Here is a 44,394-nt window from a genome sequence, read left to right as displayed (position 1 = left end):
TTTCATTATAATTTTATATGACACTAATGTTTGGTGGATAATCGACTGTTAGGGAGATTAATCCGCTTGTTATGCGCTTTATTTAATAATACAATTATTTACTTTTATAAAATGACTTCCTTCAATATCTTTTAGTGCGGTAGGACTTATTTTCACCTTAGTTCTATACACATTTTCACCTATTGTAATCGTCAGATTTCTACATAATTGCTTTATCCTTTCTACTACCACTTGGTACACGTCATTATAATTTTCCAATTCGTTACATAGTATTTCTCTATTTTCCTCTATTGAATATATTTTCTTAGGGTACTCTAATTGAACCCCCATTATATTCTCTGGAAAATTTATGTAACTGAATTTGGTTTGTAACTTATGTTCTTCATCAAGATAGAAGGCAAATAGATTGAACCCGACGCAAGGCTCTATGAAATCCTCTGTTTTATACCATAATCCATCATTTGAATCTTGAAAGGGGGCTTTATACGCACACTTACTTAGATTGTTTGAAAAGCCCGTGAGCAAATTGTCGATTACAATATGCTCGATTTTTTCACCGGACGTTAGTAAACGGTAAAAAGATTCGTAATCCCTTACAAAATTTGCAAAGTTACTTTCTATATAATCCGCAGGTACTCTACGGTTGTATATCACAATGTGAAATCCTCGCAAAATGTCTTTCAATTCTTGCGATGTAACCAAGAACTTGTAAGTATGCCATCCTTTTGGATAATATTTCATGCTCATATTGTATTAGTTTCTAAGCGGATAATGTTCGGCGGATAATCGACCATTTAGGGAGATTCTTCCGCTTGTTATGTGCCTTACTTACTATTCCTCATATTTCTCAGCATTTTCAAGCCCTCGTATAAAATCCTCAAAATTTTCTGCTAATGTAGTTATTTTGAAATCTGATTCTTGATCGATATGCACAACTTTTGGTTCTCCGAATGGACCACATTCTCGATAATCCAAGAAAATCATATCATGCCCAGCACTCGGACAGTCACAAATAGCCACACCTATTTCCGGATATCCCCATTCATCAATCATAAACTGACTGCCAATTTCTCCACATAGTGAATAGTCCTTTTCCCTACCTATACCGTAAATGCCAGTTATAGCAATATGGTCTTCAGCCCAATTTGTGGGTGAATCAGTAGGGAAGCATGTATTGAAAGGGATGCCTCCATTATGCTGCTTCATCAGCCATATATAGGAAGCTGGCAACTTGTATCCTAATTCTTTCTCTACATCAGCTATCAATTCATCAGTTGGGGCATCACTGATATACTCCTTGCGGGCATAGTAATTATCATCCCAAAAGTTTGTAAAATCAAAACCTTCAAATTCTTGTTTCATATTCTCATTTTCTTTTTTTGTGGCACATAATGTCCGGCAGCGTTCCGCTTATTCAGTCGGTTTGCTGTTTGTTAACATCCCATTCTCTATTTCAATAATAATTGGTTTCACATTCAACTTGCGTCCTCCTTTAGTTATACTACCCGAAGCGTATTTTTGAAGTAGATCATAAAATGATACGCCATTGTTGTCGCATGAAAATGGGTTTACACCAGCACGTATAAATCTTATCATTAATTCACAATCTTCGGGATGATATTGTAATGCTATCCGAAGTGCATTTCTTCCTTGATTATCCGTTATATTTTTATCAACGCTTGGATTATCAAGTAAAGAAACTATCATTTCTATATTATATGCCCAAATTGCTGCAAATAAAGGGGATGCCCCACTCGCATCTTGATGATTTAAATTTGCGCCTAATTCTATAAGTTTATAAGCAAAATCATTTTTCCCTTCAGCTATGCAATTCATTAAAAAACTCCTGCCATTTCTATCCACGCTATTTAGCCCATACTTTTCAAGGAAAGACAGAATCTTTGAAAAGTCATTCTGAAACAATAGTGGATATAATTGTTTATCATCAAAATAATTAGTCATTTTCTCATGCTTTTAATTGGGATGTTAACGTTATACTATCAGCCGATTTGGCTGTTATTTTCTTTAAGTATCAGACCTCGTCTTCCTCCATCAACAGATCGTCCAACGGGCTTTTGATATTGCTTTTGAAAGTGTCGGCTATGTGGACATACCTTTCCGTTGTCTTGATGTTGTTATGTCCCATAAGCTCTTTCACAATCTTGATGTCGGTTCCTTGCTCCAGCAAGTGGGTGGCGAACGAATGGCGCAGCAGGTGCGGATAAATCCGTTTCGTGATTCCCGCTTCCCGGGCCGCTGCCTTCAGCCGTTTCGACACGATACTCTCGGTGAAAGGTTCGCCCGGTCTGTGTTCAAAAAGCCACACTTTCGGTTTGTATAGTCTGTTATATTCCGTCAGCTTTTTCATCAACGGTTTTGATAGCAGGGTGTAGCGGTCTTTTTTTCCTTTACCCTGCCGCACCCGTATCAGGGAGCGGGATTCGTTGATGTCGCCGGGTTTCAGTTCCAGCAGTTCGCTGATGCGCAATCCTGCGGAATAGAGTATGGAGAACATGCAGAAGAAGCGCAGGTCTGTCACCGTCGCGTCGAGTATCTTCTTTATTTCCTCCTTGCTCAACACGTCGGGCAGCGTCTTCTCCCGTTTGGCACGGTTCACCTTGTAACACCGCCGTTCCTGACCGAGAACTTTCTCGTAATAGAACTTGATGGCGTTGATACGCTGGTTTTGCTGGCAGGAGGATATGTTTTTCTCGTGGATGAGATACAGCAGGTAGTCGTTTATCTCGCCGGGGGTAACCGTTTCAATCTTACGCCCCTCGAAATGCTGTTGGAAATCGCGGAAATAGGAGGTATATACCCTTACGGTATGGTCACTGTAACGCACTTGCTGAAGTTTTTCCAGATAGCCTTCCGGCAGTGGCGGCCGTTTGTCTTCCTCTTTACGGGGGGCGGTTTCCTTGATGGCAGAATAGTCTATAAACGCCATTTTCACATAGCGGTCGAAGAACTCGGCAAGCACGAAATCTTCTGCCGGCAGATAAGCCCTGCCGCCGACAAGCAGTACGTTTTCTTCCTTCGACAGCGACAAGCGGATGTCATTGTCATTACCGAAAGTCACTTCGACAAATTCTCTCCCGTTTCTTATCACCGGAGAAAGTTTGATCTTGGTTTTTGGGGTATATATTTCCATGCCTCACGTTTTGTCGGATATTGAAACCCGTTTTCGCAAATTTATAAAAAAACACGGGTTATCCATGCGCTTTATTGACATTTAACAATAGATCCCGACTACCTGACAATAAGGTGAGGAGCCACGAAAATACCCTCTGCCAAATCCGTCCTTCCCGGCACTCCGTTTCTCCGATTTCCTCTGCCCTGCGCCACAAGCGGCCACTTCTGTGCCCGATGCTTCCATAGCCTTTCCAACTCTTTTACGTTCAGCCGGTTCCCCTTACTTTCGTTCCCGCATCGCTATTGGTGCTAACTAAAAACACTCGTAATTATGGACGAAAACGTAAAGAACGACGCTAAACAAGTCATGCTCGTTCAGAATGCCGACGACGGACGACTGCAAGCCGTTACCGGCGTGGATCGGGACGGCAATATCCAGACCACCGACCCCACGGATCAGAATGTGGCGAGCCTGCTGAACGTGAACACGCAGGATTCAGCCCTCGAAGCCTTCTTCAAAAAGTTCATGGAACAGGCCCAGAACCCCGTCCACACGGGTATCTTCGTCATGACGGAGAATGCCCTGAACAAACTTATCCGCATCGACTTCGACCCGGAGATTCTGGAAAATTACCGTATCGACCCCTCCGAACGGCTTCAGACGCAGGAGCAGCGGCAGTTCGAGCCGCTGGACGTCACGAAGATAGACCTGGCGGATATGGAGAAGAAAGGTATCCGCATGGAGGACATCGAGCCGCACCTGAAAGCCATGTCTTACGGACATAAATCCAACGGGCTGGTGGAGATGAACCCCGAACTGGAGAACGGGATGCGTGTTTCCACCAAAGGGCGCGTGTCGCTCGAAGAGCAGGCGGACGGCTCGCTGCGCGTCGTGCCGCATTACTGGCAGGAACGGCCCGACCTCGACGCCCCCTTCCACGGGGTGCTGCTCGACGAGGAGGCGAAAACGAACCTGATGAACACCCGCCACGCCGGGAAAGTGATCGACCTGGAGCTGGAGCCGGGCAAGCTCACGCCCTGCTACGTGTCGATAGACAAATGGACGAACACGCTGGAACCCATGCCCGTTTCGTTACTCGAAAAACGTGCCCGCATCAAGGAGGCCGACCTCTCGGAAGGCAAGCAGATGGATTTCTACGGCGGCGGCAAGGTGTTGCTCGAAGGATATACCACCCGCGCGGGTTATAAGCGGGATGCCTATATCCAAATCGACGCGGCCGAACGTAACTATTCCTTTACCTACGACGGTTTGGATCGCAACCGCTACGCCCAGGAGAACAAGGAGATTTACCGCCAGAAGGCCGCCGAGAAAAACGGACGGCAGGAAACTACGGCCTCCGAACGACAGCCCACGCTCACGATTCACCGGACAATCCTCAAAGCCTCCGTGCCCAAAGAGGCTTATGACCAGTGGACGGAAGCGGTGAATGATCCCTCCAAGCGGGCGGATGTCAAGGCTTTCTACATCAAGGGCATGGTCAAGGACGGGCAGGGTGAGCCGTTCAACGCCTGGGTCAAGCCCAACTTCGAGCGTAACAAGATGGACTTCTTCCGCTGGAATCCCGACCGTGCGAAACGGCAGGGAGCGGAGGTCAAACCCGCCGTTGAAAGCCGTACCCAGGTCGCCGTCAATTCCGAGGGCAAGACCGTCGAAGCGGTCAAAGGTGTGAAAGAGCCGCTCAAGCAGGGACAGCAGGAAGCCACCCCGACGCAGAAGAAAAATTACCGCAGCAGCAAAAAGAGCAACTCCAAAGGTGTCAAGGTATAACGTATGAAATGGTTCTACATGCAGGCCGGAGCCATGCCGCTCCTGATCGCGGCGCTGGCCGCCTTGTACCTCCGGCCGGGTAAACGCAGCCCCCCGGAGGAGGCGGACGACGGACGGCAGTATTACGACGGGAACGGCAACCATGTCTATTACGACCGCCGGCTGATCGCCCGTCCGGAAAAAGAGAAAGAAGAAGAACTACAAGAAAACAACCACTGAAAAATCCGAATCATCATGCAAGTAATTATCGCAGAAAAGCCCTCGGTGGCGCGTGAGATCGCCGCCATCGTGGGAGCCACGAACCGTAAAGACGGTTTTATCGAGGGAAACGGCTACGCCGTAACCTGGGCCTTCGGCCACCTGGTCGGGCTGGCAATGCCCCAACAGTACGGCATCGCGGGTTTCCGCCGGGAAAACCTGCCTATCCTGCCATCATCGTTCATCCTCCTGCCCCGGCAGGTTCGGGAGGGTAAAGAGTATAAGGCCGACCCGGGTGTCGTGAAGCAGCTCGGTATTCTCCGGGAATTGTTCGGCATGGCCGAGCGCATCATCGTCGCGACCGACGCGGGGCGTGAAGGGGAGCTGATCTTCCGCTACATCTACTCTTACCTGGAATGCCGCACCCCTTTCGTGCGGTTATGGATCAGCAGCCTGACCGACCGGGCCATCCGCGAGGGGTTACAACACCTCCGCCCTGGCAACGAATACGACAACCTTTACCTCTCGGCCAAAGCCCGCAGCGAAGCCGACTGGATCGTCGGTATCAACGCCTCGCAAGCGCTTGCCGTGGCTGCCGGGCGGGGCGTCTGGTCGCTCGGACGGGTGCAGACCCCCACGCTGGCGATCATCTGCTCCCGTTACCTGGAGAACAAGGCGTTCAAGCCCGCCACCTATTTCCGGCTGAAGCTCTCCACGGCAAAGGAGGGCACGGAGTTCACCGTCCTCTCCACGGAGAAATTCGACGGCAGGGAGAAGGCGGAAGCAGCCCGCGCCGAGGTTATCGGCGCCCGAACGGTACGCGTCGTGAACGTGGAGCGCAAGGAGGCCAGGGAACAGCCGCCTCTCTTGTACGACCTGACGACACTCCAGAAAGAGGCCAACAGCCGGTATGGTTTTTCGGCAGAAAAAACGCTCGACATCGCCCAGTCGCTTTACGAGAAGAAGTTCATCACTTATCCCCGTACCGGCTCACGCTATATATCGGAAGATGTGGCCGAGGAGATTCCGGCACTCATCGGGAACATGACACGCTATCCCCGTTTCGCGGAATACGCGGGCCTGATGGATACCGCATCTCTCTCCCGCCGAAGCGTGGACAACGAAAAGATCGCCGACCACCACGCGCTGCTTCCCACCGAGAACCTCCCCTCCGAACTGGATGCCGACCACCGCATCGTCTATGAGATGGTCGCGGGGCGGATGCTCGAAACCTTTTCCGGGGCCTGCGTGAAAGAAAACACTTCCCTTACCCTGCAAAGCGCGGGGCATGATTTCACGGCCCGCGGCAGTATCATGGTCGAGACGGGCTGGCGGGCCGTCCTGAATGAACCTGTCGAGGAGAAAGAGGAGGACATGACCCTCCTTCCCGACATCGTGCAAGGCGACGAGCTGCCCGTCAAAGGATGCGGCACGGAACAGAAACAGACCCGGCCGCGCCCCCTTCACACGGAATCGAGCCTGCTGGCGGCGATGGAAACCGCCGGACGCGAACTGTCCGACGAGGCCGAACGCGAGGCGATGAAGGATGCCGGCATCGGCACGCCCGCCACCCGTGCCGCCATCATCGAAACGCTCTTTGCCCGCGAGTATGTCAGGCGAGAGAAAAAGTCGCTTGTACCCACGGACAAGGGACTGGCCGTGTATGCCGTGGTCAGGGACAAGAAGATCGCCGATGTCGCCATGACGGGCGGCTGGGAACTGGCCCTCTCGAAGATCGCCACCGGGGAGATGGACGCCCCGACGTTCCATCGCGGTATCGAGGTCTTCGCCTCGCAAATCGCCAAAGAACTGCTGGAAGCAAGAATCGACGGCGCGGAGAGTGACACAGCCTGCCCGCGTTGCGGCAGGCCCGTGGTGTTCTATCCCAAACTCGCCAAGTGCCAGAATCCCGATTGCGGCCTGACCGTATGGAGAACCGTGGCCCGCAAGGAGCTGACCGACAAGCAGCTCGCGGAACTGCTGACCAAAGGCAAAACCGGCACGATCCGGGGATTCGTCAAAAACGGCGGCGGGACGTTCGACGCGGCCCTCACGCTCGATGACCAGTTCAAGACCTCGTTCGTTTTCGAACCGCGCGATACTCCCAGGCAGGGAAAGAGGAACAAACGGAAATAATCGTTACCTTTGCCACTGGAAAAGACCTGTCATAACGAGATACGCTTGTTTGATAAGGATTTTTTCAGTGGTCGGCGCTTCGGGTGGGAACCCGGGGCGCCTTTCTCTTCCCCGATTATCAACGACCACTAAAAATTCTTATCATGCCAGACAAGCAACACCATACCCCCACGGGGGAATTGTCCTATTACGGACTTTCGTTACTATCCTACCTCAAGGACAGCCACCCGGAACTCATCGCCGAAAGTGAGTTCATCGCCGAGCGGGCCGACAGCGCCGCCCAAGCGTACAGCGAGGCGATCCGTTCGGGCTGCAACCACATCGAGGCCGAAGAAATTGCCCGCGAGGAACTCTGCCGCGGACTGCACTTTTCACCCTACAACACGCTGGTAAACATCCTCTGGAGGGAATTCGAGGCGGAGATTCCCGAGGATACCGCCCGGCAGGCGGCTCTACGCCTGCTGCCCCTCTGCCGCGGGGTGCTGGAGAAGTACGACCTCACGGACGACTTCGCCGACACGCCCGACTACGAACTGTTCTATACCGAACTGACGGGAACCGTCCAAATACTTCTCGAAGATGGCATTCAATAAGAAAACCCACCTCCGCCAGAATATCGACGCGCTGAAGACGGCCTTCACGCTCGACAGGGAACGGCGGGCGCCGACTCCCGAAGAAGAAAGGACACTCGGCGCATACAGCGGCTTCGGCGCCATCAAGGAAGTGCTGGAAAACCCCACCGGGAAACCGGACAAGGACGGCATGGCAACGCTCGTGGCCGAGTTGCACGAGGTCATCAGGGCGAACACCCCCGACGAACGGGAATACAAGCGCTACATGGACGGGATCAAGAACTCCGTCCTGACGGCTTTTTACACGCCCCCGAAAGTGGCAGACGCCATCGTGGAGGCGATATGGGACACGCGGATCGTCCCCAAACGTATTCTTGACCCCAGTGCGGGAACGGGGGTTTTCGTCAGTGCCGTGGATTTCCACGCCCCCTATGCGGAGATCACCTGCTTCGAGAAAGACCCCGCCACGGGGTTGATCCTGAAGCACCTGCACCCCGAAAAACGGGTGCGGGTACAGGGATTCGAGCGCATCGAACCCAAATACGCCGGTTACTACGACGTGGCCGTGAGCAACATCCCTTTCGGGGACGTGGCGCTCTTCGACCCGTTCTTCTCCACCCATACCGACCCCGTGCGGCGGCAAGGCACACGGGCGCTGCACAACTATTTTTTCATGAAGTCCGTCGATATGGTACGCGAGGGCGGCCTGGTGGCATTCATCACCTCGCAGGGAGTATTGAACGCCGAGCAGGGACGCCCCGTGCGCGAGTGGCTGATGAACCGCTGCGAGCCCGTATCGGCCATCCGGCTGCCGAACAACCTCTTTACAGAACACGCGGGGACGGAGGTCGGCAGCGACCTGGTTATCCTGCAAAAGAAAGCCGCCACGGGGGAACTGTCCGAACGGCAGCAGGATTTCATCGAATCCCGCAAGCTGTCGAACGGCATCCGGATAAACAACCTTTTCCAGTCGTTCGACAGGGTGATCCATACCGAGGCCAAAGTAGGCAAAGACCCCTACGGCAAACCGGCGATGGAGTTCACCCACGCGGAGGGCGTGGACGGCATCGACCGGGAGATGCGGCGTATGCTCTCGGAGGATTTCAACCGGCATTTCAACGAGAGTTATTGCCTGGAACATGCTCCGGAACAGACACCCGGTACACCGGAGCGGGAATTGTCCCGTCCCCGTCAGGCGGAACGCCAGCGTGCCGAAAGACACGAGCCCCGCCTTGCCGGAGAAATCGTCAAGGAGATTATCGCCGATGCCCGTAACCTTCAGCAGCAGCGGGAAGAGGAGGAAAAACGCCGCGTCGTCGCCGAAATGGCGGCACAGGGCTACCATGTCGATACCGAAACCGGGGAGATTACCCGAATCGAAAACAAACCCGGACAAGTGTTACCGGATTCTGCTGCCACACCCGCCGGAGAACCGACCGGGGAGGATCTGGCCGACTTCGGGGCCTGGTCGAAAGAGCGGGAGAATCGCTTGTGGGAGCAGCACCCGCCGAAACCCGAAGATTTCGGCATGGCAGATACTCCCGTGCAGCACGTGGGCGGAATAACGGAACCGAAACCGCGGGAGGGCTTCGCCGGGTCGCTTTTCGACACGGTGGAAACGGCGGCTCCCGTACCTGCCACCCAAGCTGCCGAACCGGTAAATGTGCAGCAGGAACCGTTGCTGACGCTCTACGATCTGTTCGGCTTCAGCGCCGAGGAGCGGCGGCAGGCAGAACTCGGTATATCCAAGAAAAGGAACAGCCGCCGGGGAGCAAAGCGGAAGACGCCCCGACAACCCTCATTATTCGCCCCGGCCTCCTCTCCGGAGGAACAGAAGAGCGAAATGCCGAAAACGACGCCACCGGAGCGTGATCCCGAAGACTTGTATGCCTCCCTGAACTGGGAGGACAACCCGCCGATCAACGGCTTTTACGAGATGATGATGTCGCTTACCCCGGAACGGAGGGCGGAATTGCGCCGACAAAGCGCCCGGCAGCAGGAAACCCCGGAACAGCGGGAACGGCAGGCGGTACGCCCCCCGACGGAAGCCCCGAAAGGCAAACGGAAACAAGCCGCCGGTACGCCGAGAACGGGCGGCCTGTTCGACACGCCGGACAATCCAGAGGAGGAAGAACCCGGTAAAGAAATGCCGCAGATACGGGAGGCGGATATGAAACCCCGACCGTTCGAGGGGGAGGTCGCCCCCTATTTCCGCGAGGGAACACTCGTCACGGACGGACAAAACCGGGTCGGCTACCTGCGGGAGACTGAATCCCTGCAACCCATGTTCCACCCGCTGGAACTCACGCCTGCACAACGGACGAAAGCCTCCATGTATATCGAGATACGCGATGCCTATTACCACCTTTATAACAACGAGGCGGAAACGCTGACGGCGAACCCCGCCCTGCGGGAGATGCTCAACCGGCTTTACGACAATTTCACCGAACGCTTCGGACGGCTCAATGACAAACGCAACCTCGACCTGATCAAGATGGACGCGCGGGGGACGGAGATTCTGTCGCTGGAGCGTTACATCGACGGCAAGGCACGCAAAGCCGACATCTTCGAGCGTCCCGTGGCCTTCAATCCCGATGAGATCACGCACGCCGACGACGCTTCGGAGGCCCTTGTGGCCAGCCTGAACAAGTACGGCCGGGTGGAACCGCACTACATGGCCTCGCTCACGGGAACTACCGTGGAGGGAATACTCGGGGAACTGAAAGGACGTATCTATTACAACCCGGAAACGGACGGCTACGAGGTTGCCGACAAGTTCATCGCCGGCAATGTCATCGGGAAAGCCGAACGGATCGAGGCGTTCCTGCGGGAGAATCCCGACCACGCCCCGGCCCGGGAATCGCTGGAGGCTCTGCGCGAGGCGACGCCCAAACCCATCGCTTTCGACGACCTGGATTTCAACCTGGGCGAACGGTGGATTCCAAAAGGTGTTTACGAGCGTTTCGCCTCCTCGCTCTTCGATACGGAGGTGAAGATCACCTTCGCCTCCAACCTGGACGAGTACGGCGTGAAGGCGGAAGCGACGAACGTGAAGATCACGGAGCAGTATGCCGTCAGCGCGCAGACCCGTAAGTACAACGGCCTGCACCTTTTGAAACACGCCCTGCAAAACACTTCGCCCGACATCACCAAGACCGTCCTCAAATGGGTGGACGGAGAACGGCGGGAGGTCAAAGTGCGTGACGGGGAGGCCATACAGCTCGCCAACAGCAAGATAGATGAGATCCGGGGTGCTTTCCCCGAATGGCTGCGCGAGCAGTCGTCCGACTTCAAAGACCGCCTGACAGACCTCTATAACCGTACTTTCAACTGTTACGTGCGCCCGAAGTACGACGGGACGCACCAGGAATTCCCCGACCTCGACCTCAAGGGGCTGGGAATCGACAAACTGTATGACAGCCAGAAGGACGCGATATGGATGGACAAACTGCTCGGCGGCGGGATAATCGACCACGAGGTGGGCGGCGGAAAGACCCTTATCATGTGCTGCGGGGCCTACGAGAAGAAACGCCTCGGGCTGGCCAATAAACCCATGATTATCGGGCTGAAAGCCAACATCCATGAAATAGCCCGGACGTTCTGCACCGCTTACCCGATGGCCAAAGTCCTCTACCCGGGCAAGGAGGATTTCACGCCCCGGAAGCGTGAGCGCATCTTCCGGGAGATACGCAACAACGACTGGGACGCCGTGATCCTCTCGCACGAACAGTTCGGCATGATACCCCAGTCCCCGGAGATACAGCAGGAGATATTGCAGGCCGAGCTGGACTGTGTGGAGGAGAACCTCGAAGTGCTCAAAGCACAAGGCAGGGACGTTTCCCGCGCCATGATGAAAGGGTGTCAGAAACGCAAGGCCAACCTGGAAGCCAAGTTGCAGAAGGTGGCGCACGCGCTGGAAACACGCAAGGACGACGCCGTGGACTTCCGCCTCATGGGTATCGACCACCTCTACGTGGACGAGAGCCACAAATTCAAGAACCTGACTTTCACGACCCGGCATGACCGGGTGGCGGGCCTCGGAAATCCCGAGGGGTCGCAGCGGGCGCTCAACATGCTTTTCGCGCTGCGTACCATACAGCAGCGCACGGGCCGCGACCTGGGGGCGACGTTCCTCTCGGGAACGACCATCTCCAACTCGCTCACGGAACTGTACCTGCTTTTCAAGTACCTGCGCCCGAAGGAACTGGAGCGTCAGAATATCCGCACCTTCGATGCCTGGGCGGCCATATTTGCCAAGAAAACCATCGACTACGAGTTTTCCGTGACCAACGAGGTCGTGCAGAAAGAACGGTTCCGATATTTCATCAAGGTTCCCGAACTGGCCATGTTCTACTCCGAGATTACAGATTACCGCTCGGCGGAGGATATAGGGATCGACCGACCGCAAAAGAACGAGATATTGCACAATATCCCGCCGACACCCCAGCAGACGGAGTTCATAGAACGGCTGGTGCAATTCGCCAAATCGGGCGATGCCACGCTCCTGGGCCGCCTGCCGCTCTCGGAGCGGGAGGAAAAGGCGAAAATGCTCATTGCCACAGACTACGCCCGCAAGATGTCGCTCGATATGCGTATGATAGACCCCGAACTATACAGCGACCACGTGGACAACAAGGCGAGCCACTGCGCCCGTATGATTGCCGGTTACTACCGCCGTTTCGAGGCGTACAAAGGTACGCAGTTCGTATTCTCCGACCTGGGAACCTACAAACCCGGAGCGGGGTGGAACGTCTATTCCGAGATACGGCGTAAACTCGCGGAGGATTACGGCATACCCCAAAGCGAGGTGCGGTTCATCCAGGAGGCGACCTCGGAAAAAGCGCGCAAGGAGATGATCGCCGGTATGAACGCCGGAAAAATCCGCGTACTCTTCGGATCGACCGAGATGCTCGGGACGGGAGTGAACGCGCAGAAACGCTGCGTGGCGATACACCACCTGGACTGCCCCTGGCGTCCCAGCGACCTGGAGCAGCGCGACGGGCGGGGAATACGCACCGGGAACGAGATCGCCAAACTCCATGCCGACAACAAGGTGGACGTGATATTATACGCCGTCGAGAAGTCGCTCGACGCCTACAAGTTCGGGCTGTTGCACAACAAGCAACTGTTCATCCGCCAGCTCAAGACCAACAACATGGGAAGCCGTACCATCGACGAGGGGGCCATCGACGAGAAAAGCGGCATGAATTTTTCCGAGTATGTAGCCGTCCTCTCGGGAAATACAGACCTGCTGGACAAGGCCCGCCTGGAGAAGAAGATCGCCACGCTCGAAAGCGAACGCCAGGCATTCGTGCGCGGCAAATCATCGAGCCGCTACAAGCTGGAGCAGATCACGGAGAAGATAGAGAAGAACAACGACCTGATACGGCGTATCGGCAAGGATCTGGAACACTTCAAGGCCCGCGTCGAGTTCAACGAGGACGGCTCGTACCGCAATCCCGTGAAACTGAACGGGCTGGAAACCTCCGACCCCAAGCTCATCGGGAAACAGCTCAACCATATCGCCGAAACGGCACGCACGCTCGACAGGCTCGAACCCATCGGGAGCCTCTACGGGTTCGAGCTGCTCGTCCAGAGCGAAACGACCGGGAAAGACGGGCTCGACCTGGTGCAGAACCGTTTTTATGTCCGGGGTGAAGGGGATTATCTATACCAGTATAACTACGGGAATATCGCCTCCGACCCGCGACTGGCGGCGATGAACTTCATCCACGCGCTCGCGACCATCGAGCCGACACTGGAGAAATTCCGGAAAAAGAATGAGGAACTGGAGAAAGATATTCCCGTCCTGCGGGAAGTGGTGGAAAGTTCCTGGCGCAAGGAGCCCGAACTGACGGCCCTAAAAGCTGACCTGACGGAAATAGACCGCAGGATACAGCAAAGCCTCAAACCGATAGAAGAGAGCGAGGGAAAGGAGGCGGAGGAGGATAACGACGTGTGCCGGGAACGGCATGACACGGCGGAAGAACTCCCGGGGAAAGACAACACGGCGACCCGTATTCCTTCCCGGCTGCGGCAGATTGCCGACGCCTCCGGGGGGCGCATCGTCATCGCGGGCGTGGGCAGCCCGCCGGAGAACGGCCCTGCGAAGAAAGGGATCAAGATGTAAACGAAAAGCCGACGGAAGTACAGATTTCCGTCGGCTTTTTTCATATGCCCGTGAGCGTTGTTGTCACACTTCCTGCAAGAGTGTTTGCAGCTCCTCCTGCGTGGGAAGATAGGTCATGTACTGGGCGGCGAAGACCTGCTTTTCATCTTCGGGCAGCGTGTAACGGACGACCGCGTCGTTTTTCTCCGCGCAGAGAACGATACCCACCGGAGGGTTATCCCCGGGATTCATCAACTCACGGGTGTAGTAATTGACATACATCTGCATCTGCCCCAAATCCTGATGGGTCAGCTCCCCGGATTTAAGGTCTATTAAAACGAAACAACGGGCCAGGTAATTGTAAAAGACCAGGTCGATGTAGAAATGCTTGTCGTCGAAGGAGATACGCTTCTGTCGCGCGACGAAGGCGAAGCCTTTCCCGAGTTCGAGCATCAAGCGCTGCAAGCGGCTGATGAGCAGTTGCTCCAGATCGGTTTCCAGAAAATGCTCTCCCTGCGGGATCCCGAGAAACTCCAGGATATACGGGTCGCGGATGATCTCTTTGGGTTCGACACGCCCGGGTTCGGTACGGGAAATTTCCTCTTTCACGGCTTTCTTGTCTCGGCTGGCCAGCAGGCGGTCATAGAAAAGCGTGTTGATTTGGCGGTCGAGCTGCCGGACACTCCAGTTTTCCTTGACGCACTCGTGCAGGTAAAAATCACGGGCGGCATCGCCCGACACCTTGAGAAGCGTGCGGCAATGCGACCAGCTCAATTTATCACACAGCGTGTGATATTTCGGGTAGCACTGGTAAAACTGCCTCATGTACCGCAGGTTGGTGGCCGTGAACCCGTTTCCGAACTCCGCCACGAGCCGCCTGGAAAGGGTGTTGATGACAGCCTTGCCATATCCGGCACGGTCGGTTCCCTGCTGCTCGTACTCCACTATGTATTTCCCTACCTGCCAGTAAGCCCTCACGAGGGTCGAATTGACATGATGTATCACCTTTGCGCGCGCTTCCTGCAAGATATGGCGCACGTTATGCAGCAGCTCTTCCTCCCCTTTGTCGGCAGGATGTATTTTATCTGTTTCTTTCATTGTTCATTATTATATAGGCTTCCAAGTGCAAACATACTGATTTTACGGCAAATATCGAGCGGTTGCACCGTCATGTCGTGCCTTATTCCATGTATCTCCGCGTTTTTCCATGACGCCGGACTCTCGGGACAGGGCCTAACCGGAACCGGCAGGACGATCCTTTTTCAGCTTGCGGAAATTACTGAAGTTACGCTCGATGAACCGCAGGACGTCCGATTCCCGGTAGAAGGTCTTGTGATAGATCATCTCGTAAGGCAGCTCTCCCGAGGTGCGGTAACGCTGGAGTGTGCGCTTGCTGATATTGAGCATACGGCACAGGTCGTAATTGTCCAGAAGACGCTCCCCGTCAGGCAGGATGGAAAGCGGTTGCTCCACGTCCCCCGCGCACAGCTTCTCGATACGTTCCAGCCGTTCCGAGAGCCGCTGCATCCATCCGTCGAAATATTCCTTGTCCAGAAACATGGCCTACTCCTTTGGTTGGTTCTTGCGCCGCACGGAACGCTCCTTCAGCACACGGCGGATTTCCGTGAGGGAATAATACAGCTTCCGGTTGATGGCCGAATAGGTGATCACGTGATCCGAGCGGAGGCGTTGAAGGGTACGCCCGCTGATGCCCAGGTAACGGCAGACCTGCTCGCCGTCCATCCATTCGTCGTTTATATACTCCTTATTCCATGCACGCCCCTTTTCAGGGAGAGAGGCGATTGCAGCCTCTATTTTCTCTATACGCCCGACAAGCTCGTTATAGGCTCGCGAACCGATCACTATGATTTTCATACTTCTTTGTTTTTTAGTCTGTTACAAAGGTCGGGCTTATATGGACAGCTTAAAACGAGGTCGGTACGACTTTTTTTTGATAATTTGCAGTGAACTGATTCTCAATGGTTCATGCGGTGAAGAAGGCAGTGTTTTTTACCGAAATCCGCGGCCCGTACTCGGTATTTTTATTGGCAGAAATGCGATAGCATACTGTGATTCAACGCTTAACGGTGTTCTAATCCGGACGGGGCCACAACGGAACACCCGTATCGGCTCCTTATACGGGTGCAAATACGGGCGTTCGGGAAAGTTCCTTTCGAGAGTTACGGGGGAAAACCGACCTCGGTTCTTTTGTTATATACAACGCTGATTATCAGTGTTTCTATAAGGAATAGAGTGCTTTACCGGTTCATGTTCTACTCGGAATTGCCGTTTTTCTTGTTTCGCTTCCACGTCTGCATACGTTTAAGCAGGGCCTCTTTCGCCTTGTCAAGCCACGGTGTCGGGTTGTTTCGGATTTTCATATCGCAGAATGTCCTCGAAAGGTTCATGTCGAGGTGTACGTTGAAAGCGTTGGAAATGTAGCTGGCAAGTTGCGTGAGTGGCACATTGCCGAAACAGCCTTTACTGTCGAGCAGGTAAATAAGTTCCGTCAGATCCGTCTTCGAGTCCTGCCATGTCGGACGCACGTCAGACAATGGCAGAACCATGTTCCGGAGGTTCGTGCTCTCCAGTGATTCCAATTCGCCCATAAGATAAACCGACAACATATCGTTGGCCAGGATTTTCGCCACCTTGAAATCCGCGTTTGTCGAAAACTGCGGGTCGAGTTCATAGTAGAAGGTTTCCAGGTATTGCTCCGTGTCGGTCTGCCCGCGCAGGAAATAGAGGCTGTCCAGGTGTGTAGCGCCGCTGCGGAAATAGCGGATAAAGTCGAGGCGTTTCTGCGTGTACGCGTTGATGGCCCGAACATGGGCGTCCAGGTACTCCCGTTGTGCCTCGATACTTCCTACCGGACGGTTCATCTCGATATTGTAGAGCTTGCGGTAATAGATCAGACGGCAAAAAAGACGAGGTTTGATTTCTTTGAAGAACTTTATTTCCTCGTCATCGTTTTGAAAACGGTAGCCGATGATATATTGTTTCAAACGGTCGAACGCTTCTCCCAGGACACGTGACGCTTCAAGCGACTTTTTCAACACGTCGGTATCCCGCGATTCGATACGTTCGATACTCCGCAGGACTTCGCTGTTTAATTTTTCTATAAATGCAATCATAATCCGTCTTGTTACTTTCGCGTATAAAGTTAGCGAATCGAAAAACCGGCGGATTACGATTTTTATCTTTCTCTTCGTTTTTTTATCACGGAGCCGATTTTAATGTCAGATCCGACCTTCCTGGCGGATGGAAGTGGGATTGCTCCCCATATTCCGCTTGCAAAAGTCCGTAAAGTGGGATTGGGCGGAGAAACCGCACATGTAGGCTATTTCCTGCAACGTGTAGTGTGTCGTCCGCAACAACTCCCCGATACGTTCGATACGGCGCTGACGTAACCACGAGGAGGCCGAGCAGCCGAAAACCCGCTGGAAACGCCGGCGGAAGGTAATCGTGCTGGAATACCCGCAAACCCCGGCGAGTTCCGTGACGTTATCCGAGGCAAGATAATTCGATTTGACACGGGAGATGAACTCGTAATCGTCCCCCAGGTGCAACAGCTCCTCGAACTCCCCGACATCGGCGGGAGTGAGATGTTCATAAGAGGCGTCGAGCATTTTCAGCATGACAGCAGCGTTACATTCAACGGGCATACCCAATGTCTTACGGGCTTCACGCAGGTAATTCTTGAACCGCAGCCGCAGCGTGTCGTGATGCGGGTAGGAACACTCGGACAGAATGGTGCAAACCGTCCGCAGTTCATCGACACAACAGTAGCCGAAATACCACGTTACAAGACGCTCGACGTAATGGACGACATGAAATTCCTCCGAAAGCATCAGAAGAAGCAGGAACGGGGTGAAATCCTGGTATTCCCTCGTTATGGGACGGGGTGCTTCGTCAAGCAAGGAGGCGATGTCCCGCATCAGCAGAGAATCTCCCGAGTACGCTTTTATTTGTTCGGAACTGCGGGCATAATCCCGGTAACGCGATATGACCGCCGACAAAGCATTGAACTTCACGGCGTGAACGCCTTCTATAAAGGAAGGGCGAAGACTGTTGTAAATGGATAAGTCGGTTTGCATAAGTCATTTCTATAAAACGGAGCCGCATCCCCTTGTTGCCAAAACTCCGCAAGTCGTTACTTATGAACCGCTTGGAACACGGTACGAATCCTAATTACAAATATATCGCATCTGATAATCCGGAACAAATATCAGCAGGTAAAAATGAAAATAAACCTCGTTATTTTTGATTATTACCTGCAATAATATTATATTTGCAAACAAATAAGAGTTGTTTGACAGCATGAGAAATATAGTGTATCAAAGCACTTTACCAATTTCTTATCCGTTGCCCATTCTCATGCGAGTTTCTTTTAATCTATTTGTAGTCAATTAAATACCTTCAGACTACATCAAATATATCAAAAATATCTGTAAACACGTTGCCTTTCATCGACCAATACAAATTTTCGTACAGATATCATTGCCAATTTATGAAGAGTTCAATACTGGATTTGTCCTTAATACCTACTGACTACTGTATCACTACCTATAACTATATTTTCAATAATTTATAAATACACTTTATAAAGCTTATTTAATATAAGCTTCATATAAGGTTTCTATAAAGTATCTATAAGCTTCATGAAGGTACTATTCAAGTAGTCATCAATTAATAACCAAGTAGTCATTATTGAACTCTACATTAACAAACAACTATCACTCTATCAATTACCGTGTATTGAAGCAAAAATAAAAAGCACCATTCTCCCGTGTAAACCACGTTCAAATGGTGCTTTCCCGATATATCAAACAACTACATTAGTATCTTTTAAAATCAATACTCTTGATCTTGCACAATCCGGACCAACTGAATCCCGGAACCTCTTCTATGATAATATTGTTAGGATCGTTAACCACCTTGTACCGTGTCAATGTTCCTCCCGTTTCTTTCGGTTTTGACGGGTCATAGGTCCCCACGTAAAAGAAATCATCACCAGCCCGCGTATCGATTAAAATGTCATAGTGCAGCAAGGTTATTTCCTGATCCCCGAAATCTTCAATCAACTTCACCTTTTCTGCAATATAATCATACGTGTATAACTTTGAACCCGTGGCATAAATCAGATAGGATCGCTGGGCGCTAGCCCCGAAGAACTTCGCTTTATCAATATCCGTGGCTTTATCCAGAAGATACCTTTTATTCTTAACCATCTTATCCATACCCCACTCATATTTAAGCAAATAAGAATACAAATAATAATCCCCTGCCCCATCGGTTAATATGGTATACGAATAACCATCCAAGAAACGACTGCTTATGTTGGTAACATAATCCAATCCCGTCTTCCAAGAAAAAATCCCGATATCATCCCGTGTATCTTTCAATGTATCACAATATCCCGCAGGAGATGCGTAAGCCCTTCCTCCTGTATAAACAAAACGTTTTTCGTCGTTATTATAAACAACATACATAAACACCATGCCCTTAGGATTATAAGCGATCTTATTTCCGATAGTAAAAAGATCATAACTCCCCTGGTAGTGATTTGCCGGATTCTGAAAAACGGCACTAGAGATCAAAAAACCATTATGGAACAAGGTGTTATCAATAATCGCAGCCCTGTTATACCCACTTACTTGAGCCACATCCTGAAGAACGTAATGTTCCAAAAGTCCGGGATCAAAAAAATTATATTTCAAATGCGTGTGATCACCTCCTTTAAAATCATCCCGGGTTAACCGATAGGTGCCGTCTCCCGTTGACACATGGATCATGTTGTTCGTGTAATTATCAACAACCCAAACTTTCTCCGGGTTCCTCAAAACGGGTAGTCCGCTATCATGCAGAATATCCTTCAACACCATCGTGTCCACGGAAAAAGTAATCATATCCATCTGAGCCTCCCCGTTGCTGTTCTCTCCGAGCACGACCCAACCACTGGTTAACAAATCCTGCACCTGCATCACCGTAGCATTCGAGTATTCCATCGTGTTTAATGTATCTTTTACTTTGAAAAACAACGTGTATGTTTCCGTCGGCAGAGTTACAGGATACACCAAATCACGTTCATTCCCAATAGGATACTCGGGGAAATTAATACCATTCGAGCGAGCAACCCACTCGAATGTCAGGTTCTTGCTTTCTCCCAGCTTGAAATTCAGTTTTGGTGAAATCTTAAGCGTGTCCACGAACGACGTGAGGATATAGGCGGTGTCAAAACCGCTATCCTCGATCGTTATCTCGTTAAATTCATGGTAATCGTAATTCCCTTTATCATCATAACATCCCGTGCATAAGCATATCGCCAATAGCGCGAGTAAACCTATTTCCTTTTTCATAACTTTCATTGTTCAACATTATTAAACTAAAGGTCCTACCGCCATTTTCACCGGATTCCCCTCCTTGTCCTTCTCATCCTCGTAAACGGTTTCTCCCTTCGCCTCCATCTCTTTCAGGTATTTATCCAACCCTTGGGCATAAGTCCGCTGTCTCTCCATATCCATGGTGATCACGTTGTCAAAATCGGACATCTGCAACCCGAACATCTCGCACAATAACTTGATCTTCTTCTTGGAATAAGGCCCAAAATAATTCTTGGTCCACGCCTTCGGCATGAAGACCTCATCCGAAAGTCCTACCACGTGACGAATCACATCCTGTTCCTCTTTCGTGTAATCCTTGTTTTCCAAGGGCCGCCAAATATTCATGGGCAACGAGAAATACTCGTTCTCGATTAATCGTAACGTCACGTAATAAGTAGAATCCAACATCTTTGCCTGACGATGTCCGGTAAATTCCACGTAACCGTCACGTTCCCCGGCAGCAATCACGTACCGTTCTTCTAGAGGCGCGTAATCCTCTCCCACCAAGGCGGTAGTTAATGAATCGACAACCGTCACCGTAAAATAACGATCATAATTCACAACTTGTCCCATCACCCGCACTTTCAATCTCACCGTACTATCGTTCTCCAATAGCAAGGAAAAGGGGATCAAGGTCGTGTCGACATGTGCCCAGATTTCCGGATTCCCGTACAAACTGGGCGGCACTTCCTGGACTGAAAAATATACCCCGTCTTTTCCCTCGTAATCCATCATCTCTTTCTCACATGCAAGAAATAACAGAACGACTGACAATAAAAATATATATTTTTTCATACGAAGAAATTTAAATTAATTCTTAAGATCGTTTTCTTTTCTATAATCCCGCTCCGATTGCGGCAAATCAAACAGATAAAAGCGTTCTTCCATGGCAACAGCCTCTCCCTGTTTTACCCCGGAGGCAATCTCCGTTTTTCCTTTCCGTTTATAGAGCCAGAACAATTGTCCTTCCCCCACAAACTCCCGCTTGTATTCCCGCTCGATGCTTGTTATCAAGTCCACTTCAGCTGGGATGTTTTTCACGTTACGAGCCGCTCTCACGGCATTCAGGTAGTCGCGACCCTCTTTCGGGTCCGGACAACATTCTGCCGCGATGAGATACACCTCGGATACCCGGATCACGGGCATGATGTAACGATATCCTTTACTTACTTCCGTTTTCGGGTCCTTATCATCCACCTCCATGTATTTAATCACGTGAGGGTATGAATTATTATCCGGATCAACCATTTCCCCAAACCAGTAGGAAAGTCTGTAATCGTTATCATCACCCTCGTATAGATCTTGCATAACCTCTTTATCTATACGCAACACGCTCCCCTGTTTTAAATTGGCCCCGAAACCGATCTCGTACACACCTTCTTTCCTTTTCAGGTTATAGAGACCAAATATTATCTCGCTTTGATAAACACGATCTTCCTTATCCGCGGTAACCACCTCTTCCCGGGTCACGAAAGGGAACCATTCATGTCCCTCGTGTATACCGCGAATTACCTTATCCGCATACTCCCAGGCCACGTCCTTTTCCCCGCAATAAAGTGCCACCCGTGCCATTAAAGCCTGCACGGCATAATAATTTAGCCGCATGGAACGATAACGCATATCGTTCGCACCCCCATCCGGTTCATCGCCCCACGCACCACCGGTTTCAATCACGGGATCATACCCGAGCAATAAATCCTCGGCACCTTTCAAGTCTTCCATGATCAGCCGGGCAACCTCTTTCGCCGGGAGTAAAGGATTCACTTTCGTCTCGGAAGTCATCGCATAAGGTATACACACGCTTTCCTTGTCCTTGCTATAACTCGGACCGAATATCCGGAACAATTCAAAATGCAACAGGGCACGTAAAGCTAAAGCCTCGCCTTTTATCACATGATAATAAGAATCATCCAACACGTCACGATCCGATTCACAATGTTCCAGTATCGTATTGACGTTATTCAATAAAGCGTACGCCCTGCTCCAGCAGCCACTCACCGTACTGTTTTTTGTCACGTTATCAAACTCAGCCAAAGACTTATACGCATGATCTTTTTCCCGACAGGTATAATACTGGGCCAAAATATCGGTCATTCCCCACGTCAGTGTTCTCCCGTACAAACTACTATTCAACAAGTCTATATAAACACCGTTCAACGCGGTCATGAATCCCCGGGAAGTGCGGAAAAGGTCATTCTCCATGATCCGATCCTCCGAACTGACTTTCAGCCAATCGGAACAAGACAAGGTGAGGGTGCCAAGCACCACGCACAGCAATAATTTCAATTTTCGTATCATATCCACACTTGTTTTAAAATCTTACACCTAAAGAAAAACTAACAGAACGAGCAAAAGGATAATCCAGTCCCCGTTCTTCTTTGAAAGAAGAGATTCTGAAAATATCGTTCATGTAAACACGGAAATTCATTCCTTCAATTCCCGCTCCCTGTAACCAGAGCGCATCCATATCATAACCGATCGAGATAGACTCCCCGGAAAAAGTATTCTCCGTCACCACGAAACGCGAAGACAGGGGTGTGGAAGAATAATCGTCGATCGCCTTAAACTTCGACTTCTCTCCCGGCTTCTTCCAACGATCGTGCAAAGCTCGCTTGTCCTGATTCCGGGCTATATTGTCCTGACTGATATTCTCCACTTTTTCATACAACGCCGAGGCCTTGGTTTCCCCGCCTAAACGATAGCGGAAATTGAAAGATGCAGATAACTTTTTGTAGTAAAACGACATCCCGACTATTCCCTCGACATCTGGCACTGACGATCCCACGATCACCTCATCGGACGCGGAATACAAAAAGGTCTGCGTGCCATCTTTTTTCAAGAAAACCTCACGTCCCGTTGCCGGATCAATCCCCAGAGAAGGAACAGCCCACAAATCATCGGGACTGCCGCCCTCGTAATAGCGGTTCAGAACGGTGGAACTCCCCACCTCGTTCAAATAATCCAGTTTATCCCCGATATCGCGATATTCCGAGTGATTCGCCCGGGCATTCATGTTTACACTACAAGACAAATCCTGTTTCCGAAGAAAGACATAATTCAGCGTTGCCGTCCATCCCCGCGAGATTTGTCTTCCCAAATTCGTGTATAAACTCGTTGCCGCGGCAGAAGGGGGCATGCTGATGGAGACGAGCAAGGGATCTGTATCCTTGAAATAATAATCAAAAGACACGCGTATCCTGTTGTCTATGATCGACAAGTCAACACCGATATTTTTATCCACAGTCCGTTGCCATTCCAAATCTTTATTCCCGTATTTCTCAATCAACGCACTTGCCCCAAACATATTTTGCAATTCCACGTTGTACACGTACGTCTTCTGGGAGATGTAAGCATCAAAATTCTCGTTCCCGGGATTACCGATCGATCCCCGGATTTTCAGATTATTCACCCATCCCAATTTTTGTATGAATCCTTCATTATGAATATTCCAGGCTAAACCGATCGCCCACGTCGTGGAGAAAAGTTTGTTGCTACCGAAAACGGAAGTCCCGTCAGCCCGCAGGTTAAAATCCATCAGGTAACGATTATTATAGGAATAGTTCAGGTTCATGAAAAAACTGGTAGAACGCTTGCGGTCTTTCGAGTAAGTTGGCTTCTGATTTTCCCGGAATCCCGTGGAATAAGCCGGATTCTTGTGAAAATCATCATTAAAACCCACAACACTATAACCGGACGTTTCCGATCGGGATTCACTGAACGACCATCCCCCGACGAAATTAACCTGATGAATATTATTAAATATTTTACCAAAAATAACGTTCAAATCTCCATTATACGAGAAACTCTCGTTCTGACTGGAGGAGAAAGAACCTTTCTTCAATTTTTCAGTCTCCAGGAAATCCGTGTGATTCGGAGACTTGAAAGCTTCTGTTTTCGAGATGCTCTTGGATATTCCCAAACGAGCCCGTAATCGCAACGCATCGAGGGTTGTCCACTCCATCGTGAAATTATCCCTTAACGCGAGGTCCTTGGTTTCATTCGTGTTTTCGATATTCCACACGTATAACGGGTTCAACATATCCTCCCCGTAAAGCCCTGTCCTTCTCTCCAAATACATGGGGATAGTTCCGTTTTCCTGCTTTTTCCGGTAATACGGGTTTGCCCTTGAAAACTCAGAAAAAGCTACAGGTTCCCGTTTCGAATTAGTGACATCCAGACTCGCTTTATTCGAGAACAGGAGTCCTTTTTTGCGATAGATCAGATCAATGTTCACCCCCAGACCGTCACGATCCGACTTTTTCATCACGCCGTCCCGGTTATTATAACTGATACCCAAACCATAGCGCATCGCCTTGTCTCCCCCATCAATATACAAGTTGTGGGAATGATTGAAAACAGTCCTCAAAGGTTCCCCCAGCCAATAGGTGTCGACACCTCTCAACACCTCTTTTAAACGGATGTAATAATCCTGCATCTTCTGGAGTTTATCGACAAACCCTTCATACCCTTCTATCGGTGAATAACGCCCGGCTAACAACTCGAATTCCAACTTCTCGGAGGCGTTCATCAAATTATAATCCGACAAATCGGCAAATGACACCCCGTAATTACCGCTGTACGACAAGCGCAATTGTCCCGATTCCGGGGATTTCGTTTCCACGACAATCACGCCATTGGCAGCCTTTGACCCGTAAATGGCCGTGGAGGCGGCATCTTTCAAAATCGTCACGTTGGCCACCCGATCCATGTTCAGATTTATAATAGTTTCCAGCGTGCTTTCCACCCCGTCCAGAATAAACAAGGGTTGATTGGGATCATTTTCAAATTCCGTTTTCAATCCCACGACACTTGTTTTCCCCCGGATTTCAATCTTGGGCATACGATTCGGGTCCGATCCCCACTGCTTGCTTTCCACGACCAGCATGGACGGATCCAGCGTTTTCAGGCTTTGGATAAGATTCTGCGCCCCAATCATCTTCAGTTCTTTCGCCGAGTAAGTCGTAGCCGATCCCGTGTAACTATTCTTATCCCGGGAGTAGATCCCGTTTACCACCACTTCCTCGATCCCCTTCACCTCTTCTTCCATCCGAACCAAGACTTTCTTACCCGGAGTCATTTCCTTTTCCACCGGCTTCATCCCGATAAATGAAAAAACCAGTACCGCTTTTCCTTCTTTCGCTGCCTGAAAACGAAATTCCCCGTTCATATCCGTGGAAGTCCCCATCCGGGTCCCTTTCAACAAGACGGTCACGCCGGGCAACGGGTTCCCCTCCGTGTCCATCACTTCACCCATGTAAACTTCCTGTTTTTGATTTCCCGGCTTTTCTCCCCGAGTCACGGTATCCTGTCTGACTAGGATCCCGGGGAAAAAGCCCCCTACACGAGGAACATCGCTCGTCCCGGCCCGTGTAAAGAAGGGGAATCCAAGCAATAAAACAATAAGCAAGCGGGAAACCGTAGTGACTGTCTTTCTTTCCGATAGTAATTTTTGCCGAAAAAATTTCCTGTCATAAGTTTTTTTCATAACTTTGATAATTAATTGGTTTATAAAACTAATTGATGCAAGGGGGTGATATTCAACGTGCAAAAGTTTAGGATTCACCCTCCTTTTTCATTTTTCTAATAGGAAAATCTTTTTAATTCTTCATGGCTTGTAAATTTTGAGTCTTTATTCATTCCGTTTATTTTAGTCTGGTTGCAACCCTAAAATCCTTTATTGATTGAAAATTTCTTCTATATTGCCGATCCCCATACAAAAAATGATACAATAAAAAAAGCGAGGATCGTCAACACTCTATCTAAACTGAGGCATCGCCAAACGCCCGGAAGTAAATAGACAACGATCCACGCCTAACCAGCGTGAACTCACCGTCTAACCTTACTTCCTTAAATTGGCGATTTTCAGTTTAAGATTAGCACAAACTCACAATATTTTTAAGGCAGGCTCTCCTACCTATTTCGTATCATACCTGCAAATATATAAATACTTTTTCATTTTTCAATATTTTTTCTGATTTAAGAATTAACCAAAATCATACTAGATTGTTAAATCTAAAGAGATTTAACTTTATATACATCACTTACTCCACAGCAATGCTTTTACTATTGTTTCCTTTAGCCATTCGCTACTCTCTCTTTAATAAAGTCTTTCCTTTTTCCGTCAGATTATATTTCTGTTTGGGATGTTTGGGTTGTTCGGGATAAAGCGGCTCTACCAATTTTAACCCTATAGCCGGATAAAGGTAGTTTTCCAAAAAGTTGCTTTTATCTTTCAGGCCCATTGACTCCATAATTTCTTTGGCCGAACACGTATTACCGTCAATTGCTACCAAAACTTTTTTAACCTGTGGGGAAACTGTGGGGCAACTGTGGGGTAACTGTGGGGTAACTGTGAAATTTTGCCCGACAGTATCCCGTACATAACGAAACACGACCTGTACAAAAGCACCGTCCGAATGAAACTCTGGGTCAGGAAGTCCCACACGGCGGCATTCACTAATCATCAATCCAATGCCCCGTCCCCAACTTTCCAACACCTTGCTTTTATAAAGGACATTAGCTATAATAGGATTTTGTGGCTCAGAATCATGCGGTCCTAGCAACCTCTCCAAGGTCATATCCTCCGGGAACGTGCCACTATTCGTGATTTCCACGCGATCATCATAGATGGCTATGCTGACGGAACTGCCCGGTTTGTGGTACAGACGGTGTGAAAAGCTGTTTATACAACTCTCGCGCAGAGCTTTATAGGGAATAGTCAGTTCCTCATCCCGGTATAGCTTTTCAACCTTCCCGGAAAGTAACAGATGTTTGAAGAAAAAAGCCATAGCTACATCCAGCAGTTCAAAGATATTGCCATGTACGCGCTGGTTGTCTATAAACTCGTCTTTATTCGTTCCTTTGAAACGTGCCATACGCAACAGGCATTGTGGATAATCTGACAAGTTTTTGCCGAACAATACTGCTGCCGCATTTTTCAGTTTACCATCACCCGATGAGAGGTCGAATTTTTCAAGGATAAGCGGAATTTCTTCTATCGTGGTCGTCTCCGGCAAGCGTCCACTCTCAACTCCCATACGGACAGCACCACGGATAAGGTTCTCGTTAAGATTTTCGATTCTTAAATCCTCATTGATAATAGCCTCCCATCCATATTTACCACCCCGTTGCAACAGTAATAAATTATATTTTTCCTGCGGCATGGCGGACGTCACACTTTCCATGCGGTGGTAGGCTCTTCCCTTATAAGCGAAAGGGCGGGCACTCAATTGAGGATCAACACAAAGGGCAATCACATACTTGTTTGTGTCGGGAATGGCAGTGTAGAAAATTTCGATCGCAGTCAATGGCTCTATCCGCCTGATTGCTTCTATAATATCCCGTTTTGTCTTGTCGCTCAGATCCTGTCCGATTATCTTCTTTGTCCGTTACGCCGAACAACACGGTTCCACCTGCCCCGTTGAGAAAAGCACAAAGCGTTTCCATACCGCGCTCCAACTGTCCGGTGGTTTCTTTAAATTCTATTTGTTCGTTTTCATTCTGGATTATCAGGTTCTTTATATCCTCAAGATCATCTATTTTCATGCTGTATGTTATTGATTTACAAAAGTACTTTTTTTTGCGATATCGTATGGAAATAACAAATTTGTCCCTACTTTTAGGATATTCTGCTAACACCTGTCTGAGTTCGTAAAAACTAGAAGTGATTGAAAAGATCAGTATGTTGAAGGAGTGAACTTGACAATCAGCCTATTAAAAAGATAAAATGCATAAATTACTACCGGAAATTCCTGTTTCCGTCTATGTTATGGAAGAGATCATGAATAAAAAAACAAAAAGAGTAAGATATGGGAAATAACATTGTTGGTGTCCTCTTGTGGGGCAGTGAAGTGGGAAAACTCTATTGGTATGAGAACATGTAGAACGTTTTTTAATCCCCTTGGCTAAAAAAGGCCAAAGGGGAAGAAATATCCGGATAGAAATGATCTCCTGTCTAAAACAAAAACTGATGACGGCACCAAATAACTAAAACACTCAGATAGAAAACTTGCTCGATGATTAACACGGAGGCCCCGCAACAGTCTCCCGTGTAGCCCCCGATCTTGATTTTCAAGAAGAAACGTAAGGCTATCGCCGTCAAAATAGTGGGAATCATGGCGAAACAAAAACTCGCATCCTTCAAGAAATAGAACGGGATCAGCGTGATCAATCCCACGATCACGAAAATAAGCGTGCGTACTTTACTATAAATCAACTTCGTTTTGCTTTCTTCCTCTTTCCGAACATAGGGAAGCGTGTTGATCATCACGGCCGTACACAGTTTGGAAAAACTATCCGCCGCGATCACGATCGGGAAGATCATGGCCGGATCGAAACTGGATAATAACGAATAATATAAAATAAAATAGAGAACCAACCCGATTGTCCCGTAACACCCGATATGCGAATCTTTCATAATTGCCAAAATCTTCTCCTTAGAAGTTCCCCCGCCAAAGCCATCAAAGAAATCAGCCAACCCGTCTTCGTGCAATGCTCCCGTCAATAATAACCGGGCTATAATAGCCAATATGCAAGCCACCTCCAACGGTAATATCTGCGCGGTCAACCACAACACTCCTCCCGTGACCGTTCCCGTCAAAAATCCCACCAAGGGCCAAAATTTGATCACATCCGTGAAATAACGCTTGTCCACGTTAATCACCCGCCACAAGGGTAACCGGGTAAACATCATTATTGCCGCCAAAAAAGAACGCATATTAATTTCAAATTTTAGATTTTAGATTCCAGCCGCACAAAGCTGATGCTATTCTGTGATTCTGAGATTTCGGATTAGGTGATTTCATTCGCACGAGACTAACGTTTTTAATAATCACGTAAATCATTGAATCGGCAATCACGTAATCATTCTGTTTTTTCATTTTCAATTATTTAAAGTATTTCGTCACCGCAGCCTCTTTGAAAGAAGCCATTTCGTTGATCATGTTCACGGCAGACTCCAACAGAGGATAAGCACAGATAGCACCCGTACCCTCGCCCAAACGCAAACCAAGATTCAACAAGGGTTCGGCTCCCAGGTAATCCAGTACAAGTTTGTGACCGCACTCGTCTCCTTGATGCCCGTAAATGCAATAATCCGTCAAAGCAGGATACAAAGCCCGACCTGCCAACACGCAGTTCGTCATGATGAAGCCGTCCACGATGATAATCATCCCCAATTCGGCGGCACGTAACATACCTCCAACGGCAGCCACCATTTCAAACCCACCGAAATAACGGATGATATCTTTGGGCGTCCCGTCTCCCTTGTAATTCTCCATACATTGCTTCAACACGTTGTATTTATGCTCCACACCATCCTTGGACAAACCACTCCCGGCTCCCACGCAATCACTCAACGGAATACCCGTGAGATAAGTCATCCACATGGAAGAAGAAGAAGTGTTGGCAATTCCCATTTCCCCAAAACTAACCACGTTAGTCCCCTCACCATGCACCATATCAACAATTTCCGCCCCGATCTCGATAGCCCGGTCAAACTCGGTTTCCGACATGGCAGCTTCATACAGGTAATTTGATGTACTCTTGCGAATCTTGCGATCAATCAATCCTTCCATGGGTTCGAAATCCGCATTTACCCCACAATCCACCAGTTTAATCCCAAAGTGATGCTGCCGGGCAAACATATTCACCCCGGCTCCCCCTTTGATAAAATTAAAAATCATCTGGGCCGTTACCTCGGGAGCCGAAAAACTAACCCCTTCCTTCACGATCCCATGATCCGCGGCAAAAATTATATTCTGCGGTTTTCTCAATTCCGGAGAAAGCGTCTGTTGAATCAGCCCGATCCGGGTTGCCGTTCTTTCAAGTAATCCCAAAGAACCTTTCGGCTTGGTCAAATTATTAATCTTATCTATCAAATCAGGCAATATTGCCTTGTCGGTTTCACTTATTTCGAAATTCTTCATACAACTGAAAATTGAAAATTGAAAATTGAAAATGCTAAACATTCAATTTTCAATTTATTTATACTATTCATTTTTTACACTCAATGCTATCCCGGAGACCATCAAGATGACCTCGTTAGCTTTGCTGCCGATATACTGGTTCACCCATCCTTGTAAATCCGTAAAGCGACGCTGGACGGGGTCCACGGCAATTCCTCCCATCCCAATCTCGTTCGTGACGAAGATAAACGTGGCCTCCTGTTCTACGAAGCGGTCAAACTCGGACTTTATCTCCTGCAAAGACTTGTCCACGTTGGAATCATTATCAAAAAAGAAATTCGTACTCCACAATGTCACGCAATCAATGACCACTACTCTCCCCCGTACATCGCATTTGCCGATCCATTTCTCCTCTTCCAGATTAGTCCATTGCGGCCCGCGATCCAGTTGATGACGTCGCACCCGCTCCCGAAACTCGTCATCCCACACTCGGGAAGTAGCCAAGTAAACCGGATCTTCAGCCAGGCGTAACGCCAACTCTTGGGCGTACCTACTTTTCCCAGAACGCTGTCCGCCTGTAACCAATATTATTTTTCTTTTCATCATGGCAACAAATTTCTCTGTTTTTTCAAGAAATACAAAGTTTTATCCCGGAAAATATAAAACATTTATTTTTGGCTCCACCCCAGTAACGAGTCCACGACAATGCCAAGAATTATTCCCACCGTGTAACACGCTATATCACTCCACAAGAATCCAAACCCGAGTACCAAAGCTCCCAATGTTGTCGCCCGGATGGCGTCAATCCAAGGAGCGTGATACAACTGACTGACCTCGATCAAATAAGAAAACGCTAAAGCAATACCGAAAGAAGCCCGTTTTTTCAAGTTCACGAACAGGAAACGACACCCGAAATACACCATCATCCCCCAAAGCACGTCACCCAAGTACATCTTCACGAAATCAAGCGTACAAGCACTCATTTTCCGGGAAAGTAATCCCAAAATAATTACTAAAAGAGTCAATAACAAATAATTCCGTCGTTTACTTTTCATCATGTTCATTTTTTTACCCACTCCTTTCGGGAAACAAATCTACAAAGAATCAATTCTTCATCAAAAAACAAAAGATACTAAAATTTCCATTTGTTTTGTAGATACAAATAACACAACGTTTTATGAATATCGTATTCGAAAAATGCGAAAACAAACACCAGAAAGAAGTTATGGATATTTTCAACTACTATGTTGAAAAATCTAATTGTTTACTACTTTTGTCTATTGGATGTTTTAAAAAGTAGTGATGATAGAACTTATATTATCCCGACACGGGGAAACTTTAGAGAATCAGCAACATATACTTCAGGGACAACTTCCCGGAACGTTATCACCCTTGGGTATCGCCCAGGCGAAAAAACTGGCGGAAGCCCTGCAAGACGAAATTATTGACAGCGTCGTATCCAGCGATCTGGCTCGAAGCTACGACACGGCTATGGCCGCCGCCAAACCTCACGGTTTGACGCCACACCCGACCCCCTTACTACGGGAAATGGATTGGGGTATCTATACCGGTAAACAACTGGACGATGTCGATTGGCTAAATCTGCCTCCCAGCGTGGAATCTCTGGATACTCTTTTTCAACGAGCCATTGATTTTATCGACTACCTGAAAAAGAATTTCCCGGGACAACGTGTTTTGGCAATCGGTCACGGAGCCTTCAATCGTGCCATTATCGCTTACCTCGAAGGGAAGAAAGCCACCGATATGATCGACTTGCCCATCATGGAAAACACCAGTTGTATACGATTTACCATAAATGAAAAAAAACAAATAGTATAATCCAATTGGAAATCGAAATCCCCCATTTTCAATTTTCAATTTTCAATTCTCAATTTTCAATTTTCAATTCTCAATTTTCAATTTTCAATTTTCAATTCTTATGAGAATTTACACGAAAGGCGGAGATAAAGGCAAAACCGGGATATTCGGCGGGAAGCGGGTAGACAAAGACGATATCCGAATCGAAGCGAACGGCACGTTAGATGAACTGAATGCCACGCTAGGAGTAATCCGGGCCATGCTGGACGAGAAGGATGAACGTCAGGAGTTACTTGCCTGCATACAACGCGCGTTAATGGTTGTCATGTCGCAGGTAGCTACTCCCTCGGATGTTCGGGAGCAGAACCAGAACAAGGTTCCGGAAGACATTGATCTGTATTGTGAACAACAAATTGACCGGATGAATGCCGAGATGCAACACCCGTCAACTCATTTTATTCTACCGGGAGGAACCCTCATTTCTGCTCAATGCCACGTGGCCCGTACGATAGCCCGCCGGGCAGAAAGGCGGTTATGGACATTGAACAGAACAGACGAAGTCCCCCCGCTCATCCTTCGTTTTGTAAATCGACTCTCGGACTTGTTGTTTACCATGGCCCGCTGGGAAATGGATAAACAGGGAGCCATGGAGGAAAGGTGGAAAGCATTTTTGTACAAGAAAAAAAGTCCATAAAGTCCATAAGGTCTATGAACCCTCGCGGGGCGCTTTGTCTACGGCAGCATAGCCGCCGAATCACGGAATTTAAAATCATAAATCAAGAAATGGGAATGGCTTTGTGCGATCGGAATCTAAAATTTAAAATCTAAAATCTAAAATTAGCATGTCGTTTCGTCCTATCATGTTTGTCGGTACCTGCTCTGATGCAGGAAAAAGTATTATCAACACGGCATTTTGTCGCATTTTTAAACAAGACGGGTTTCATCCGGCTCCTTTTAAAGCACAAAACATGTCGTTGAATTCGTATTCCACGCCCGACGGGCTGGAAATCGGACGAGCACAGGCGGTGCAAGCTGAAGCATGCGGTATCCCGCCGGAAAGCGACATGAACCCCGTGTTGCTGAAACCCACGAACGAACAGAGTTCGCAGGTCGTGCTAAACGGAAAACCCGTTGGCAACATGTCCGCCAAGGAGTATTTCATGGCAAACAACAAAGCAGAGCTATTCAACCAAGCTTATGCCGCTTACGAACGCCTGCATGCCCGCTATTCTCCGATCGTACTGGAAGGAGCCGGGAGTATATCGGAAATCAATCTCCGAAAACGGGACATCACGAACATGCGCATGGCGTTGCGCACGGGAGCCGCCACCTATTTGGTTGCCGACATTGACCGAGGTGGGGTATTTGCCTCCGTGTACGGTTCTATCGCGCTACTTCCCGAAGAAGAGAAGAAATTAATCAAGGGTATCATCATCAACAAATTCAGGGGAGATATCTCTCTTTTCGACGAGGGCCGGAAAATCCTTCATGAACTCACGGGCGTTCCCGTGGTCGGGGTGATCCCTTATTTCCGGGACATTTACATCGAGGAGGAAGACTCCGTGTCACTGGAATCCAAGAACACGAGAGCGGGAAGCGACAAGATCAACGTGGCCATCGTGCTACTAAAACGCCTCTCCAACTTCACGGATTTCAGTGTGCTGGAACGGGACGAACGTTTTCATACTTACTACACGAATAACGTGGAAGAGATCGGTAAAGCCGACATTATCATACTACCGGGAACCAAAAACACGATAGCCGATTTGCAAAATATCAAAGCGAATGGGATCGCAGACGCGATCATCCGAGCACATAAAGACGGCAAAAAAGTGATCGGAATCTGCGGGGGCTACCAAATGCTAGGAGCTCGTATTGAAGATCCCGACCGAATAGAAGGAGAAACGACCTCCATTCCGGGATTAGGAATCCTGCCCCTGATCACCGTTATGGAGCCCGAGAAAGTAACCCGCCAGAGCCGATTCCAATTTCGGAATCACCCGGACACCTGCCGGGGATACGAGATACACATGGGTAAAACCACGCTATTGGACGGAAGCACGGCATCATCATTAAACCGGCTAGAGGACGGTCGGGAGGACGGGTATCTGCTGAATGACAAATGCTGGGGAAGTTACCTTCATGGAATACTAGATAATGACGTCGTTCTCAATGAACTGGCCGAAGGTCTGACACAAGCGACACCCACAACATTCAATTACACGGATTTCAAGAATCAACAATACGATAAACTGGCAGAACACGTGCGCGCATGCGTTGACCTACAATACATTTACTCTACCCTTAAAACAAAATAATATGCTGAACGGACACGGTGACGATATATACAAATCGAACATAAATGTTAAAGCAAATTTCTCAACAAACGTATGGTACGATGCCGAAACGGATATTCTTCGGTCAGTCCTTACAAATCAACTCGACAAAATATTCCATTACCCGGAACCTGCTGCCGAATCATTTGTTCATGAAGTGGCACGTATCCACAATTTACAGCCTCAAAACGTACTTGCAGGCAACGGGGCCACGGAACTATTCTACCTGATTGCCCACGCTTTCGAGGGCTGCAAAACGATTCTACCCACCCCGTCATTTGCCGAATACGAAGACGCTTGCACGCTTTATCATCATCAACAAGTGTTCGTCCCCCTCAAGGACTTCGAATCACAAAGCGGCGACCTGATGTTTATCTGCAATCCCAACAACCCGAACGGGCACATCTGGGACAGGGAAGAAATAGAACATATCTTGCAGCAATATCCCGAAATGACACTTGTCGTGGACGAATCTTTCATTGATTTTGCCCCCACGGCACAGCCTTGTGAACCGTTACTGGCGGATTATCCTAATTTACTGATCGTTCATTCTATGACAAAAAATTACGCGATCCCCGGCCTACGTCTGGGATACTTACTAGGACACGCGACTCTGATCGAACGTATCAGACGTTTTACCCATCCCTGGAGCGTGAACGCGCTGGCCATTGAACTCGGCAAATTCCTATTACGAAACGGGAAATACCTTTTGCCTGACACCGAAAGACTATTAAAACGAAAAGCCCATTTCGTCCAGGCACTCGATGAAATTCCCGGTTTCACCTCTCTTGAATCGGGAACTTCATTCTTCCTCGTTCACACACTACACGACACTCGTGTATTAAAACAGCAACTTTTGAAAAATTTCGGAATTTTAATCCGGGATGCATCGAATTTCAGAGGTTTAAACGAACATTACTTCCGGGTAAACACCTTGTCGGAAGAGAAAAACAACATGTTAATCAATGCCTTAAAATCCATGCCTATTCCCGATCTATAATTACTACCGCCATGTCTTCACTTTCAATTCTCAATTCTCAATTCTCAATTGTAATCATTCCGCTGATTATCGGGTACCTCCTAGATCGCATTTTTGGAGATCCCCGGAAGTTACCCCATCCCATCGTGGCATTCGGGAATATCATCGGGTGGTGTGAACACCGTCTGAATAAAGGGAATCATAAAAAACGGAACGGATGTATCGTTGCCGTCTTACTCCCGCTAGGCACGCTGGCATTAGGAGGATTGATCGCATGGGGAAGTTGGCAGTTGCACCCGATCGCGTATTATATCATTGCCTCTGTTTTCGTGTTCTACGGCTTGGCCAACCACAGCCTGATACAAGAAGGCGGTGAAGTCATACAGACTCTGGAAAACCAAGGATTAGAAGCCGGACGCAAGCGCCTTTCATGGATCGTGGGGAGAGATACCAGCCAACTGTCTCCTAAAAAAATATATACCGCCGTGTTGGAAACCATGGCCGAAAATCTCAGTGACGGGGTTGTCGCTCCCTTGTTCTTTTACGCTCTCGGCGGATTCCCCGCCATGATGGCTTATAAAATGGTCAACACGTTGGATTCCATGATCGGCTATAAAGATGCCCGGTACAAAGATTTCGGGTGTTGTTCCGCTCACCTGGATGATATCCTGAACTATATTCCGGCCCGCCTAACCGCACTATTCATCGCGCTGTCCGGTTATCGAAAAGGGATATTCGCCTTCATTCGGAAATACGCCCGACAACACGCCAGTCCGAATTCCGGCTACCCGGAATCCGCCATGGCAGGCATTTTGGATTGCCGCTTCGGGGGACCCAATATTTATCATGGCGTACTCGTCGAGAAACCTTATATCGGGACAAACGACCGGGAATTATCCATTGAAGATTACAAGCGAACCGCCCGCATCAATCTAACGGTATGCAGAATCACGGTTGTCATGATTTGCTTCATTTATTACTTACTTGGATAGATTAAAATAAGAAAAGACTACTTTAACCAGTAGTCTTTTCTTATTTCTCGAACACTTCCTTATTTTCGTTCTCCTAACTTATCATCCAAATAAATCAGGTTGTGCCCATTCATCATCTTAATTCTGTCAACAATAGCCTGTGCAGAATCTTCTTCTTCAACTTGTTCGTTAACAAAACCGTTAATAAAATTCTGCGCGGCCTTGTCATTTTCTTTTATGGCAACATCCAACAAATCATCAATCAGCTTGGAAACATGACATTCATGTTGATAAACATGCTCGAAAACTTCCAGCACGGAACCCCACGCCGTGGGAACCACGCTAACCTGCCCTATCTCCACATTTCCCCCGCGTTTAATCACGAAATCAATCATTTCGTAAGCATGTTCCAACTCTTCTTTAGATTGTGCTCTCATCCACTTGGCCATTCCGGCATAACCGTTCTGTGCAAAATACACAGACATGGATAAATACAAATTTGAAGACCACATCTCCGCATTAACCTGAGCATTAAATGCTTTTACTAAATTCTCAGTCATCATAATTATTGATTATTAAATCATTATTATTTGTCTTTCTTTTTATACAGTAAAAAACAATTTACATGCCATTTTAATATACTGTCATTTTTAACTTGCCACAAGACAAACTGTCATTTTACCTTCTCCCGGAAATAACCGATCCCGATCTCCCCCCAATAAAAATGGATATAACTTGCCAACACATTCTTATACGTGAATATCAACGTATCTACCTCAATACCCTTGGCGTTATACACCTTACCTATCGTCGATAAAGGATGATCTCCCGGCAACACCCGCGAATAATGGAACTCGTGGCCCCGTACGACTTGATCTTCAAAACGAACTTCCCGATACCCTAGTTTCAGCTTCATTTGTTCCATCGTTGCCCGCTGTTTCAACACGCCGACCATAGGGTACTCTTTACTGTCATTCCCCGTAATACTGTCACATAAATACATCATCCCGCCACATTCCGCTAAAACGTGTCCCCCAGCCTCACAATATTCCCGGATCGCAGACCGCATCTTCCCGTTTGCCGACAATTCCGACAAATACAGTTCGGGATATCCTCCCGGCAAATATAAGAAATCTGCTTCCGGCAACACTTCATCCCGCAAAGGACTAAAAAACACGACCTTCCCCTCCCGTCTCAACGCCTCGATGTTCTCCCGGTACATAAAATTAAAAGCTTCATCCCGGGCTATGGCTATTCTCGTCTTTTCAGAAACATCTGTCATCTTCTCTTCATAAACAGGAAAATCAACCGTACACAACTCCAGCAACCGATCGACATTCACGGTTTTATCCACCACCCCGGCCACCCGGTCGGCGAAAGCATCAAAACAAAACGATTCATCAATAGACAAACCCAAATGACGGGACGGGATAACAATACGATCATCTTTAGGGAGATACCCCAAAGCCTCGACTCCTGCATCCCCGCAGGCTTGCTGCAAATAAGCATAATGCGCTTCCGAGGCCACGAAATTAAACACGACCCCAACGATCCGGATTCCCGGGTAAAAATGCTTGAACCCGTACAACACCGGAGCCACGGAATAAGCCGTGGACTTCGCATTCAACACCAACACGACCGGAATTCCGATCAACCCGGCAATCTCCGCACTACTTCCTTTCATCCCATCGTACCCGTCAAACAATCCCATCACACCTTCTGCCACACAAATATCACTCGTATTCCCATAACGTGAAAACAGTTGCTTCACGTGCTTCCCGGAAGCCATAAATGTATCCAGATTCACAGACTCCTCCCCCGCGGCCATAGCGTGATGTTTCGTGTCGATATAATCGGGACCGCACTTGAAAGGTTGCACCTTCATCCCCCGATTTTTCAACAAACGCAACAGCCCCAGCGTGAACGTCGTCTTCCCGCTCCCGGAAGTTGCCGCCCCGATCATGATTATAGGTTTTCGCATTTTCTTCCTGTTTTTATTCGCAAATATAAAACTTCCTAAAATATAAAGAGATAATAACATTGGATGTTTGCGATAAAAAATTAATTTTGTGCCGTTACTGTATTCAAGAAGGCTACAAAATAGGAAAATTTTAATCACACTACAGGGGATTATCAGTGAAATAGGCTATTGAATATAGAACGGAATGATTTATGGATAGAAAGGACATACTTAAAGACATCGTTCGGGCCTACAAAAAGTACCCGAATAATGCGGCTTTTGTGATAGACGGCACCTCGTATACTTATAAAGAGGTATTTGCCCGTGTACAAGGGATCATGCCCTCGGTGCAAGGGACTCAGGGAGACATCATCGGAATCGTCGCGGAAGATCGTATTGAAACGTACGCCTCTATATTGGCCGTATTGTTATCGGGGAAGACCTACGTTATTTTACACCCCAGCTACCCGGCTAGCCGGAACAGGACGATCGCTGAAATCACCGGAATGAACATCGTGTTGCACAGTACGCCGTCGGAGATCGTGGAAAGTCTCCCCGACGGGATGAAATGTATTTCAACATTAGAACTGCGGGACGACACCCCGGGGAAAAATCTTCTTGATATCAAACACGATGAAGACACCAACGCCTATATCATTTTCACTTCAGGTAGTACCGGAGTACCCAAAGGCGTACAAATCACCCGGAAGAACCTGAATGCCTTCTACGAGACCTACAGACATCTGGACTGGAGACTGGGCCCGACGGACCGGATGCTGCAAATGTTCGAATTGACCTTCGATGTTTCCGTGGTATCAACCCTTTACCCGTTGACGCTCGGGGCTTGCATCTACACGGTAGGATCGGATAAACTGAAATACATGAGAGTGTACGAGTTAATGGAAGACGAGGAATTAACCCACGTGACCATACCTCCCTCCGTGTTACAATTCTTATCACCCTATTTCGACGAGATTCATGTTCCAAAATTGAAATTCCTCGTCGTGACAGCCGAGGCCGCCAATGCCGATTTACTCGAACGTTTCAGACCATGTGCCCCGAACGCCGAATTCGTGAATTTCTACGGCCCCACGGAAGCCACGATTTACTGCACGGTCTACCTGATTCCCCGGGAAAACTGCAAGCACCACAATGGCATGATTGCCATCGGGAAACCCTTTGAGGGAATCGAAACGCTCATTATGGACGAAAAAGGCCACCCTGTCATCCCGGGAGAACAAGGTGAACTATGGGTAAGCGGTGATCAGATCATGGCGGGATACTGGAAAGACCGGGAGAAGACGGAACAAGTATTCGCCCGTGTAGACGGAGAAATATATTATAAAACGGGGGACCTCTGTCACGTGGACTCGGACGGAGATATCATCTATCGCGGTAGAAAAGATTACCAAGTAAAAGTGCAAGGTTTCCGGGTGGAACTAAGCGAGATTGAATACAGGGCCAAGAAATTCTTCCCAAACGAGACGAACGCCGTTGTCGTTCCCAAGAAAGCAGAAGACGGGGGCTGCCAGCTTCACCTGTTTATCGGCTCAACCGCCTGTGACCGGAATGAACTGTTACAACACTTGAAACAACACCTGCCGACTTACATGATACCGACAGAAATTCATCTTCTGGAAGAATTCCCGCTAAACACGAGCGGGAAGATAGACCGGAAAGCATTAATGACATTTATATAAAAAGGATAGCCATGGAAATTGATGACATTTTAAAAGAACTGGACACGATCTTTCGTGAAATACTGAAAAACGACACGATAACCCTAGGCAGGGAAACGACCGCCAAGGACGTCGACGGTTGGGATTCCCTAACGAACATGAGACTGATCACTGCTATTGAAAAATACTATGACATTCGATTCGGTTTACGTGAGATACTGAAATTCAAAAACGTAGGAGACCTGTGCGCGTCGATCCAAGCTAAAAAGAAGTAGCCTATGACATTTCTCTCTTTACCGTTTGTCGTTCTCTTTACCTGTTGTCTGATTCTCTTCTACTCGGTAAAAAGCAACTATCAGAAAATAGTATTGCTGCTGGGGAGTTGCGTGTTCGTCGGATACTTCAATATCGCGTACTTGATTATTGCCGCGTTGATTTCCGCAATTACCTTTTACTGGGGACGTTGGATCGGGGCACAAAAGGGAGAAAACAAACGTAAAAGAGTTTTCGTCGGGGGTATCCTCTTTCTTGTCCTGTTCCTCGTATCATTCAAATACATCAACTTCATCGGGGAAAACATCGCCGTCTTACTCGGTTGGTTCGGCATCGACTGGAAAGGAGCCATAACCTCCGTATTCTTCCCGCTCGGAATCTCATTCTACACCTTTCAAGCCCTAGGCTATCTGATCGACGTGTACTGGGAAGAAGAGGAGCCGGAACGCAGCTTGCCGGATTTCATGCTTTACATGCTATTTTTCATGAAATTCCTCTCCGGACCGATAGAACGGGCCTTCGACATGCTACCCCAGTTGAAACTGGAAAAACGCTTTGATTATGACACCGTGACCTATGGGTTAAAACTCGTACTGATCGGTCTGATGAAAAAAGTTATCATCGCCGACCGTCTGGGCCCCCATCTCGATACTATCTTCGCTTCCGTGCATGATGCCTCAGGAGCACAACTGTTAATCGCGGGACTACTGTACCCGATCGAGCTTTACGCCGATTTCTCCGGTTACACGGATATGGCCATCGGTGGCGCCATGATGTTCGGATACAAGTTATCGCCCAACTTCAACCGCCCGTTCGTGGCCAAAACGATTACCGACTTCTGGCGGCGCTGGCACATGTCCCTCTCTTTTTGGGTTCGGGACTACCTCTATCAGCCCATCGCTGCCAGCAAGCGTTACTGGGGACAGTGGGGAATCATTTACGCTCTCGTGGTCACATTTATCATCCTAGGGATATGGCACGGGGCCGGTTGGAATTACGTCATCTACGGTTTAATCCAAGGTCTCGTCATCAGCTACGAAATGCTGACGGTTGCCTACCGGAATAAAGTTGAAAACAGGGTCGGCAAGTCCGTGTTCGGGGTTTACTCCATTCTCAGGACTTATTTATTGTTCGCCTTTTCCCTGCTCTTTTTCCGCATTTCCTCGCTTCCCGAAGTGGGATACATGATCCGGAATCTATCCTTTCATGTCAATTCCTCCTTCAAGGAATTACGACTGGGCATGTCCGATCACGAATGTATCGTTGCCGGAATTGCCGTCGTGATGCTTTTCGTGTACGAATACTTCATGTCGAAAAAAGACCTGATAAAAGAATTGGGACAATGCCGTAAAGTCGTGCGTTGGAGCATCTACTACCTATTTGTTATCCTCGTATTCTTGTTCGGTCAATTCGGTTCGGAAGACTTTATCTATTTACAGTTTTAGCCATGAGAAGTTTTAAAGGATTTATATTAAAATGCGTCATCTTTCTCGTTCCCTTCCTCATCCTGGCGGGAATCTATTTCTATGATGATCCTTTCAAAGTAATACGGGAATATAAAGAATATGACAACGACCCGATCTTCCTGAACGAAGATTACATCGGCTGGAAAACCTACAAGCACTTCAGGGATTCCCTGCACTTTGACTCTTTTATCCTTGGAAACTCCTGTACCATGGCATTCCACACCTGGGATTGGGAAAAACACCTCAACGGGGGTAAGGCCATCCGGCTATACGGAACCGCCCAACGTCTGGCAGCCGTACACCGGAAAGTCATGGCCCTTGACAAAGAAAATAACCCGATCGCCAACGTGCTGCTCGTGGTCGATCCTTCCCTGCTGCGGGAATATCAACTATCTCCCGGCTACACGCACCTGCTTCCCCCGGAAGTGAGCGGGATGAGCAAATTCAAATTCCAGTCCCAATTTGTTCAGGGATTCTTCAACCCAAAATTCATGCTTCCCTACATGGATTACCGGTTATGCCGACATTACCGCCCGTACATGAAAGGGATTGTCAACCCGGATAAACATACCCGTAATAAAATCACGAATGATGTCTTGAGCCCGCGGGAACACGAGATCAAACAACTAGGGGACAAATACTGGGAAAAGAATAAACGAAACTTCCGTCCCAGACGCGGGAAAAATCAGGAATACCCCCCAGTACTGATGAAACCGCAAATAAAACTATTATCGGAAATGGCCGAGGTATTCCAGGCTCATCACACGAATTGTAAAATCATCATCAGTCCCGAATACAAACAAATACGCATAAACCCTTCCGATGTTACCGAACTAAAGAAAATATTCGGAGAGGAAAACGTGTTTGACTTCTCAGGCATTAACGAATACACGAACGATATCCGGAACTATTACGAAGGCTCTCACTACCGCCCCTGTCTGGGCCGTCGCCTGCTGGAAATTGTTTATGGCAAGAAAAATGAAAATTCAGTGATTCAATGATTTCGGATGGAGTGATTCCAAACCCAAAACTTCTCTTGCAATCACTCCATCCGAAATCACTAAATAAGATCGGCCTCGTGCGGCCGGAATCTAAAATCTAAAATCATTTAATCCCTAACTTCTTCCGTATATCCTTCGGTATCGCATTTTTATGCACCATGATATCCATTGTCTTCAAGGCCACGTATGGATAAGACACGTAAAAATACCCCCCGAACTTGTTATACTTATTCCAGGAATTCTTCACGATAAAATAAGGAGTACCATTTTGGTCAACAGCCTTACCGATGACATGCATCCCGTGATCGTCCGTCGTTTGGTAGCGATCGAACTCCTCTTGTCTCATCTCCTGAGTTATCGTTTTCTCCGGTGCCGGACCTTGTTTAAAGGCATCCGTTGTTTGCTGTTCCTTGGGTAATTTCTCCCATTTAGCAATCTCCGCCCCGTTCATCTCCTTTGTATCCGTTGTAGGGATCACGGCAACACCCGCATCCTTCGTGGCAAATCCCTTCTCGCTCACGTCGGCTCCCCACACGAAAGTATACCCGTTATCAATAGCGTTATCCATCACACGCATCAACTCTTCCAGCGGGAGATTATAAGCCTTGTCCCAAGTCCAATTATCCTCGACCTCCAACGCGAACTGCGTATAGAAAGGATGATGCGTGAATGACGTCAGGTTCACGTAATCATCCATGTTCAAGCCGACCACCTCGTCGGCAAACGTTTTAGGAGTATATTCTTTCCCCTTGTATTCAAACTTCTCTGGCTCCTCGCCAAGATAAACATCCAGAATAGCATCAAACCCTTTCTTCCAGGCCGTACTCAGTCGCTTGTTATTATTCTCGACCACCGCCTGCACGTATGCTTTCAAAACAGCATCAATCTCCCCGAAAACGTGATTCGGCTCCCCGTAATTCAAACCACGAAACACATCAAGAGGCACGATCCCATATTTCGCGGCCATGTTCGTCACGTCCGAGGAACCTCCCCCCACGGCGAAATTCAACACGCCATGCAAACGAACGTATTTCTCGGCCTTGTCGGAATAAGCATGTTTCACGAAATACATGGCGGCAAGATTCACCGAATCCTTCCCCAATCTCATCATCTCCGATTCCAGAAAAGACGATGTCGACCACGACCAGCAAGTTCCCGAACGATACTGATCCTTTATCGAAGTTGCCGGTAACCTCTTGATATCCGTAAATTTATATCCGACAGGCTTTATCGTATCCTGCGCCCGCGACACCATCGTACCTGTCAAAATAAAAGCAAATAAAATAAATACTACTTTTTTCATATCTCTCGTATTGTTAATGATTTTTATGTCCTTCACAAAAGTATAAAAAGAAGCGTAAAACTATTCTCCCGATCTATTATATTTGCTTTATAATCTCTTTTCTTTTGACAAAAATATATTTAACCAAAATAATGCTATATAGGTCAATATGCAAATAATTATTCATATCTTTATCCCGTGTATTTAATACTAAATGATATGAAAAATTCCTGGAGGCAAGGCGTGCATGTTTTACGTTTTATTGCATGCATACTATTATTCACTGATTGCACGAAAAAAGATGTTTACGATCCCATGAGTGGCAAGGGAAGCGCGACCGATCTTTTTGATTTCGCAACGACAACCAACACCACGCTAAAAGTGGATTATGGAATAAAAGGTTAC

General features: G+C 48.3%; 36 protein-coding genes and 1 pseudogene (1 of these 37 cut by a window edge). 15 read left to right on the top strand and 22 right to left on the bottom strand.

Going from position 1 to position 44,394, the window contains the following annotated elements:
* Window positions 1-78: 78 nt before the first annotated feature.
* The 4 genes from DWW52_RS13120 to DWW52_RS13105 all read right to left on the bottom strand — a co-directional run bounded on the left by DWW52_RS13120 (window position 79) and on the right by DWW52_RS13105 (window position 3,151).
* Entirely contained in the window at window positions 79-741 is a 663-nt protein-coding gene (locus DWW52_RS13120) for a hypothetical protein (protein WP_133304539.1), read from the bottom strand.
* A gap of 90 nt (window positions 742-831) precedes the next feature.
* Window positions 832-1,362 (bottom strand): SMI1/KNR4 family protein, encoded by a 531-nt coding sequence (locus tag DWW52_RS13115; protein ID WP_004295476.1) that lies wholly within the window; start codon window positions 1,360-1,362, stop codon window positions 832-834.
* A 48-nt stretch (window positions 1,363-1,410) separates the two neighbouring features.
* Window positions 1,411-1,962, bottom strand: a complete 552-nt coding sequence (locus tag DWW52_RS13110; RefSeq protein WP_117508533.1) for an ankyrin repeat domain-containing protein — start codon at window positions 1,960-1,962, stop codon at window positions 1,411-1,413.
* 70 nt (window positions 1,963-2,032) lie between these two features.
* Entirely contained in the window at window positions 2,033-3,151 is a 1,119-nt protein-coding gene (locus DWW52_RS13105) for a site-specific integrase (protein WP_007565622.1), read from the bottom strand.
* A 312-nt stretch (window positions 3,152-3,463) separates the two neighbouring features.
* On the opposite strand from DWW52_RS13105, the gene DWW52_RS13100 reads away from it, so the two are divergent.
* From DWW52_RS13100 to DWW52_RS13080, 5 genes are all read left to right on the top strand, one after another.
* Complete coding sequence (locus DWW52_RS13100) at window positions 3,464-4,921, top strand: DUF3945 domain-containing protein (protein ID WP_117543497.1); 1,458 nt, start codon at window positions 3,464-3,466, stop codon at window positions 4,919-4,921.
* Window positions 4,922-4,924: 3 nt separating this feature from the next.
* Window positions 4,925-5,140 carry a hypothetical protein gene (locus tag DWW52_RS13095; protein WP_004319199.1) on the top strand — a complete coding sequence of 72 codons (216 nt, stop codon included), beginning with the start codon at window positions 4,925-4,927 and terminating at the stop codon, window positions 5,138-5,140.
* Between the two features lie 15 nt (window positions 5,141-5,155).
* A complete protein-coding gene (locus DWW52_RS13090) occupies window positions 5,156-7,255 on the top strand; it encodes a type IA DNA topoisomerase (RefSeq protein WP_004303817.1) in 2,100 nt (699 codons plus the stop codon).
* Window positions 7,256-7,398: 143 nt separating this feature from the next.
* Window positions 7,399-7,848 carry a DUF1896 family protein gene (locus DWW52_RS13085; protein ID WP_004295482.1) on the top strand — a complete coding sequence of 150 codons (450 nt, stop codon included), beginning with the start codon at window positions 7,399-7,401 and terminating at the stop codon, window positions 7,846-7,848.
* Window positions 7,835-13,957, top strand: a complete 6,123-nt coding sequence (locus DWW52_RS13080; protein ID WP_118715945.1) for a helicase-related protein — start codon at window positions 7,835-7,837, stop codon at window positions 13,955-13,957. Before DWW52_RS13085 ends, DWW52_RS13080 begins: the two co-directional genes overlap by 14 nt.
* A 63-nt stretch (window positions 13,958-14,020) precedes the next feature.
* Here DWW52_RS13080 and DWW52_RS13075 read toward each other — a convergent pair whose 3' ends face one another.
* The 15 genes and pseudogenes from DWW52_RS13075 to DWW52_RS13005 all read right to left on the bottom strand — a co-directional run bounded on the left by DWW52_RS13075 (window position 14,021) and on the right by DWW52_RS13005 (window position 31,282).
* The gene (locus DWW52_RS13075; protein WP_009125921.1) at window positions 14,021-15,034 is read right to left on the bottom strand and encodes a YhcG family protein; all 1,014 of its coding nucleotides are present in this window, start codon (window positions 15,032-15,034) and stop codon (window positions 14,021-14,023) included.
* A 135-nt stretch (window positions 15,035-15,169) separates the two neighbouring features.
* The gene (locus DWW52_RS13070; protein WP_004295487.1) at window positions 15,170-15,496 is read right to left on the bottom strand and encodes a helix-turn-helix domain-containing protein; all 327 of its coding nucleotides are present in this window, start codon (window positions 15,494-15,496) and stop codon (window positions 15,170-15,172) included.
* Between the two features lie 3 nt (window positions 15,497-15,499).
* Window positions 15,500-15,811 carry a helix-turn-helix domain-containing protein gene (locus tag DWW52_RS13065; RefSeq protein ID WP_004295488.1) on the bottom strand — a complete coding sequence of 104 codons (312 nt, stop codon included), beginning with the start codon at window positions 15,809-15,811 and terminating at the stop codon, window positions 15,500-15,502.
* Between the two features lie 398 nt (window positions 15,812-16,209).
* The gene (locus DWW52_RS13055; RefSeq protein ID WP_004303821.1) at window positions 16,210-17,070 is read right to left on the bottom strand and encodes an RteC domain-containing protein; all 861 of its coding nucleotides are present in this window, start codon (window positions 17,068-17,070) and stop codon (window positions 16,210-16,212) included.
* 105 nt (window positions 17,071-17,175) lie between these two features.
* A complete protein-coding gene (locus DWW52_RS13050; protein WP_004294809.1) occupies window positions 17,176-18,033 on the bottom strand; it encodes a helix-turn-helix transcriptional regulator in 858 nt (285 codons plus the stop codon).
* 741 nt (window positions 18,034-18,774) lie between these two features.
* Complete coding sequence (locus DWW52_RS13045; protein ID WP_158582593.1) at window positions 18,775-20,295, bottom strand: PKD-like family lipoprotein; 1,521 nt, start codon at window positions 20,293-20,295, stop codon at window positions 18,775-18,777.
* A 21-nt stretch (window positions 20,296-20,316) separates the two neighbouring features.
* The gene (locus DWW52_RS13040) at window positions 20,317-21,114 is read right to left on the bottom strand and encodes a DUF4843 domain-containing protein (RefSeq protein ID WP_118715942.1); all 798 of its coding nucleotides are present in this window, start codon (window positions 21,112-21,114) and stop codon (window positions 20,317-20,319) included.
* A 15-nt stretch (window positions 21,115-21,129) separates the two neighbouring features.
* Window positions 21,130-22,617, bottom strand: coding sequence for a RagB/SusD family nutrient uptake outer membrane protein (locus tag DWW52_RS13035; RefSeq protein ID WP_118715941.1), 1,488 nt, complete (start codon window positions 22,615-22,617; stop codon window positions 21,130-21,132).
* Window positions 22,618-22,630: 13 nt separating this feature from the next.
* Window positions 22,631-25,804 carry a SusC/RagA family TonB-linked outer membrane protein gene (locus tag DWW52_RS13030; RefSeq protein ID WP_233556894.1) on the bottom strand — a complete coding sequence of 1,058 codons (3,174 nt, stop codon included), beginning with the start codon at window positions 25,802-25,804 and terminating at the stop codon, window positions 22,631-22,633.
* 601 nt (window positions 25,805-26,405) lie between these two features.
* A pseudogene (locus tag DWW52_RS13025) lies at window positions 26,406-27,864 on the bottom strand (ATP-binding protein).
* A gap of 409 nt (window positions 27,865-28,273) precedes the next feature.
* The gene (gene cobS / locus DWW52_RS13020; protein ID WP_118715940.1) at window positions 28,274-29,035 is read right to left on the bottom strand and encodes an adenosylcobinamide-GDP ribazoletransferase; all 762 of its coding nucleotides are present in this window, start codon (window positions 29,033-29,035) and stop codon (window positions 28,274-28,276) included.
* Between the two features lie 7 nt (window positions 29,036-29,042).
* Complete coding sequence (locus DWW52_RS21020; RefSeq protein ID WP_158582592.1) at window positions 29,043-29,198, bottom strand: hypothetical protein; 156 nt, start codon at window positions 29,196-29,198, stop codon at window positions 29,043-29,045.
* A 6-nt stretch (window positions 29,199-29,204) separates the two neighbouring features.
* The gene (cobT, locus tag DWW52_RS13015) at window positions 29,205-30,245 is read right to left on the bottom strand and encodes a nicotinate-nucleotide--dimethylbenzimidazole phosphoribosyltransferase (protein WP_118715969.1); all 1,041 of its coding nucleotides are present in this window, start codon (window positions 30,243-30,245) and stop codon (window positions 29,205-29,207) included.
* Between the two features lie 63 nt (window positions 30,246-30,308).
* Window positions 30,309-30,827 (bottom strand): bifunctional adenosylcobinamide kinase/adenosylcobinamide-phosphate guanylyltransferase, encoded by a 519-nt coding sequence (locus DWW52_RS13010; RefSeq protein WP_199691998.1) that lies wholly within the window; start codon window positions 30,825-30,827, stop codon window positions 30,309-30,311.
* A 65-nt stretch (window positions 30,828-30,892) separates the two neighbouring features.
* Window positions 30,893-31,282 carry a DUF2809 domain-containing protein gene (locus DWW52_RS13005; RefSeq protein ID WP_370449522.1) on the bottom strand — a complete coding sequence of 130 codons (390 nt, stop codon included), beginning with the start codon at window positions 31,280-31,282 and terminating at the stop codon, window positions 30,893-30,895.
* 244 nt (window positions 31,283-31,526) lie between these two features.
* Here DWW52_RS13005 and DWW52_RS12995 point away from each other — a divergent pair, with 244 nt between their 5' ends.
* From DWW52_RS12995 to cbiB, 5 genes are all read left to right on the top strand, one after another.
* Entirely contained in the window at window positions 31,527-32,063 is a 537-nt protein-coding gene (locus tag DWW52_RS12995) for a histidine phosphatase family protein (RefSeq protein ID WP_118715938.1), read from the top strand.
* Window positions 32,064-32,163: 100 nt separating this feature from the next.
* Window positions 32,164-32,736 carry a cob(I)yrinic acid a,c-diamide adenosyltransferase gene (locus DWW52_RS12990; protein ID WP_118715937.1) on the top strand — a complete coding sequence of 191 codons (573 nt, stop codon included), beginning with the start codon at window positions 32,164-32,166 and terminating at the stop codon, window positions 32,734-32,736.
* 148 nt (window positions 32,737-32,884) lie between these two features.
* Window positions 32,885-34,360 (top strand): cobyric acid synthase, encoded by a 1,476-nt coding sequence (locus DWW52_RS12985; protein ID WP_118715936.1) that lies wholly within the window; start codon window positions 32,885-32,887, stop codon window positions 34,358-34,360.
* Between the two features lies 1 nt (window position 34,361).
* Complete coding sequence (locus tag DWW52_RS12980; protein WP_118715935.1) at window positions 34,362-35,378, top strand: histidinol-phosphate transaminase; 1,017 nt, start codon at window positions 34,362-34,364, stop codon at window positions 35,376-35,378.
* Window positions 35,379-35,389: 11 nt separating this feature from the next.
* On the top strand, window positions 35,390-36,349 hold the full coding sequence (cbiB, locus tag DWW52_RS12975) for an adenosylcobinamide-phosphate synthase CbiB (RefSeq protein ID WP_118715934.1): 960 nt from the start codon (window positions 35,390-35,392) through the stop codon (window positions 36,347-36,349).
* Between the two features lie 59 nt (window positions 36,350-36,408).
* Here cbiB and DWW52_RS12970 read toward each other — a convergent pair whose 3' ends face one another.
* Together DWW52_RS12970 and DWW52_RS12965 are read right to left on the bottom strand one after the other, a co-directional pair.
* Window positions 36,409-36,891, bottom strand: coding sequence for a ferritin (locus tag DWW52_RS12970; protein ID WP_118715933.1), 483 nt, complete (start codon window positions 36,889-36,891; stop codon window positions 36,409-36,411).
* A 110-nt stretch (window positions 36,892-37,001) separates the two neighbouring features.
* Complete coding sequence (locus tag DWW52_RS12965) at window positions 37,002-38,309, bottom strand: cobyrinate a,c-diamide synthase (RefSeq protein WP_118715967.1); 1,308 nt, start codon at window positions 38,307-38,309, stop codon at window positions 37,002-37,004.
* A gap of 191 nt (window positions 38,310-38,500) precedes the next feature.
* Between DWW52_RS12965 and DWW52_RS12960 the strand changes: the two genes are divergently transcribed.
* The 4 genes from DWW52_RS12960 to DWW52_RS12945 are packed head-to-tail and all read left to right on the top strand — an operon-like array spanning window position 38,501 to window position 42,707.
* Window positions 38,501-39,988 (top strand): amino acid adenylation domain-containing protein, encoded by a 1,488-nt coding sequence (locus DWW52_RS12960; protein WP_118715932.1) that lies wholly within the window; start codon window positions 38,501-38,503, stop codon window positions 39,986-39,988.
* Window positions 39,989-39,999: 11 nt separating this feature from the next.
* Window positions 40,000-40,242 (top strand): acyl carrier protein, encoded by a 243-nt coding sequence (locus DWW52_RS12955; protein WP_118715931.1) that lies wholly within the window; start codon window positions 40,000-40,002, stop codon window positions 40,240-40,242.
* A gap of 3 nt (window positions 40,243-40,245) precedes the next feature.
* The gene (locus DWW52_RS12950; RefSeq protein ID WP_118715930.1) at window positions 40,246-41,685 is read left to right on the top strand and encodes an MBOAT family protein; all 1,440 of its coding nucleotides are present in this window, start codon (window positions 40,246-40,248) and stop codon (window positions 41,683-41,685) included.
* Between the two features lie 2 nt (window positions 41,686-41,687).
* On the top strand, window positions 41,688-42,707 hold the full coding sequence (locus DWW52_RS12945) for a histidine kinase (RefSeq protein ID WP_118715929.1): 1,020 nt from the start codon (window positions 41,688-41,690) through the stop codon (window positions 42,705-42,707).
* Between the two features lie 103 nt (window positions 42,708-42,810).
* Here the strand turns inward: DWW52_RS12945 and DWW52_RS12940 are convergent, their stop codons facing one another.
* A complete protein-coding gene (locus DWW52_RS12940) occupies window positions 42,811-44,010 on the bottom strand; it encodes an aminopeptidase C (RefSeq protein WP_118715928.1) in 1,200 nt (399 codons plus the stop codon).
* A gap of 198 nt (window positions 44,011-44,208) precedes the next feature.
* On the opposite strand from DWW52_RS12940, the gene DWW52_RS12935 reads away from it, so the two are divergent.
* A protein-coding gene (locus tag DWW52_RS12935) for an LruC domain-containing protein (protein ID WP_118715927.1) crosses the window boundary here: on the top strand, window positions 44,209-44,394 show its 5' end (the start). The gene runs 1,806 nt beyond the window's last position; the window shows 186 of its 1,992 coding nt (coding positions 1-186); its start codon is at window positions 44,209-44,211; its stop codon lies beyond the right edge, outside the window.

It is taken from the genome of Odoribacter sp. AF15-53 (genome assembly GCF_003479425.1).
Classification (GTDB): Bacteria; Bacteroidota; Bacteroidia; order Bacteroidales; family Marinifilaceae; genus Butyricimonas.
Note: the sequence above shows the minus strand (reverse complement) of the source record. Positions and strands in the feature narration are given on the sequence as shown.

Excerpts from the sequence above, each read along its gene's own strand:
- DWW52_RS12985 (WP_118715936.1), top strand. The coding sequence starts at position 32,885 with ATGTCGTTTCGTCCTATCATGTTTGTCGGTACCTGCTCTGATGCAGGA.
- DWW52_RS13105 (WP_007565622.1), bottom strand. The coding sequence starts at position 3,151 with ATGGAAATATATACCCCAAAAACCAAGATCAAACTTTCTCCGGTGATA.
- DWW52_RS12965 (WP_118715967.1), bottom strand. The coding sequence starts at position 38,309 with ATGCGAAAACCTATAATCATGATCGGGGCGGCAACTTCCGGGAGCGGG.
- DWW52_RS13100 (WP_117543497.1), top strand. The coding sequence starts at position 3,464 with ATGGACGAAAACGTAAAGAACGACGCTAAACAAGTCATGCTCGTTCAG.
- DWW52_RS13055 (WP_004303821.1), bottom strand. The coding sequence starts at position 17,070 with ATGATTGCATTTATAGAAAAATTAAACAGCGAAGTCCTGCGGAGTATC.
- DWW52_RS13040 (WP_118715942.1), bottom strand. The coding sequence starts at position 21,114 with ATGAAAAAATATATATTTTTATTGTCAGTCGTTCTGTTATTTCTTGCA.
- cobS (WP_118715940.1), bottom strand. The coding sequence starts at position 29,035 with ATGCGTTCTTTTTTGGCGGCAATAATGATGTTTACCCGGTTACCCTTG.
- DWW52_RS13075 (WP_009125921.1), bottom strand. The coding sequence starts at position 15,034 with ATGAAAGAAACAGATAAAATACATCCTGCCGACAAAGGGGAGGAAGAG.
- DWW52_RS13065 (WP_004295488.1), bottom strand. The coding sequence starts at position 15,811 with ATGAAAATCATAGTGATCGGTTCGCGAGCCTATAACGAGCTTGTCGGG.
- DWW52_RS13045 (WP_158582593.1), bottom strand. The coding sequence starts at position 20,295 with ATGAAAAAGGAAATAGGTTTACTCGCGCTATTGGCGATATGCTTATGC.
- DWW52_RS21020 (WP_158582592.1), bottom strand. The coding sequence starts at position 29,198 with ATGAAAAAACAGAATGATTACGTGATTGCCGATTCAATGATTTACGTG.
- DWW52_RS13005 (WP_370449522.1), bottom strand. The coding sequence starts at position 31,282 with ATGATGAAAAGTAAACGACGGAATTATTTGTTATTGACTCTTTTAGTA.
- DWW52_RS13030 (WP_233556894.1), bottom strand. The coding sequence starts at position 25,804 with ATGAAAAAAACTTATGACAGGAAATTTTTTCGGCAAAAATTACTATCG.
- DWW52_RS13095 (WP_004319199.1), top strand. The coding sequence starts at position 4,925 with ATGAAATGGTTCTACATGCAGGCCGGAGCCATGCCGCTCCTGATCGCG.
- DWW52_RS12960 (WP_118715932.1), top strand. The coding sequence starts at position 38,501 with ATGGATAGAAAGGACATACTTAAAGACATCGTTCGGGCCTACAAAAAG.
- DWW52_RS12995 (WP_118715938.1), top strand. The coding sequence starts at position 31,527 with ATGATAGAACTTATATTATCCCGACACGGGGAAACTTTAGAGAATCAG.
- DWW52_RS12970 (WP_118715933.1), bottom strand. The coding sequence starts at position 36,891 with ATGATGACTGAGAATTTAGTAAAAGCATTTAATGCTCAGGTTAATGCG.
- DWW52_RS12990 (WP_118715937.1), top strand. The coding sequence starts at position 32,164 with ATGAGAATTTACACGAAAGGCGGAGATAAAGGCAAAACCGGGATATTC.
- DWW52_RS12980 (WP_118715935.1), top strand. The coding sequence starts at position 34,362 with ATGCTGAACGGACACGGTGACGATATATACAAATCGAACATAAATGTT.
- DWW52_RS13115 (WP_004295476.1), bottom strand. The coding sequence starts at position 1,362 with ATGAAACAAGAATTTGAAGGTTTTGATTTTACAAACTTTTGGGATGAT.
- DWW52_RS12940 (WP_118715928.1), bottom strand. The coding sequence starts at position 44,010 with ATGAAAAAAGTAGTATTTATTTTATTTGCTTTTATTTTGACAGGTACG.
- DWW52_RS13090 (WP_004303817.1), top strand. The coding sequence starts at position 5,156 with ATGCAAGTAATTATCGCAGAAAAGCCCTCGGTGGCGCGTGAGATCGCC.
- cobT (WP_118715969.1), bottom strand. The coding sequence starts at position 30,245 with ATGAAGAATTTCGAAATAAGTGAAACCGACAAGGCAATATTGCCTGAT.
- cbiB (WP_118715934.1), top strand. The coding sequence starts at position 35,390 with ATGTCTTCACTTTCAATTCTCAATTCTCAATTCTCAATTGTAATCATT.
- DWW52_RS13010 (WP_199691998.1), bottom strand. The coding sequence starts at position 30,827 with ATGAAAAGAAAAATAATATTGGTTACAGGCGGACAGCGTTCTGGGAAA.
- DWW52_RS13070 (WP_004295487.1), bottom strand. The coding sequence starts at position 15,496 with ATGTTTCTGGACAAGGAATATTTCGACGGATGGATGCAGCGGCTCTCG.
- DWW52_RS13080 (WP_118715945.1), top strand. The coding sequence starts at position 7,835 with ATGGCATTCAATAAGAAAACCCACCTCCGCCAGAATATCGACGCGCTG.
- DWW52_RS13110 (WP_117508533.1), bottom strand. The coding sequence starts at position 1,962 with ATGACTAATTATTTTGATGATAAACAATTATATCCACTATTGTTTCAG.
- DWW52_RS12945 (WP_118715929.1), top strand. The coding sequence starts at position 41,688 with ATGAGAAGTTTTAAAGGATTTATATTAAAATGCGTCATCTTTCTCGTT.
- DWW52_RS12955 (WP_118715931.1), top strand. The coding sequence starts at position 40,000 with ATGGAAATTGATGACATTTTAAAAGAACTGGACACGATCTTTCGTGAA.
- DWW52_RS12950 (WP_118715930.1), top strand. The coding sequence starts at position 40,246 with ATGACATTTCTCTCTTTACCGTTTGTCGTTCTCTTTACCTGTTGTCTG.
- DWW52_RS13085 (WP_004295482.1), top strand. The coding sequence starts at position 7,399 with ATGCCAGACAAGCAACACCATACCCCCACGGGGGAATTGTCCTATTAC.
- DWW52_RS13035 (WP_118715941.1), bottom strand. The coding sequence starts at position 22,617 with ATGATACGAAAATTGAAATTATTGCTGTGCGTGGTGCTTGGCACCCTC.
- DWW52_RS13120 (WP_133304539.1), bottom strand. The coding sequence starts at position 741 with ATGAAATATTATCCAAAAGGATGGCATACTTACAAGTTCTTGGTTACA.
- DWW52_RS13050 (WP_004294809.1), bottom strand. The coding sequence starts at position 18,033 with ATGCAAACCGACTTATCCATTTACAACAGTCTTCGCCCTTCCTTTATA.